Source organism: Candidatus Poribacteria bacterium (assembly GCA_009839745.1).
Taxonomy (GTDB): Bacteria; Poribacteria; WGA-4E; order WGA-4E; family WGA-3G; genus WGA-3G.
In genome coordinates this window covers 57,672-108,779 of sequence record VXPE01000003.1, presented here as the reverse complement: position 1 = coordinate 108,779, position 51,108 = coordinate 57,672, and the positions used below count along the sequence as shown (strand labels likewise).

The following is a 51,108-nucleotide window of genomic DNA, read 5'->3' as shown; positions in this document are numbered from 1 at the left end:
TGACGTTGCCACTTATGGAAGTATTCATGCACCTGCCACATATCGTCAAGCAGATTGCCAAGACGGATACAATTCGATTGATCATAAAACCGATATTTGTAGGTTTTCATGGTCTATCACACATCACACCTTTATCCCCTGCAAAGTAGGACGGCAGACACATTGTCAAGCGACAATGCTTTGCATGTCTGCCAGTGTGATGGTATTAATTATACCACAATTTTAGACCAAAGTCAAATGTTTTTAAGGAACGTTTGGGTCTAATTCACAAGGGCGGATTTTCATCCCAAGCCTAAAGGCATGGGAAACCTTCAATCCGTCAATTCCCGTAAAGATAGGCAGTGTTGAAGGGCATCGCGTTCTGCGTCGGTGTCGTCTACCCCCCCCTCCTATCTATATTTATGTTAAGTGGTTCTGCCTGAAGAGCATCCCGTTCAACATTGGTGTCCGATACCTGTGCCTCGTGCATCATCAAATCGAGTGATAGTGCCTTAAGTCTTTCGTTCACACTGCTTTTCGTGACACTCCCCTTGTCGTTGAGGGCATCAACAAGCAATCCGTCCTTGCCGGTGTGTTCCTCGATGTATTCCTCTAACGTACTCACAGCAGCGGCTTGCTTTGCCTCCAGCATCTCAATAGCGTCTTGTTGATCGGCGAAATAACGCGCAACGATCAATGCGGGTGGAATCAGGTCCATCTTGTATCTGTTCTTTTTGATGACAAGGTCGGGTGTCTCCTTCATCTGTCTATCCTGAATGACCTCGCGCGGTTTTGCGGCTTCGATCCATCCGTCCGCAGCGATGAGATAAACATCGTCCTGCATCACCTCGTCCCAATAGTCCATCAGTTCCTGATACACATCATAAGGGTCGAGCAGCGGCAGCTCTGTGAACCGATCCAATAGGTCTTCCGATAGCGTTTGAACGATTTCTCTCGGAGACGCGTCAATTTCAATATTCATCAGGAGCCGTTCATGTGTCTCACGCCACACCTGAAAGATAGCATTGACCTGCTCTTGGTAAGCGTTGAATTCGGGATGCGTGAGGATAGTCGTTTTTATCTGTTGTGTTTCTACGATCGGATCGCTGTATCCCGGTCTACCGTTGGACCTGAACAGAGCGTTGCGGAGTGTCGGAAAGACTGTCCAGTAGTTATCCAGAGCATCGATATCGGTATCGGGAATACCGCCGTTGAGGTGTGCACCGAGATCGTGGAGGTCTTCGGGTTCACTGGCATCGATGTAGCGCGGGATGTTGAGGTTATAGTCGTTGGCAGGGTCAGCAATTTCAGAGAATGGGACTATGCGCGAGTAACGCGGTAATTCCTCTTGTGCATTGAACACAGAGACGATTTTATGAATGTCCTGGGCACGGAGTCGGTTTTTGTTGCCATCCTTGAGGAAGCCTTTGCTGGCATCAATCATGAAGATCCCGCTCCGGACGTAAGCACTCTCTTTGTCAATCACGAGGATGCAGGCGGGGATTCCAGTGCCGTAGAACAGGTTCGCGGGTAGACCGATGATGCCCTTGATATAACGGCGTCGGATAATCTCTTTGCGAATGTCTGCCTCTCTGTTACCGCGGAATAGCACGCCATGGGGCAATATAATCGCGCCTTTGCCTCTGCTTTTGAGGGACATAATGAAGTGAAGCAGGAAGGCGTAATCGCCATTTTTCGCGGGCGGAACCCCGTATTCAAAACGGTTGTAAACGTCATTTTCAGGGGTGAGTCCGTTGGTCCACGCTTTGTCCGAGAAAGGTGGATTGGCAACAGCGAAATCGAAGGTTCTGAGCCTATCACTATCTGTGAAATCGGGGGCGGCGAGTGTGTTCCCGTGCCGTAAATCAGCCGTGGCGTTGTCATGGAGAATCATGTTCATACACGCCAGTGCGTAGGTCGCGTTGTCCTTTTCCTGTCCATAAATACTCAACCCACGGGGTGCGGCATCGGCAGCCCGCAGCAGTAGCGAACCCGAGCCACAAGCCGGATCATAAATCGTTTCATCCTGCTGGGTGTCGGGACCGATACCGATCACCTGTGCCATGATGCGGGAGACCTCAGCCGGTGGATAGAACTGTCCTTTGCTCTTACCGGATTCGGTAGCAAAGTGCTGCATGAGATATTCATACGCATCGCCTAAGAGGTCGTCGCCTTCTACTCGGTTCGCTCGGAAATCGAGGCTCTCGAAGATGGCGACGAGTTTTGAGAGCCGATCCTGCATCTCTTTGCCTCTACCGAGTTTACTGTCGTCGTTGAAATCCGCCTGATCGATGATGCCTTTGAGGTCGTTCTCCTCGGCGAGTCTTCCGATGATTTTGTTAATTTTATCTCCGATCTCTTTGTCGCCTTTGAGATCAACCATATCGGCGAATCCGCCACCTTCAGGGACGAAGATGAGTGAGTCAGGGTCGCTGTCGGCTTTGTCGGAGACGTATTTCATGAAGAGGAGTGTCAGGATGTAGTCTTTGTATTGGGAGGCATCCATCCCGCCGCGGAGTTCGTCGCAACTTTGCCAGAGCGAGGCGTAGAGTTGTGATTTCTTTATCGCCATATCTGAATCCTTTCTCTCACAGATCAGCAAGCCAGACTTCACCTCGATTTTGCTTCGACATCTACCGCCTCCATTTTGTCATGTTCAACGAAAAGGGCATCCCCAATTTCCGTGAGTGCTTCATCTGTTGAATCCATTTGTGCCAGCGGTACAATTGACAGCTGATACCCGAGTGTGGTGAGGATACTTGTAAACATATCAAACCGAGGCGCAACCTCACCCGAGAGAATCTCCGATAACTCTTCTGGGATAATTCCCATTCGCTTGGCAAGTGTAGGAACCCCGCCCTGGGCTTCCACAACGTTCCGTAATCCGATTAAAAAGAACGGTAAGTCACCGTCAACTTGATACTCCTCCAAAGACACGTTAAGATAGGATCTCGCCTTTTCTGGATTGGTAAGACGTTCTATTAGATACTCGTGCCAATCTCCCATTTCTCTCATAGATGTGTCTCCTTATATTCTTGCCAATATCTTTTCGCACGCTCAATGTCCCGGGCTTGCGATGACTTATCACCGACATAAAGCAAAAGGACAGTTGTGTTATTGACTTCACCAAAATAGATACGATAGCCTGGACCGAAGTCTAAGATCAGTTCAAACACACCGTTCCCAACAGATTTGTGCTCGCCAAAATTACCGCGCGTGAGTCGGTCAAGTCGTCTTTCAATTCTACTTTGTGTGCTGGAATCGTGAATTGATTCAAGCCATTCGGTGAAAGAGGCTCTTCCGTTTTGATCCCGATAATATTGTACTCTTCGCGGATGAGCGTCACGCATTTCTAAGTTCTGACCTATTGCAATCTACCAATCCTCGTCAAAGAACGGGGTGCTTGGGTAGCTATAGACACCGCCTTCATAGTTGCGGAGTTGGATTTCGTCGTCGTCAAAGGCAACAACTGGGTTCGGAATCAACGCAATTTTCCCGCCGCCACCGGGGGCATCCACAACGTAATGCGGCACACCCAACCCAGAGATATGCCCACGCAACGCCGCAACGATGTCTAAGCCTGCCTGCACGGCTGTCCGGAAATGGTCAGTCCCGACGACAAGATCCGCTTGATAGATATAGTAGGGCTTAACTCGGATACGCAACAATCCTTTCATCAGTTCCACCATCACATCCGGATCGTCGTTCACACCTTTCAGGAGCACCGTCTGGTTCCCGAGCGGTATACCCGCATCGGCTAACATGCCGCATGCCTTCTCGGTTTCCGGTGTAATCTCGCGAGGATGGTTGAAATGGGTGTTAATATAGAACGGGTGATGCCGTTTCAAGATCGCACACAACTCCGGTGTGATACGTTGCGGCAGCGTTACGGGGACACGCGAACCGATCCGAATGATTTCCAGATGTTTAATCGCTCGGAGTCCCCCGACGATCATGTCAATCTTTTTGTCCGTCAACATGAGCGGGTCGCCACCAGAGATGATGACATCACGGATCTCTGGATGCGCCTGAATATAAGCAAGACCCTTCTCAACGTTATCTTCGGAAATGGAGTGTGGGTCCCCGACTTTCCGTTTCCGAGTGCAGAAACGGCAATAGATAGGACACATGTAATTGACATAGAAAAGTGCCCGATCGGGGTATCGATGTGTTACGTTTGGCACTTCGCTATCGTCTTCTTCGTGCAGTGGGTCCTCTACCCCGGTACTTATCAATTCTCTTGGGTCAGGAACGACCTGTTTCCAAATCGGATCACCCGGTTCTTCTATGAGACTCAGGTAATAAGGATTGATACGGATCGGGAACTCTTTGTGAATCCGCTGCATCTCCTCTAAGTCAACGTCAAATGCAGCCGCGAGTTTTTCTGGAGTGTTGACAGTGTCTCTGACGAGTCGTTTCCATTCTTCCATATAGTATTCCGTCCTTTCCGAATGCATGCTACGGTGCGACTGTGTAGTTTTCGATCGTCACGCTGTTCATGACATCCCGTTCACGGAGAGCGTCTACCACATCTATGCCTTCAATAACTTTCCCAAACGTGGTGTAGCTGCCGTTTAGATGTGTATAAGGTGTTGGATCTGAGTTGATGCAGATATAAAATTGGCTTCCCGCTGAGTCAGGGTTCTGTGTCCGTGCCATCGCAACAACACCCTTTTCATGAGTCGGCATCTTGTCGCGAAGTTCTGGATCTTGGAACTCACCCCGGATTGTCCATCCAGGTCCACCTCTACCTGTGCCCTCTGGATCCCCGCCTTGGATAACAAAACCCGGGACGTATCGATGGAAGATCACACCATTGTAGTATCCTGCTTCGATCAATCTCGCAAAATTCTCTACTGTGGTCGGAGCCGCTTCTGGGTAAAGTTCAATAATGATGTTTCCTTTTTCGGTTTCAATCGTTACATAAGGCAGTTGATTATTATTGCATGAAATAACTGCCGCGAAAAACGCGCCTAATAGACTAAATCGCATAATTTGAGTGTGAAAATTTCAGTGTTTTCACGAATTCCTTTTAGAGTTTTATCAAAGATTTCCGACGGGCGTCTGCCTGATAGATAGGTTGAGCAGAAACCACGCACTCGTCGAAAGTTGGTATACATTATACACGGATTCGCGCGTGAAGTCAAGCAGAATTTTAAAGCAGAGCCATTCAATTCTCCGCGAAATTCCCCAAATTTCATAAGGATTCTGGAGCGCAACGACTTAAAAATCCGCGTAATCCGTGTAATCCGCGATTCAGACAATTTAACAATTGAATGCCCCTGAATTTTACAGGTGTTCACCTTGACACTGCCCGTCAGAACATGGTATTCTATTATGGTGAATTATACGACTTGTGCTAAATAACTGTTTGTAAAACACAACTTCACAGAAGTGCCATTTTTTTATGTGTTTCTCACGAGTTCTGCCCCTCTTGAGTCCCGTAGGGACGATATGTTTATAGAAAAACGGCATACACCCCCTTTCAGTCCCGTAGGGACGATATGTTTATTTCAGGACTTACGCACTTTTGACTGTCGTCTGTTCTGTGAGATGAGATTTTTCGGAAAACACAGTGTTCAGGTGGAAACCCACACTAAAAGTTTATGCTACAAAAGAGCAGTATGCGTAAGTCCTATATTTCATAAAACTAAACACCTGTGAAAACAGAAGAAACGACATGTTAATTAGCACAAGCCGTAAGTATAAGTTTTCCGACCAATCTAATTGTATCCGTATCGGCAATCTGCTTGACGATATGTGGCAGGTGCATGACTATTTCCATAGATGGCAGGATCAACGCTACAAAGACTTGAACGAACTTCGGTCTCTCAACAAAAGTCTTTCTCGCAAGATTAAAGGTTCTAACGGTTGGCGGCGGTGTGTGAGACAACTCGCACGCCTGTATCGGAAAATCACGAACCAACGCAAAGACTTTCAGTGGAGACCCCTCGCAAGCGACCTTTGTAAGAAGTATGATACAATTGCGATTGAAACCTTGAACCTTGACGGAATGAAACGCCTGTGGGGACGTAAGGTCTCCGATCTTGCATTCTACCAGTTCGTTGAGATATTGAAGTATAAGTGTCAAAAACATAAGCGTCAACTCGTTCAAATCGGTCAGTGGACGGCTACCACAAAACCGTGTAGCGATTGTGGGTTTCACAACGAAACTCTAACGCTCTCTGATAGGCAGTGGACGTGTCCTGAATGTGCCTCACACCACGACTGAGACGTAAACGCTGCGATAAACATTTTGCGGGCAGGGATAGCCGTCACTTGACGATATGCCTGTAGTGTAGGAGACGACAGGGAAACGCCCGCGGGTGGAGACGGAATAAGACGGTGGACTTTTTCAAGGAAACCGCACTGTCTATGAAACCGAGGTTTCCCCACGCTTTAGCGTGTGGGTGCTATCACTGAAAATATCGTTCATGAATTTAAGGCATTGGATCGGGTAAACACAGCCTCCATTGCTGAACTCCAAGCAGTTGATGGCGTTGGGAAAGCACGGGCATCTACAATCAAGAACGCACTCGCCCACATGAAATCTACATCTGTCCAGCCTGAAGTGCTATCTTTGTCTGTGTTTGGGTAGGCGTGTTTCAGGTTTGAGTCTTAAGGGAAGTTCGTCGTCATACGATTTATAGTAAAGTTTAGAATTAAAAAGACATTTTAACGCTCCGACATGCCTGCCTCACCTCGTAGGGGCGAGGTCCCCTCGCCCGCTGTCAAATGTCCCATTAATTATGGGTTTTACTATAAGGAAAAGAAAAACGGTAATTGAACCAGCCACGTAACAAAAATAATTAAAAGGAGTTAGAAAATGAAACGGTTCATCGCTTTAGCACAGAGACGGAATGTAACACCCAGTGGGATTTTGTTCATTGGGATGCTTCTCGTTTCGTTCGGTTTAGTCGGATGTGGCGGAAAACTCGGAAACATAGAACCATCAACAGTGGATACGGCGATCGCCGACGCAGAGACGGCTCTTGCAGCCGCAGTAGACGTTGATGCACCGACCCTCGCGTCGGATTTGTTTGCGGCTGCAGAAACTAACCTCGCGGCTGCAAAAACGGCACGCGACGAGAAAAAGGGCAACGATGCCCTCCGCCTCGCGTATCAAGCGATAGCTGATGCCGCTCTTGCTCGAACGAATTCCATGAATGTCACTAAAAACTCGGAATTGAATGCATCTATACTCCAGAAAGAGACGGAAGCAGAATCACTCCGCGCGACTGTTGACAGTAAAGAAGAAAAACTCGCAGGACTTCACACCGAGATGCAAGACATTCAGAGCGAGCACACGCAATTGAAACAGACCGTTCGTGACCTCCAGAAAGAGAATCGTGAGTTAGGCGATACACGGGCAGCCTATGGTGAACAAGTCGCACAACTCTCTGACACTTTAGAGGAGATTAAGGGGCGTGCTCGAAGGGCGGAAACGAATATCCGTAACTATGGTAGAGAGGTCGCTGAACTCCGTCGGAAACTTGAAGTTGCTGACAGGCGGGTACAAGAGGAAGGATATCAGAAACGGGCAGTTATCGCTGAGATAGATTCCCTTAAGAGACAACTCCGCGAACAGGCGGAAATCTATACCGAGAAACTCGCAGAAGCCAACCAGCAAAATGCGGGTGAAAAGCACGCGGAATATCTCGAACAGAAAGCACAAGAGGCGCGCGCGTATGTTGACAGTCAACCTCCGCTCCATCCTGCCAAGACAGGGCGTGTTTCCCTCTCCGCAGAACAGATTGCAGCCGGTAAGATGGCTCTTGGTAATTGGGAACGCGCATGGCATGCGAACGACCTCAATCGACATCTCGCTTATTATGAACCTAATATTATTGCCGATAAAGTCGTGATTCACGAGAGTAAAGAACATCGAAGTAAAATCGATCTCCAGCAGCTCGAAGCAGATCTTCATCAGATGCGCACCCACACATGGAACAAAGCGAAAGTTGATACCGAAGTCGAGGGAGAAAGCGTTATCGGTATCCAGCGACTGACCCGGTTGGCGATGCCCGCAGCGGACGAGAACGCGACGGAACTCTACAATATCTGGATCCGCGAAATCTGGATGCATCAAGTGGGGAACGACTGGAGAATTCATCACGAAATCTGGCAAGTCTATGAAAACGTACCAAATTTCTAATTTTTCCGGAGGTTAAATTGTGAATAACGCGCAAAATCGGCAAAACACCCAAAAGAAATTCGCTATATCCCGGAACCTAATGTGGGGCGGTGCGATTGCAGCGATCGTCATCGCTTTTGTTCTATTCCTTGTGATCGTCATGAGTTCCAGTGAGACCCCCACAGCCTTTTTAGTGAAATGGAAAAGTGCACTCGAATCTGGCGACCCGCAAAGGTATGAAGCACTCTGGGTGAAAAGTGCACGTCAACGTCCCAATACGGGGTATCAGAGAACCGTGCGGCTCCTGAGGGATAACGTCAATTTTGAAGTTGACCTCGGCAGGGCGAGTCAACCCTATCGGGTCCCTCGCTATACGAACCGCTTCCGGATTGAAGGGATTCCTCTCACGGCTTATTATCCAGGCGAAGCGCAACAACAGTTGCGGAATCTTGTTATTGAAAAAAAAGGTATTGTTCAACAGCGGTGGAAAATCGTCCAAGAGGAGGTCGTCGGTAGTGAATTCGCGCCTACAGTCTCAACCCCTGAGCCTGCGCAAAAACCCGAGATTACCGAACAGTCCAATAGTCCTGTCGTTCCGCTCGTGATAGCTTGGAAAACTGCATTAGAGGTTCAGGATTTAAAGGCGTATACCGACTTATGGGACAAATCCTCTCGGAAGAAACGCTCCTCCAGTTTCGCGCGTGCCAAGGACCTGATGTCCCAAACCCATATCGTCGGTCTCAGTAGAGCCACCTATACTGCTGTTCCGCGCTTCAAAAACCGGCACATCGTTGATAACATCCAGATAACTTTGCAGAATGGTAGCGATATCATTGAGACCCATACCCGCACACTCACAATTGAGAAAAAGGGGTTTTTCAGACGAAAATGGAAAATCCTGAACGATCAAATCAATGTGGTGTCTGATGCCATCGCGCTCGCACCAGAGGTGCCTGCGGTGGATACTGTCTCTGGAAAGGAATCCGGGGGCACTTTTGATGGAAAAGCACCATTGGATACGCACCTCAAAGTGAGGCAAGTGTTAGGAAAATGGCAGGCAGCATGGGAAGAAAAAGACCTGAATACCTACATGGCTATCTATTCGGATCAGGCACAAATTACGCGCGTCAGTGTCAAGGACGGAAGAGAATCTTCGGTGTATCTTACAAAGGGACAACTCCGCTCCAAGATGCAGAGACTCAACACGATATATGCTGATATTCAGGTCTCTATCTCGAATTTACAGGTTAATGGAGATCGGGCAGTGGCAGATGTGAAGTTTCTACAAAAATTCACTGGCACGCCGGCGAGTGGGAGCCGACCCGCGTACTCCGATTACGGCACTAAAAAACTTAATCTCATGGTAGATCCAACCGACGGACACTGGCGCATTTACGCCGAGACGTGGAGTCGATACGAGGACGTACCGGATTTCCCGAAAATGTAACGGAAGGGTTATCGGTCTTCGGTTTTCGGTGAAGAGTCCTTTGTGGCGGTTGTGTTCGTTGGCAACCGCCCAGACGGCCTACTGATAACCGATAACTGATAACTGATAACCATGCCCACCGAGTACCAAACCAAACGCAAAGTTGAATTTGCTGATACCGATATGGCGGGGATCGTCCATTTTACACGATTTTTTGTCTTTATGGAGACGGCGGAACACGAATTTCTCCGGAGTTTAGGGACAAGTGTTGCCACCGAATGGAACGGAGATAAGATCGGATGGCCCCGACTTGCGGCTTCGTGTGAATACTTAAGTCCGCTCCGATTTGAGGATGAGGTGGACATTCGCCTCAGCGTCATCAAAAAGGGGACGAAATCCCTCACCTACCAATTCCATTTTACACATCAAGGAAAAGACATCGCGCGTGGGCAGATAACGGCAGTCTGTTGTATAACGAACCCCGGTGAGAAACTCCGCGCGATTCCTATCCCAGATTTCATCGCTGATCAAATTTTTTATAGTGGATCCGAAAAATAAATGGACACTTTCCGCCCCCGGTAGGTTCGGTTTCCTAACCGAACCGGCACAGGATGTCCTATTAATTCTAAACTTTACTATAATTGTTCCTTGCGGAGAAACAATGTGCGTCTGCTTTATGCAGCGTAACCTAAGGGAGCATAAATAAAATGCTGAAAGTCTCCAATATATCCAAAGCTTATGCGACACTCGAGGTCCTACGCGATATTTCCTTTAGTTTCACGAGTGGCACGTCCGTTGCCATTACGGGACCTTCTGGCTCCGGCAAAAGCACGCTTCTTCACATCATCGGCACCTTAGAAAAACCTTCTATCGGACAGGTCGAGATTAACAACACCGATCCATTTAACCTCTCTGAGCCTGAACTGGCGCGATATCGAAATGTTGTCATCGGATTCGTATTTCAAGAGCATCATCTGCTTCCACAATATTCCGTGCTTGAAAATGTCCTTATACCGACACTCGTCTCCGATCACGGATCTGATGCCACCGAACGGGCATACGAACTCCTCGAACGAGTTGAGCTTTCGCATCGGACAACGCATCGACCCCCTGAGCTTTCGGGCGGAGAACGGCAACGGGTTGCGATCGCTCGCGCACTCATGAATCAACCGGATATTCTTCTCTGTGATGAGCCGACCGGAAATTTGGATACTGCTACTTCAGAGACTATCGCTGATCTGCTTTTTGAACTACACGGCGTGGAGCAGAATATACTCATCGTCGTCACGCACAACCTCGCACTCGTCCCACGTTTTCAACAACACCTGCAGCTTTCAAATGGAAGAATGGTTTAAGAGGTTATCAGTTTTCAGTTAAGCGGGAATGGATGAATGGAAGAAGCGGATGAATGGACTGCAAGGTGGGTGTCCAATTAATTCTAAACTTTACTATAAAGGCTATGCATAGATTCTCTTTAGGGTCTTTCAAATATTTTTGGCGGATACATTTCATCGTCGCACTCTGCACGGCTGTGGCAACCGGTGTCCTTGCAGGGGCATTGATCGTCGGGGATTCCGTCAAAGGAAGTCTGCGTGGCTTAACAAAGGAACGACTCGGCACAATCCAACATGCCCTGCTTGCTGACCGTTTTTTTCCACCAGATGTCCTAAACCGACAGAACACAGTCTCAGCAATCCTGCTGAACGGGACAGTCGTCGCGCCGCAAACGCAGACGCGAGCCTCGAAGGTGAACATCCTCGGTGTTCATGAAAGTTTCTTCACCTTTTGGGAAGGCAGTGCTCCCCCACGCCTGAACAAAACCGCGGCACAAACCTTCAATCCCATTGTCATCAACGAGGCACTCCAGCGCGAGCTGAACGTCAACGTAGGGGATACACTCCTCGTAAATGTCCCGCAAGCCGCTGACATCCATCCAGAATTCCTCCTCGGCGAACGCGATACCTCCGAGGCTATCCAAAGTCTACGCTTGATTGTCAGTGAGATTGTGCCTACTGAGAACGCTGGCAGATTTAGCCTTCGCGCCCATCAAAGTCTGCCGTTGAATGCTTTCATCGCGCTCCCGGTTTTACAAAGGGTGCTTGGACAAGAGGATCGGATAAACGCCCTGTTTACAGCGGAGGCAATTCCGATTTCGTCTGACGATCTCGCAGTGCACATGGACGCACTCGACTTGGAGATTCAAGAACGCGGCACTCACTTTGATCTCCAAAGTCAGCAGTATCTCCTGAAACCGATCTTTTCTGACCTCGCACTCACCATCGCTGCTGAAAACGGCATTCCAACGCTCCCGACACTCACCTATCTCGCGAATACAATCTCTGCTAAGGCGAATACGGTTCCATATTCGACAATTGTCGCACTTCCCGTTGATGATGCGGAGTTTTTTGAACTTCTTAACAAAAATGCTACCGAAGACGAAAACCAAGCCCGTAATGAAATGGAGGGCGACTCGAACACGGGAAACTCTCCACTCCCAAACGCCGTTGTTTCTCCGCAAGGAAAGTTTAAAATAATCCTCAATACATGGGCGGCGACCGACCTTGGCGTAGAAATCGGAGACCAAATCAGCATAACATACTATCGCGTTGGAGCAGGAGAAGAATACATCACAGAAACGGCGTCTTTCCTGTTGCATGGAATTTTGCCAATTGAAGGTATCACCGCCGATAGAGACCTCATCCCAACTTTTCCCGGTATCCATGATACCGCTGATATGTCCGAGTGGGAATCCCCATTCCCGCTCGATTATTCCTTGATTCGCAGTAAAGACGAAGTGTATTGGGATGAATACGGCGCAACACCGAAAGCGTTTATTCCGCTCGAAACCGGTCAGCAACTTTGGAAAAACCGATTCGGCGATCTCACCGCGATTCGGTTCGGTATCGCGCCAAACGCAAGTCTTCAAGCAACACGCACGCTTTTTGAAACCGAATTCCTCAAAAAGATTCAACCCGAAGGGATGGGATTCCGATTCTTGGCGCTTCAAGCTGATGGACTGCAAGCCGCCACCGGCGCAACAGATTTCGGAATGCTCTTTAGCAGTCTGAGTGCCTTTATCATAATTGCTGTCGCCTTGTTGGTGGGGATGCTTTTCCGTATCGGTGTAGAGCAAAGATCGCGTGAAATTGGTATTTTACAAGCCATCGGTTATCCGCTCACTCAGATTCGCCGTCAGTTCCTTTATGAAGGTGTCATTATCGCCGGTATCGGGAGTCTATGCGGGTGTCTGCTCGCGATTGGGTATGCACAATTGATGATATATGGGTTGCAAACGTGGTGGCTACCTGCCATCGGAACCCCGTTTATGGAACTTCACGTCAGTATATGGAGCCTGCTCATTGGCGCGGTTATCTCACTATCTGTTGTGATGCTCTCCATCCGCTTGACTGTTCATAAATTCGGAAGGGCTTCTACCGTTTCGCTCCTCGCAGGTAAAACCGATTTTGTTGATACGACGCTAACACACGAATATAGAGCAAAGAAAATGAGATACCTTCGCTGGTTGGCGGCTGTGATTGGACTCGGCGTAGGTATATGGATAGAGCAGCCTGTGGTGAGCCTACTGTTTGTCGCACTGCTCATTATCGGTATTGGGGCAGAAGCATTCGATAAATGGTTGAAATCTCAGAATATACCGAAACAGTTGAACAGGACCCGATTTGCTATAAGAAACGCAGCTCGACAACCCGGACGGAGCAAGACCTGTGTTACCACCATCAGTATCGCCTGCTGTATCATCGTCGCCGTGGGTGCGAATCGGCACGATGCCCCACCAGAGACAGAATACGCCTTTGTCGCTGAGTCCGCCCTTCCTTTACACCATAACCTAAATACCCCGGACGGTAGGTTTGAACTCGGTTTTTCCGATAAAGCCTCTGGGTTACTAAGTGCATCGGAGGTGATTCCGTTTCGTGTCCTGCCGGGTGAAGATGTCAGTTGCCTGAATCTCTACCAGCCCCAGAAACCGCAAATTCTGGGAGCTTCTGATGCGATGATAGGCAAAGACCCTTGGGTCGGTTTGTATCTGATGTCCACTGAAAGCGGCAAAATTCCTGCGATCGGGGATGAAAAGTCGCTCCGTTGGATCTTGCATCACGACCCGGACGACGATTTCATCGTCCAAGATGAATTTGGCACACCCCTCCATCTCGAACTTGAGACGGTTGTGAACAGTCTCTTCCAAAGCCAGTTGATTATTTCTGAATCCAATTTCACGAAGTATTTCCCCAGCCAAAGCGGATACCAATTTTTTCTCATCAAAACACCGCCTGCTTTGCGGGAGGAGACCGCGCAAGTCTTAGAGAAAACGTTAGGAGACTACGGTTTTGATCTTGCGTCTGCCGCAGCGCGTTTGGCGAGTTATCGAGCGGTTGAAAATACCTATATCTCCACTTTTCAAAGCCTCGGTGGTTTAGGGGTGCTGCTCGGCACCTTCGGGCTGGCACTGGTGCTGTTTAGAAATATCATCGAACGTCGTGGCGAATTGGCGACCCTGCGTGCCTTCGGTTTCGGACGGCGGTTACTCTCGTGGATGCTTTTCCTTGAAAGTAGTTTCCTTCTCGTTAGTGGAATGTTTATCGGGATTGTCGCTGGACTCGCCTCGATTTTCGCTTCGCAGGGACATCTCCCTCCCTTTCCGTGGTTTTCCCTCACAATTACCTTGCTTTTCATCTTCGGTTTTGGTATAATTGCAAATGCCGTTGCGGTTACTGTGGCACTTCGAAGCCCGCTCTTGACAACGCTCAAATCCGATTTTTAATTTTACCTTGCGGAGACGTAAAGGCATAATTATAGTAAAGTCGAAAAATAAGTTGGACTTCTTTAGCACGCAGACGAACAGTCTACGCTACAGTAATGGACTTTACTATAAAAAAGGAAACGTAAGATGCATCCTGTTCCGTTCAAAACGAGGTCTCATATTATATGCGCAATTCTACTCGCCTTTTGCTTCCTGATGCTGATCGGTTGTTCCAGCGATCCCGATCCAAATACGTCAACCGCGTTGAATCACATGGAGCGGGGATGGCGTTCCTATGAATCGCGGAACTATGCACAGGCATTGCTCAGCTTTGAGCGCGCAGTTAACTTTGATGAAAATCTGGCAGATGCGTATAACGGCGTGGGATGGAGTCATCTCAGTCTATCATTAAATTCACCTCTGGCACAAGAAGCCTTCCAAAACGCCGTGCAACTCGATCCGTCAAATGCAGACGCATGGGTCGGACTTGCGAATCTGCTCTTTTTGCGTCACAAAGATACAAGCGATTTCCGATCTGCTATTCGAGCGGTTGATAATGCGCTACAGGGGGATGCCCAATACCTTTTCCGGCACGACTATCGTTCCAAAGCCGAACTCTATGTGCTTAAGGCGGCGTGTTACTATTATCTCGGTGAAGATACGTCTGCAAAACAGGAAGTAAACCAGGCACTTCAAATTGAAACGACGAATCGGACAGCCATCGTGCTACAAGATTTACTCAAAGAATAAAGGGTTATCAGTCTGCCTGCTACATAGGTTTTCGATAAACGGTTATCGGTTACAAAAGAGGCTGTTGAACGAAAACCTCTTAACCGACAACTGATAACCGATGACCGACAACCAATATAAGGAGAAACAAAATATGTCTCAGAACGTTATCACGTCTACAGACTTAACGAATTATACACCTGCCCATCGCGGAAAAGTCCGAGATCTCTATGACCTCGGGGACGAACTTCTCATCATTTCCACGGATCGGATTTCCGCCTTTGATGTTGTTCTGCCGAACGGCATTCCAGATAAAGGGAAGGTCTTAACCGGCTTGTCCAAATTCTGGTTCAAGTACACCGAATCCGTCGCCGACAACCATCTCATTTCAACGGATGTCGAAGAGTATCCCGACGCTTTACAACCCGATGCAGAACTTCTTGAAGGACGCTCTATGCTCGTCCGTAAAGCCGATCGCGTTGATGTTGAGTGTGTCGTGCGTGGATACCTCGCAGGTTCCGGTTGGTCCTCCTATCAGAAGACGGGAGAAATTTGTGGTCAGAAACTACCCGACGGACTCCAAGAATCTGACCGGCTCCCCGAACTGCTGTTCACCCCAACGACCAAAGCCGAACAGGGAGAGCATGACGAACCGATCTCCATTGAGGAGATGCGTAACGAGGTCGGTAGCGAACTGACAGATCAGTTGATTGAAGCGAGTTTTGCCCTTTTCAGAGCCGCCAGTGAACACGCCGAAAATACTGGGATTATTCTCTGTGATACCAAGTTTGAATTCGGGCAACGCGACGGTAAACTCATCGTCATTGATGAGGTCTTCACGCCGGACTCTTCTCGGTTCTGGCCCGCAGACCTCTATGAACCCGGTCAACCGCAGCAGAGTTTTGACAAACAGTTCGTGAGAGATTACCTTTCCGAAATCGGTTGGAACAAACAACCGCCCGCACCTGAACTGCCCGAGACTGTTATCTCCAAAACAAGCGAGAAATACCGCGAGGCGTATCGCCTCATCGCCGGTGAGGAATTGTAAGCACATAGGAGAGATAATCGATGGCAGGTCCCCTTGATGGCATGAAGGTTTTGGATTTAACCCGAGTTCTCGCTGGTCCCTATGCAACGATGCTCCTTGGCGATCTCGGGGCAGAGGTTCTCAAGATTGAGCAGCCCGGCACAGGAGACGAATCCCGAAATTTCGGTCCCTTCAAAAACGGGTTCAGCCTCTATTTCATGAGCGTAAATCGTGGAAAGCAGAGCGTGACACTCAACCTTAAAACCGAGCGTGGACAGGCGATATTCAAGCAGCTATTGAAGCAGACCGATATCCTCGTTGAGAACTTCCGTCCGGGAACGATGCAAAAATTGGGATTGGACTACGACACATTGAAGGGTGAGCATCCATCGCTTATCTATGCCGCGTGCTCCGGTTTCGGACAGACGGGTCCCTACGCACAGCAGGGCGCTTATGACATGATTATCCAAGGCATGGGGGGTATCATCAGCATTACAGGTGAACCCGATGGACCCCCTGTGCGTGTCGGTACTTCTATTAGCGACATCACCGCTGCCCTTTTCACGACGATCGGAGTCCTCTCCGCATTGCACCACCGCAATCGAACTGGGAGTGGACAGTTTGTCGATGTCGCGATGTTAGATAGCCTCGTTGCTGTCTTAGAAAACGCTGTTGTCCGTTATTTTGCTACGGGTGAAGCCCCGAAACCCTTGGGTGCGAGACACCCAGCAATTACACCCTTTGAAGCGTTTGCCTCTGCGGATGGACACGTCATTATTGCACTCGGAAACGATACCCTCTGGGCAAAGTTCTGTGAACACGTCGATCGTCATGAGCTCATTTCAGATGAACGGTTCCGAACGAATGCGGACCGAACCGAGAACCACAACGAATTGTTTCCCATTCTTTCGGAAATTATGTCCCAGCGTCCGACGGATGACTGGATTGACGCGCTTGGTGGCATCGGTGTACCGTGTGGTCCCATCAATGCAATGGACAAAGTCGTCAGTCATCCACAGGTGCAGGCGCGCGAAATGATTACGCGCATTGCACATGACATCACGGGTGAAGTGGAGGTACCGGGCGTGCCGATTAAACTTTCGGAAACACCCGGGAACGTGGATGCACCTGCACCGAGTCTCGGAGAACATACCACCAAGGTCCTGATGGACCTGTTGAAAATGTCTGCAGATGAAGTGGAGCAGCTAAGACGAGACGGCGTTATTTAAGGATAACTGAACCGCAAGGAATAATTAAGATCTGTTCTGCTTTTGATTCCATAACCTGTAGCCTGCAACAACGGCGCAGGCGAATATACGCAAAGGCACGAGAAAGTCCTAACCGACCTGACCGAACCGCAAGGAATAATTAAAAATGCTACATGGAACGGAACCTTTAACGTTAGACGGCGATCTTGCCGCACAGATGGTCGAGGCTCTTGATGGGTATGTCTCCCGCGCGACGGCTGATTCTATCGAGGCGCGGGCGGGTTTGTGGAATCGAGATTATAGTTCACACAGTGCGTATACTGGGTCCGTTGAACCCAACCGGGCACGGCTCCGAAAACGGATCGGCTGCCGCGATTCACGGCTACCCATTGAAGAACTCATTTATAGTGCCACGACCAAAACCGCAGCACAACTTACAGATGATGAGAATTACACTGTTTCGCGCGTTCGATGGCAGGTTTTTGATGAGGTAGAGGGTGAAGGACTTTTGTTGGAACCGAAGCATAACGTCCCAATGACTGCACAGATTGTTGCACTGCCCGATGCCGATTGGACACCTGAAATGATAGCAGGGGTAACGGATGAATTACCAGCAAATGCCCAGTTTGCAAGACGTTTGGCGAAAGCAGGATGTCGTGTCGTCGTCCCACTTCTCATCAATCGCGACGATACCTATTCAGGAAACCCAACCCTCGGTGCGATGACGAATCAACCGCACCGCGAATTCATCTATCGGATGGCATTCGAACTCGGACGCCATATCATCGGGTATGAAGTCCAGAAGGTCTTGTCATTAGTGGACTGGATGTCTCTTTCCGACGCCCCGATCGGTGTGATGGGTTACGGTGAAGGCGGATTGATTGCGCTCCACAGCGCAGCAGTCGATACACGGATTCAAGCGACAGCCGTGAGTGGATATTTCCAATCTCGGCAGGAGGTCTGGCGGGAACCCATCTATCGGAATGTGTGGGGATTGCTACACGAATTTGGCGATGCTGAAATTGCGAGCCTTATTGCGCCGCGTCCATTGGTTATCGAAACAAGCCGAGGACCTGAAATCGCCGGTCCACCACAAGTGCGTGAGGGACGTGGCGGTGCCGCGCCCGGTCAATTGGTGTCACCACCGATCCATGCAGTAGAGTCGGAGTTTGAACGGGCTCACGATTTTTATCAGCAGCTTGACAGCGACGATGCCTTGCACCTCGTTTCTCCTATAGATCAATTGCCGGGTTCTGAAGAGACGCTAACTGCTTTGCTTACGGGACTCGGTGTTGAAAACGTAGATATTGACAACCACTACCTTCTCTCCTCGGATACAGTTGACAATTTTGATGACGAGGCACGACAGCAGCGTCAGTTTATGCAGCTGGTAAATCTATCACAACGCTTTTTGAGAGAAGCGGCAACACGACGGCAGCAGTTCTTCTGGGAGAAAACGGATACTTCGTCGCTCGCAAGGTGGGAGGAGACGTGTACCGATGCCAAAGCCTATTTCTGGGACGAAGTTATCGGTAAGTGTCCACCCCCCGATGTGCCTACCCATCCAAGGACGCGGTGCCTCTATGATGAACCGCTCTGGAAAGGCTACGAAGTCGTCCTTGATGTTTGGCAGGACGTTTTCGCTTACGGTATCTTGCTCCTTCCGAACGATCTCCAGCCGGGCGAACAGCGTCCCGTTGTCGTCTGTCAACACGGCTTAGAGGGACGACCCCAGGATACCGCAGATCCGAGAATAGAATCCGTTTATCATTCCTACGCCGCCCAGTTAGCAGATAGGGGGTTCGTCGTCTACGCCCCACAAAATCCGTATATCGGTCAAGATGCCTTCCGGGTCATCCAACGCAAAGCGAATCCGGTGAAATGGTCGCTTTTTTCGTTGATCGTCCGTCAACATGAGCGAACGCTCGAGTGGCTTGCCGAGCAACCCTTCGTTGATGCGGATCGGATCGGTTTTTACGGATTATCCTACGGCGGCAAAACCGCGATGCGGGTCCCCGCGTTGCTCGAACGCTACGCCTGTTCCATCTGTTCCGCCGATTTCAACGAATGGATCGTCAAAAATGCGACCTATCATTCTCGCTACAGTTATATGTTTGGGGGTGAGTATGAGATGCCGGAATTCGATTTAGGAAATACCTTTAACTACGGTGAGATGGCGGGATTGATTGCGCCGCGCCCATTTATGGTGGAACGTGGACATGATGACGGTGTTGCACCAGATGAATGGGTCGCACACGAATTCGCTGTCGTCCGTCGGCTTTACGTTCAATTGGGAATCGCTGATAGAACGGAGATCGAATTCTTTGATGGTGGGCATCAGATTAATTCCGATAAGACGTTCCGGTTCCTGCATCGTCACCTGAATTGGCCCGAACCCCAGTAGTGGATACAAGGTAAAATTAAAAAATGCTTTATGCAATTACCGTAAGTGCAGGACTCGAAACCATCGCACGCCAAGAGTTATCCGAATGCTTGGGTTCCGACACAGGACATCTGAAAATCCTTGAACGGAAACCGCAACGGATCCTCTTTGAATATACGGGGAACCCGCGTGAACTCCTATCGCTGCGAACAGCCGAACACCTCTTCCTCATCTTAAAGCAGATACCGAAGATGACCCGTTCACGTAGCTCCTTAACGGCATTTAGCGGTGCCCTTTCACGCTTCAATTTCAAGGGAGCGTTTGCGTGTTGTCGGCAGATGGGTATCAACACATGGAAACGGATGCCGTTTCGAGTGACAAGTCGGCTTTCAGGAAAACGCAACTTCCGACGGGTGGATCTCCAGCGCGTGGTTGAGCGGGCATTAATAGAACGCGGGTGGTATGCGGGATCATCAAAATCGGCTTTAGATATTTGGGCAGAGATCCATGGAGACGACGGCTACATCAGCATCAAACTCTCCTCAAACGATATGGCACAACGTCCGTATAAGCAGGCACATATCCCCGCGTCCCTCAAACCGACACTCGCATACAGTATGGTGCGCCTCTCACGCCCGCATCCAGAGGATATTTTTTTGGACGCCATGTGTGGTGCTGGGACGATCCTCTTAGAACGCGCGTTTATCAAGCGGTATCGCTATTTGATTGGCGGAGATGTTTCCACAGAGGCTTTAGACGCGACCGTAACGAATTTCGGGCGGCAACATCAGCCCCGTCAATTCTTTCACTGGGATGCCCAAAATTTGCCGTTAGGATCGAACACTGTTGATAAAATCGTCTGTAATCTTCCCTTCGGGGAGACGATCGGAGATGTATCGGAGCTGACGCGTCTATATCGTCAGTGTCTTACGGAATACGAGCGCGTCCTGAGACCGAGGGGACGAATGGTCCTACTCACTTCGCAAACTACACTCCTTGATGATGCGTTGAAGCAACGGCGTTCCCTCAGAGTTACCCAGAAATTGACAGTCGATGTGAGAGGGATGCGGGCATGGATGTCCGTTGTGTGCCCAAAAACAAGATAGGTGTCGTTCCCAACCGCACCGATCCAGAACAAAACCTAAATCTCCGGCACTCTCACCGCAACCTCTTTACCCGCGGCATGCGATCGGAAAATACCGTCCATAATCACGTTCGTGAGCAGAACACCCTCCGGCGGTATCGGCGAGGGTGCGTCCGCTTTGACGGCTTCACGGAAGGCTATCATCTGTGCTGCCCAGTTATCTTCCTCTGGGAATCCTGAGAACCGGATCGTCGTCATGCCTTCCGGCGGATTCGGTTCTCCTGTTAATCCCTCTGATTCCACAAACTTCTTAAGATCACCCGCATACGCATCGGCGTAGATAACCGGTCCACTCAACGAGAATCCCGCCTTCGTCCCAAGATGGAAGTTGCCACCGAGTGAGTCCTGATGCACTGCCCAAGAGATTTTGAAGACCATCACACCGCCATTTTCAAACCGCACCCACGCCGCACCGAACTCTTCAACGTCCATGATACCCCGGAACCTCGGATCTTGCTGTGAGATATAATCCTCAGTAATAGCAGAAACCCGCACAGGTTTCGGATACCCCATCGCATACAGTGAAGCGTGCATGTTATAGACACCGATATCGACGGTCGCACCCGCCCCCGCCGTCTTTTTGTAGATGAACGTATGTCCAGGATTCCCGCGGCGCCTGCATCCCGCAGATTCGGAATAGTAGATGTCCCCGAATAATCCCGCATCGAACGCCTTTCTGAGGAATTGGAGTCTCGGACTAAACGTCGGATTGAGACCGATCTGTAATATCTTACCTGACGCCTTTGCTGCGCGGGTCATCGCGGTCGCATCCGGAAGCGTCGCTGCCATCGGCTTTTCACAAAGGACGTGTTTACCGGCGTTCAGTGCCGCGACTGTCGGTCGTCGGTGCCCCTGATTGTAAGTGCAGACGCTCACCGCATCGAGGTCGTCCATTTCGAGCATCTTGTTGTAACTTGAAAACGCGTTCTTTTTCGGGACACCCCACTCTTCGGCGGCTTGGTTCGCCTTACTTTTGATAATGTCACACACCGCGACGATTTCAAAACCGCCGACTTTCTCATAAGTGCTCTGATGGGCACGTGAAATGCCACCTGTTCCAATAATACCGACTCGGACCGTCATATTCTGTTCTCCTCGTAAGCAGGATTGAATTGTTGTTGAGTGTAGACGAAATAGGTTTGCAGTGCAAGTGAAAAATGCGGGCATTCCCTTTGAAAATGAACAAGCCCTATTCTCTGAACCTGTTTTCGCGGTGCCACACTAATGCTTCTTGGGCAGGATAGAGTATTCTGTCTTGTGGCAACAGGATTTTTCTGTTCCGCAAATTTCTGAACATCTGTTCCTCTGGTCCCTCTTCGGAAATAATTTTTGATACTCTCACTTTATACCTCTCGTTTACAGAAATTAATCCTTCGTCGAAGGCCCAATGGTGTAATTTGCAAAGTGATATCCCGTTCCGAATATCATCTTTGTACGAAATACGGAACGGAAACCTGCTGTCCGAATTGGATTATCCGTTTCTGTGAGTGCCAACGGTTGTGGAGATGAAAATGTTTGTTTGACTTGCTGCAGCAGTGCTTGTCTGTACTCATCAATCTGCTGTTCTTCAGCTATAAGACTTTCGATATCTGCTTTGAAATCTGTGAAATAGGTATTTATAATGGTTTGGCGGACTACCTCTCGATCATGGGTATTAGTAAGCAGGAGGAAAAGTTCATCATCAAAACTTGCATACGCAACAATTTCACGAAGACGAGAAACCGTTTTTATTTGCGTGGTAACTCTTAATGCTGTTTCGTATCCAGTGTTTGGATGGTGATGCCAGAATCCTTCACTTTTCAAATGGAAAAACGGTAAGGCGAGATTAGGTCTACGGTCGGTCAATATTGACCAATATTTCATAAAAATTTCAAACAAGCTCGGAGAAGGCAGGATTTTATTTTCGCGAATTTGCCCTTGCTCAATCAATTCAATGAGTGCTAATAAAAGGATAGGTTTATTAGGAGCTGCACCGTGTGCTCTGTCTACACGCAAGTTTCTGAACTTATAGGTATATTTTTTTAGGATATTGCTGGACATGTTTTTAGTGATACTATGGAAATATAGGTTACAACACTTTTTTAGGCAATTCAACCTTTTCTGTTTCGATGCTTATTGCCTTGGCATAATCCTCACGTAATTTATCTACATCTTCTTGAAAATGATTTAACATATAGAGTAGCAGATTTTTAACAAGCGTTTTACCTTTTATTATCATCTTTTTTTGTGTAGGATGCCAGATGACTCCATGATAAGGCGTTTGAGTCAGATCTGTAGGTAATTTTGAAATCATCCTGAAACACGTGGATAATGGATACTTCAGCACGAGTTCTGCGATGATTTCTGTTGAGATTTTCAGTCCTATAGGACGGAAAAGGATACTACCACCCTCTGGATGTCTATACTTCTTAACAACTGTTGAATTGTCAGACCTCCTGACGAATTCCTGCAGGGGTGGAAAACTGTCTGCAAGTCGTTTAAAATAATCCCGAGCATTTTGATAATGCTCATCAAGAATGTGATCCGGTTGGCGCACTTTTGTCAGTTCATCTTTTCGGTCTTTGAAAGTCTTCTTCTTTGATATAACATATACTTTGGTAAATAATATCTCAAGCAAATCGTAAAGATTTCCAATCGTAGTGAGGCACGTCTTATTACTTCTTGGGACATTATCAGTTGTATTGTTTAAGATTCGATCCTCCATAAACATTGGATTTTCCGTAACCAGTCTCCGGGCAGTAATCGCCATTGTATCATCTTCATCGAGAGCGATTGTCTCTCCTTTGGAAACCCGGACGGCATTTTTGTTCAATGTTGTGAAAAGTCTTCGAGTTCTTTCCATTCCGTCCAGATCAGTCCTATGAGCAATAAAGATTATTGACAACTCATCTTCACCCAAGTGAGGGGCTTCTGCCACTGCTTCTTTAATTCCTATGAGACGGTGTTGCCCATCCAGTGTGAATAATTCTTCCTCACCATTCAAGCTAAGAATCCCAATTCCTGCGATCACATCTTCTGGAATATCTTCAGAATCGAAGTGGGTGTTGTTCTCAATGTGGGTAATATCATACCAAGTGGGGTCCCCTTCATGGACTGCTACAATCAGTGAATTGAAAAAGCGTTGTTTCTGTTTGAGGAGATAGTTTTTTATTTCCTTACCACGTTTTCTTTTGATCTCTCGCTGTACCATTTCACTTAAGGTTTTGCTTTGGTGAATTTCTTCAGCGATCTTGACCCTTTCAGCGATGTCTTTAAGTTTCATAAGTGTAGGGTAATATACCCAATCACCCATTATGCCTCTTAGCGAAGGAAGATATAATTTTTTCATAATTTTCACACTCTTGATACTCTGACTGCGGCACCTACTTCTGCCGAATATCCTACTTGGGAGTAGGGAGGTGTAAAGGTGTCTAACAATGTTCGCTCCAAGTGTTTTATATTCGTTTGGGATGGATCAACTTCAACATAGTAAAAATACAGATAGTCCTCCCATGTCGTCAACATGGAATGAATTAGATTTCTTTTTGGCTTCTTTTTGTCATTCAGATAATCTCTAAATCTCTTTCGTAAGTTACGGTTACTGTTATGCCCTGTTTCTCCAATGTATGTCACATAACCGTGCAATGGAAATTGGGGAAGTCTTGGCTCAATGACAAAGGCATAAATCCCCTTTTCTGTAGGGATCTGCACTGCACTGTTTTCCTCAAATTTTACACATTTCCAATTTAATGGGATCGGTGGAGCGATGTAAGCGTCCCACTGTTCTCTCCAGAGAAGGAAATTGACCCGATAGATCCGCACATCCTTCCTCGGGTGTATTACATCTTGATATACCATAACATCTCCTGGCAGGGTTTGAGAGGTAAGTTTAACACATTTCAGAAAAAAAATCAAATTTTTGCCTGACTCTTTCAAGATATAGACCAATAAGATCTAATCCAAATCATTTTGAGGTGAACCATGACGAAAACAACCTTTAGCAAGATGGATATGAGACTTCACCAAAACTATTGAATGCACCAAAGATACCAAAATCCGCGAAATCTGTAAAATCCGTGTCAATCCGCGATTCAGACAATTAACATAATACCCTTCCTAAAAAAATGACGTAAACCCGAGATTTTCTTAAAACTGAAGACCTCTGAAAAAAATCCAAGACTCCCTTGACTTTTCTATTTGTATCTGTTATACTTAAAACGTGTTATGTTAGTGATTCAAAAGAAAAAAGAACAGCCTATCGGAACAGACAAAAAATCAACATCGAAAATGTTACACTTTCCGCCAAATTATTTTTTTTAAAATGGAGAAAATGTCCACACACCCTTACACCCACTGGGTTCTCTGCCGATCGCTATCGTAACAAAATGTTATAAAAGTGTAACATTTTTGGCGTAACACCCAAAACGGATATCCAAATTCAGAAGGTTCTATAATCTTGTCCATCTTAACGCTGGGACGGATAACCGATAACTGAAAACTAAATGACGCTAAAGTCAATTAGTTTTTCCTTGACAAATTTCTGAAAAAAATGTAAAATGCCTGCAAGTTATAAACATGACTCGCGCGGTCTATATTTTACACTAACTATGGGAGGATCTTTTAAATGAGATTTTTTATGATTGTTGCTGGCGTACTATGCGCCGCGACCCTCGCCCTCTGGACACCCACAGCCGACGCTGTTCCGAAAGTGGATATTTTTGTCTACACGGAAATAACGCAGTGGATCGGCCAGGGACAAGCACAAGAACAAGCCGATATATTTATCAAAGAAGTTGATGGCCAAAGAGGTATCGGCAAAATTGTCAATGAGGACGCCAAAGCCATTGAAAAGTGGACGAAGGATCACACCGAGGAAAAAGGCTATCACCTTATTAGCCTCTACGGCGATTTTCCACCTGAAATCTATCCGCAAGGCAATAAAGATGAAGATGGTTCCGTTGCTGAAGAATTCCTTGATGCCGGCAATACCTTCTCAAACAGTGCCGACTATTTCTTCTGGGGCTTAGCTGGAAGAAACCGTGAAGGTGGACTCCAAAACATGATGGACATTCCAGGTATTCTCCAATGGGATGATGATACAGCGATGAAAGTCACGGCTGAAGGCAAAAAGCTGACACCGACTTTGAAAGATTATGCCACCGATCGTCCGTTCCATGTGGATCAGCTCGATAACGATTGGGAATTGGAGATCGCATTTGCGACGGAGACAGGGAAAGCAAAAGGCGCGAAACGCTGTGACCCGTGCATCCTCCGGAATACGAAAACAGACGCACGTCTCATTCAGGTCTATCAGACGAATGGCCAAGACGATCCGAAAGGTAAAGTCCTCTCGGAAATTATTCTCAACTACTATCTTGAAACTATTGGGGCACTCGATGTGGATCCCCAAGAAAAACTCTCCACAACGTGGGGCGAGCTTAAATCCAGGAGGTAAAAATTTAATGCGAAATATTTTTCTTTCACTCACCCTGATTGCGTTACTAGCACTCCCTTTAACGTCCGTATTTGCTGCCGGTGAAGTTGCTATCTATACCGGAATCACGCAATGGATTAGTAAGGCAGCGGCTGATGAACAGGCAGAGATTTGTGTCGGTATGCTCGAGGATGCCGATATTGCTGTCACGTGGTATGATAGCGATGGCCAAGCCGGAGACTTAGCCGCTTGGGTGGAAAGTACCACCGGCGACGATGGATTGGATATCTGTGTCCTCTACGGTGATTTCCCACCTGAAATCTATCCCGAAGGCAATGCACAGACCGACGGCTCTATCGCTGAGACCTTCATCGAAACCACCGATGGGGACGTTTTTATCAACCACGCCGATTATATGTTCTGGGGTTTGGCAGGTAGAAACAGAGAAGGCGGTCTTCAGAACATGATGGATATTGACGGCATTGTGATGTGGGACGATGATACGCCTATGAAAGTCACGGCGGAAGGCAGTGCCATTTCCCCAAGTTTAACCGACTATGCATCCGACCGTCCATTCCACACCGATCAACTCGATGGCGATTGGGAAATTGAAGTTTCTCTCGCACAAAACGATGACGGCACCCGTGCCGATCCGATTATCGTCCGCGATGGGAACCTCGGTAGGCTGATTCCAATGATACAGACCAATGGTGGCGATGAACCGAAAGGCGCTATCGCTGCTGAAGTTATCATCTGGCTGATGTCCACAACACCCGTTGAACCTGCTGGTAAACTCTCCACGACGTGGGGGGATCTGAAAGCAGTTCGATAAGATACAAGAAAAGACGGAAGGGTGGAAGGATAGCGGTCCGTTTCAATCTTCCAACCTTCCCGTCTTCCAATTTTTATAAGCGATGAGATTTAGCGAAATCAGAATTCTCCGCTGGCGCACTTTCCTAACCTCGATCCTTGTTCTTTTGATTTTCACGTTTTTAATGTCCGCGTGTCGTGAGAGAGCAGACGCCCCCCTCGTTGGTCCCCTGCCCATTCAGACGATCACAACCCCCAAAGATGAAGCCGTAATGGTCTATGTCCCCGCTGGCGAGTTCCTGATGGGAACCAGCGACGCCGATATTGAACGCTTCACGGAGATTTTTCCGCTCCGCGATATTGCCCGGTTCGACAATGAACGTCCACAACGTACCGTCTTTGTTGATGCCTTCTACATTGACAAGTATGAAGTAACAAACAAACAATACAAGCGATTTCTCGCCGAAACCGGTTATGTCCCCAAGCAGTATTTGGATTATCCGCCGCATAACACACCAGACTTCCCCGCCGCAGTCTTAGCGTGGGAAGATGCAGTCGCCTACGTAAATTGGGCTGGCAAAAGACTCCCAACAGAAGCAGAATGGGAGAAGGCGGCTCGCGGGACAGATGGTCGCTTTTGGCCCTGGGGAAATGAATGGGATGGAACAAAACTCAGTGGAAATGATGGCACGGGGCTCAAAGATGGATATAAGGAGACCGCACCTATTGGGCAGTTTCCACAAGGCGCAAGTCCTTACGGGGCACACGATATGGCGGGTAACCTCTGGGAGTGGGTGTCCGATTGGTATGATCCAAACTATTATCGGACCTCACCTCCCAATATCAACCCGAAAGGACCCGACACCGGCGATGGACATGTGCTAAAAGGCGGCGGGTGGGCAGAGAATTTGGATTTTACGCGATGCGCCAACCGTCAGGGCGGAAACCCTGGATCTCTGTTGCGCGGGTTTCGATGTGTGATAGACGCGCCGCCTGGAGAGTAGGTAATATTAGGTTCATCACCCCTGAAAAAGAGACGTAACTGACACCCAAAAATCTGTAGGAGGGATCTCCGAATCCCGACTTCTAATTTCTTTTTTTTCCTCATAAAATTTCATAGCAACTTCCCAAGAACCTTCAGGCGAAATCGCTCAAAATCCAGTTACAGCGTGCGGTCACGTCCCTTTTCAAACTTTTCCAAATCTATCACATTTTAGGTTTTGCTATGAAAACTGTGAAATTCACACGATTTTGTTTTCTGATTTATACGCCTCTGACCCATCGCGAATTTGACATCTATTCTTGTCCTGTGCTATACTTTATGATGGATAAACAAGCAAGGGCTGTGAAGTGGTTTTCTGCTTGTAAGCCAAAGAACGCAGCTTGGAACATTTTAACCATCAACTTGTGCTTATGATTAAAAAACAAATTATCACACATGCAAATCCGGACCTTGATGCTATCGTCAGCGCATGGATCGCCCAAGATTTTCTCTTCAAGGGACACGCGTCAGAGGTCCTGTTTGTCAGCCGAAAAGTGCCAGAGAAACTCATGTTAAATGCCGACTGTGTGGTGGATGTCGGGAACACATACATCCCTGAAAAATACCGATTCGATCACAAGCCTCCCGCATTTCAGAATAGAAATAGCACGTGTGCAACCCGACTCATCTGGGAATACTTACGCGACACCGGTGCTGATGTCGCGCATCTTGAGCCTTTGGTCCAGATAACATATCAAGGGGATACGCATCGGAATTCCGACGCACTCAAACAGAGTCGAATTGAGGGTCCGCATGCGGAATTAGTCAAACTAAAATCGGAAGTTAAAGAGATAACAGAGGTCTATCGACAGATGGTTCTCTATCTAAGGAGTTACACAAAAAACTTATGAAACAGTTTACGTGCCTACTCATTGTTCTATTTACACTCCTCGCGATGCAGACGCAATTTTCAAGTGCCGATGAATGGCATCAGTGGCGTGGTAAAGACCGCACGGGCGTTTGGAATGAAACGGGTATTCTGGAAGAATTTGAAGGCGATCAGATACCGCTGCGGTGGCGCGTCCCTATCGGAAGCGGGTATAGCGGACCGAGTGTCGCTGATGGACGTGTATACGTTACAGACAGGCTCACAAAACCGAAACAGATCGAGCGTGTTCACTGCTTCGATTGGGAAACAGGTGAACCTATCTGGTCCTACACTTATGACTGCGTATACAAGATTGACTATACAGCAGGACCCCGTGCGACTGTGACCGTCCAGGATGGACTCGCTTACGCGTTAGGGTCAATGGGACATCTACACTGTTTTGATGCAGCTACGGGGGACATCGTATGGAAACGAGATCTCAATGCCGAATATAATATTAATATGCCTATCTGGGGGATCGCGAGCGCGCCTATCGTTGAAGCGGAAAACCTGATCGTTCAAATCGGCGGCAAACCGGACGCGTGTATCGTTGCGTTTGACAGGAAAACGGGTGAAGAAAAATGGAAGGCACTGGACGATAACGCCTCCTATTCCGCACCGATTGTCATTACACAAGCCGGTAAACGCGTCCTTGTCTGCTGGACGGGTGCGAATATAGCTGGTCTCAATCCACAGACTGGCGCGGTATATTGGCTCTACCCGTTTCCACCGGAGAGTTTCGAGATAGCAATTGCCACGCCTATTTTCGACCAGAATGAATTGTTCGTCACTGAGTTCCGTCAGGGATCTCTTCTGTTAAAAGTGGCACAAGATAAGTTGGCGGTAGAACTCGGCTGGCATCGTAAGGGCAAAAATGAGCAGAATACCGACGCACTTCAGACAACGATGGCAACCCCTGTGCGTCTCGGTGATTATATTTACGGTGTTGATAGTTATGGTGAACTCCGCTGTCTGGACGCGCGAAACGGCGATCGGATGTGGGAAGATCTCTCTGCCGTCCGGAAAGCGCGCTGGAGCAATATCCATCTCGTCAGACATCCCGCAGCATCGGATAACAAGGTCTGGATGTTCAATGAACACGGAGAACTCCTCATCACGGAGCTCTCCCCTGAAGGACTGAATATTATCAGCCGAGCCAAATTGATCGAACCCACACGCGATCAGTTGAACCGAAGAGGCGGCGTTACATGGGCACATCCCGCGTTCGCCTATAAGCACGTCTTCATTCGGAACGACAAAGAACTCGTTTGTGCCAGTTTAAAAAAATAGTGGTTTTCTTCTATTATCCAAAGCCTGTAGTCCGTAACATCGTCCAGCAGGTTTCCTATAGAGGCTTGCGCTAAGAGGACGGATATACGGAAAGGCACTTCATTCATCAAACCGACTTGATCGAACCGCAAGGAATAATTAAAATATGGATGCGACCCGAATACCAGAGATAGACTTACGTCCTGGTGAACAACTGCACGGCTTTGAAGTAAAAGCCATCACACCCATCGACGAATTGCGAGCCGTAACGATTGAATTAGCACATCAACAGAGTGGTGCGCGTTTACTACATCTTTACACAAATGACACAGAGAATCTCTTCTCCATTAATTTTCCGACCCCACCCTCAGACGATACAGGTGTCCCACATATTCTTGAACACGCCGTTTTAGCTGGCTCACAGAAGTATCCGGTTAAAGAACCTTTTTTTGAAATGATTAAGATGAGCATGGCAACCTTTATCAACGCCATGACAAGCTCAGATCATACCTACTACCCCGTAGCGAGCAATGTGAAAAAAGATCTCTTCAACTTAGCGGAAGTCTACTTTGATGCGGTATTCCATCCACTCCTCACGGAGGAGACCTTCAAACGGGAAGGACACCATCTCGCACCTGCCGATCCCGAAAATCCCGCGGGCGATTTGAAGATAACGGGTATCGTCTATAATGAAATGAAAGGGGTTTTCTCGGATCCAGAGGCCCTCTTATATCGATCCATGACAAGCCGACTCCTACCGGATACGCTCTATGCCTGTGAATCTGGTGGCGATCCTGATGCTATCCCCGATTTGACCTACGAGCAGCTGAAAAAATTCCATGAAACCTATTATCATCCGAGCAACAGTTACTTCTTTCTCTACGGTGATATACCAACGACCGACTACCTCTCCTTTCTCGCGGATAAGTTGGATAAGATTCCGAAAAACGCGGGGAATGCCGCTTTGCGCCCCCTCAGTCCAGAAGTCACCCATCAGCAGCGTTGGAAATCACCACAGGTTGTGATTGATACCTATCCCGTTGGCGCGGATGAACCCCTTGCAGAGAAAACATACCTGATGCTGAGTTGGTTCATTGGGGATGCGACAGATCCTGAAGAGGTGGTATTGGGACGTATTTTAAGCCTCATCCTTCTCGGCAATGAAGCCGCACCGCTCCGAAAAGCGATTATCGATTCTAAACTCGGCGCCGATCTCGTCTATTCGGGTGCCGGTTCTATCGGGGCAGCAGCCACTTTTTACCTCCTCCTCAAAGGAAGTGAAACCGATCGCGTCGAAGCGTTTACCCAACTCGTCATTGATACCCTCACACAGGTTGCGGATTCAGAGATTGAGAGTGAGAAGGTGGAAGCAGCGTTCCAGCAAGCAACCTATCACTACCAAGAGGTCGCGTCCATGTTCCCACTCCGCATGCTCCAACGAGTCATTGAGGGGTGGATATATGAGAAGGATTCAAACACCTTCCTGAAAATGGGGACAACCCTCGCCGATATCCGGCAGCAGTGGCAGGAAAATCCAGCGATTTTCAATGAACTCATCCGTAAACGGCTTATTGATAATCCGCATCGCTTGACAAGCGTGCTGTCTCCAGATCGAGACAAACAGGCGAAAACCGACGCTGAACTCGTCGAACGGATGAAGGAGATACGGGCACAATTCACTGATGAACAGGTGAAACATATCGCCGCAGATGCCGCTGAACTCGAACGTCTCAACGCACAACCCAATTCACCGGAAGCATTGGCGAAACTACCGCAACTTCAGGTCAGCGATCTACCCGAAAAACCGAGACATATCTCAACAACGGTTGAGGACATTGGGGGACGTCCGCTTCTTCACAACGATGTCTTTGCCAATGGTGTTAACTATCTCGTGCTAAACTTCGATTTGCAAGGATTGCCGGAGCACCTTTGGACCTATCTGCCGAGATACACCGACGCTATTGGCAAACTCGGCGCCGCCGATATGGACTACGCGGAGATAGCGCATCGGACATCCGCAGTTACCGGTGGGATCGGATGTTCACCGGGATTCAGCACACACGCCCTTGACCCAAGCCGTTCCTTGCAAAACATGCGTTTTCATCTCAAGGCACTTGATGGCAAAATAGACGCTGCGCTTGAGGTGCTGCATGACCTCATTTTTGCTGTGAACCCGCGCGACACCGAACGCCTTCGGGATGTCCTGGTCCAGGCTGTTGCCGAATACCGGACCGAGATGATTCAGGATGGATTGAATACAGCGATTCATCACGCCTCGCGCGGTCTATCACCAGAAGCCCATATCTCAGAGATGGTTTTTGGACTTCCGCAACTCCATAACACCGAAACGTTCCTCAACAATTTTGACGAACTTAACACCGATTTAATATGTCATATAGAAGCGATTCGTGACTTCTTACTGACCCGTGGACGCGTGACCGCGAGTTTCACCGGTTCCGACACCGCTTTTGAGACGACACGCACCAAACTCGGTGAATGGCTCAACACGATGCGAGATGAACCGATTCCGTCGGAATCTGTTGCGTTTCAACCCTTTGAGACACCGCCGAGAGAAGGATTAGCCGGTCCTATTCAGATTGCCTACTGTGCACACGTGATCCCGGCACCGCATTATTCACATCCCGACTCAACGTTGCTCAGTATCGGGGCACATATTTTGCGATTGGATTACATCATGAGCGAGATCCGCTTTAAAGGCAACGCTTACGGGGCATATTTCACCTATAGTCCGTTTGATGCGCAACTCTATCAAGCCTCATATCGCGATCCGCATGTCGCACGGACGCTCAACGTCTTTGAACAGGCAGCCGACTACGTTAAACAGGTGGAATGGACACAGACGGACATTGATCGAGCGATTATCGCGACCGCAAAAACTGCTGAGAAACCGATCCGTCCCAGTCAAGCCGCAAGCGATGCCCTGAGTCAATACCTTGTAGGCCAGACACGTGAGATGCGGGAGGATCGCTACGCACAACTCCGACGTGCCACCCCTACTGAGGTAAAACGGGCACTGCTCCAACTCTTGGAGGAAAATCGAGATAAAGCCGCGGTGTGCGTCGTTTCAAGTCGTGAAAAACTGGAAGCAGCGAATCGTGAATTGGCACAACCGCTCGTCATTGAGGACATTGTCGCCTAAGCCTATTTAGGCAGTTATACTTTTCATCGGTAGGTGTGGTTTCTAACCGCATTTTCTCAACCCCGGTAGGTGTGGTTTCCAACCGCACTGTTCTCAACCCCGGTAGGTGCGGTTTCTAACCGCACCGCTCTTAGGAAAAAAAGGAAAGGAATTAGAAATGAAAAAAATCGCAATTCTGATAGTCTTTACCCTTGCTGTGGCAGTAATTGCAGCAACTGCGTCACAGCCGGTCGGTTTCGAGAAAAACTGGCATCACTGGCGCGGGCCCCACGCAACCGGGGTCGCAGCCGATGCGAATCCGCCCACGACATGGAGTGAAACTGAAAACATCCGTTGGAAACTTGCTATCCCCGGTACGGGGCATGCCGCGCCAATTATTTGGCAAGACAAAATCTTCATCCAAACCGCAATTAAGGGCGAAACGTCCAAAGCAGAAGACGAAGAATCAGGCGATAACAATCCGTTCAGCGGTTTCTTTAACCAGAGACGTGGACGCGGGGCAGTTGAAAACGCTTACAAATTTGATCTTATCGCTATCAATCGAGAGGATGGGAGTATTCTCTGGCAAAAAACACTGCGAGAGCTAAATCCCCATGAAGGGACACATCAAGATGCCACTTTCGCTTCAAACTCTCCCGTCACCGACGGTGAGTTCATCTACGCATATTTCGGTTCGCGCGGACTCTATTGTGTGGATATGATGGGCAATGTGAAGTGGGAAAAAGACGTTGGCACGATGTATAAACGCAACACCTTCGGTGAAGGAAGTTCGCCTGTTCTTCACGGCAATACCCTGGTTATCGTTCAAGATCATGAGGGGGATTCCTTTATCACCGCGCTTGATAAGCGGACAGGCGATGTGCTATGGAAGACCGATCGTAATGAAAGAACAACGTGGTTTTCACCGATTGTTGTTGAACAGGATGGGAAAGCGCAAGTGGTTACTGCAGGCACAAATCGTGTCCGTAGCTACGATTTAGAAACGGGTGAACTTTTATGGGAAGGCGATGGGTTGACTGCGAATAGTATTCCTTCACCTGTCGCTGCTGATGGGTTCGTTTATCTGATGAGTGGTTTCCGAGGCAATGAATTGCGAGCCGTTCACCTCGCAAAAGCAATGGGTGATATTAGCGGTTCAGAGGCAGTCGTCTGGGAACACGGTCGGGATACACCCTATGTGCCATCACCGCTCCTCTATGGGGATATACTCTATTTCTTGAAAAGCAACGACGGTATCCTCTCTGCTTTCGATACCAAGACGGGGAAGGCTCACTACGGGCCGAAACGGTTACAGGGTGTTTCTGGGGTCTACGCTTCGATTGTTGGTGCGGCGGATCGTATCTACATCGCCGGACGGAACGGAACCGTGAACGTTCTCCAACACGGTTCTGAGTTTACAATCATGGCGGAAAACACGTTGGACGATAGTTTCAACGCGTCGCCTGCGATTGTGGGTTCGGAGTTATACCTCCGTGGTGGTCAATATCTCTACTGCATCGCAGAATAAATAATTGTCGGTTAACAGTTATCGGCTATCGGTTAAGAAGACTTGAAGCAACAATTCATCACGTTCTGGAGTACGCCAAGCAGACTCCGATTGTTACAGAGGGGACTCTTAACTGACAACCGACAACTGACGACTGACAACTAATTACCTAATACGTTGCTCTTCCGCCGCTGACATCGTAACACTGACCCGTTACGAAACTCGCTTCATCCGAAGCCAAGAAATTCACCACAGCCGCGACTTCCTCCGGTTTCCCGACACGCCCCAATGGAATCTTACTCACCATATAGTCGACAGTCGATTGTGCCATGCCGTCCAATATCGGTGTTTGGATCACCGCGGGCGACACGGCGTTCACGCGAATGTTATAGTCTGTTACCTCTTTTGCGAGTGCCTTTGTCAAGCAGATCACGCCCGCCTTGGACACCGAATACGGGATGAGCGTTGGATTGCCCTCCTTGCCAGCAATCGAAGCGATGTTCACAATCCTGCCGTAATCCTGCACAATCATCGGACGAATCACTGCTTTACAGCAGAGAAAAACGCCTGTCAGGTTTACACCCATCACGGCATCCCAATCCGCTTCTTCTAAATCCGTTAAAGGTAGGGTTCGTCCCGCAATACCAGCGTTGTTGACGAGTATGTCAACGCGACCAAAGGTGGAAATCACTTTTTCAACTGCAGCATTGACATCAGTAGATTGCGAAACATCTGCTTGAACGGGTAATGTTTTGCATCCGGTAGCCTCAATTTCCTGTGCTACCGCTTCAGCTGCTGCCATGTTTAAGTCCATGATACCGACATTTGCGCCAGCGTTTGCGAGTCTAATCGCAATCGCTTTGCCGATACCTTGCCCTGCGCCTGTTACAATCGCAATTTTATCCGTTAGATTCATTAAAATTTCTCCCTTCCAGAAAATCATCTAATTCAATTCCGAACGCGTCTGCTATCTTGTTGACGTAACAGAAGAAACCGACGACCTCCACAATTTTGAATCCATGCCATATTTTATTCTCCAATCACGACACCGTATTCACCAACAACCGCGCCTTTGTGTCCGGTTTGGTAGTGTAGGTGTCTTTCACCGACAATCGGTTGTGTGCTTTGCACTTCGACAGTGCCGCGCACTTTCCCCATTGCCTCTTCATCCATATCTACACAACACAAAGGTTTAATTTGCCGATGCACTTGCCGACGAATATGTCCCTCCCGATTGCGGACGATGACATTCACAAAGGCATCTGCTTCCCCGACGTTGAGGAATCGGAACCAGTCCCAGGCACCCCCCGCAATTTCAGGGAAAAAGAGCCGAATCCCAATCTGGCCGCCCTCCACGGATGCCCCGGGTAGATCGATAATCGCTGTCCCACTTTGCATGTGCCGTTCCGCGACAACCGGTTGGTTGCTGCGCACTTCTACGGAAGATTTCACTTTAATGTCATCCATGGGTGGCGTCCAACACTCAAAAGGTCTCAATCGATCGCGTTTTTTTGTCCATGTCGATTGTGCGTTGTCATCTTTCCGGGCAATCATCGTGACTTCTGCATCTTCTCTGCCGACGTTGACGATGACGACCCAGTCTTCCCATGCGGGGCCGACCTCCGGGAAAAAGAGCGTGCGCGGCGCATCCGAGATTACCTGTCCAAATTGTCCGACACTCGTCTTGCCGCCTTGATAGTGGAGGTGGCGTTCTCCGACAATCGGTTGTGAACTTTGCATCTCAACGGTGCCTGTGACGTTACCCATCACGCCTTCATTGAGATCCCAACAGCAGAGCGGTTTGATAACGTGATGGCGTTGGCGTAGCACATCCCCGTTCCTGTTGCGGACGGTGATGTTGACGTGCGCGTCTGCCTCACCGACGTTCAGAACCCGAAACCAGTCGTGAGCACCGGAGACCAGTTCTGGGAAGAAGAGCCGCTGGCCGACTGTTCCATATTCTGGAGCCGCCCCGACAAAATCCAACACATTCGTGTCCTTGTGCATGTGGCGTTCTGCCACAATCGGTTGGTCCGCAGTGAACTGCATTGAAGAGTTCGTTGTAATCTCATCAACGGCGGGTATCCAAGACTCAAAGGAACTTATGGTTTTCTCCGCAGACCAAGTCGGTTGTCCGTTGTCAGCATGCCTCGCGATTCCGGTCACACGGGTGTCTTCGGTTCCTACATTTGTAACTTGAACCCAGTCTTGCCACTCGGGTCCCACTTCTGGAAAATAAAGGGTTGTCGCGCCTGCCATTCCTGCCTCCTGTTTAGAGTCTTTTGTATTACAACACATGCCCACAAGGTTTAATTAAGGACGCTGCTATCAAGATTACTGTTACTATTTTAACTTGCATATATTTATCTTTTCCACTACAATTTTGATCAATCCCATTTGATTCGCACTTACGACGATACTTCACTAAATAGCTTTCGCAATTGCACTACACATCTTGAGGAGAATATTTAATGGCAGCGAAGAAACTCTCAGACGCTGAGATTCAGGAAAACTTGGGGCAGCTCAACGGTTGGACTGTGGAAGAGGGTAAGTTACACAAAGAATTCCAGTTTGATACCTTTGTTACGGCGTTCGGTTTCATGGCGCAACTCGCCTTAATCGCCGAATCCATGAATCACCACCCGGAATGGTTCAATGTCTATAACCGTGTGACGATTGACCTAATGACCCACGATGCCGGGGGCATCAGTGAACTCGATTTTCAGTGGGCAAAGCACGCAGATTCTATTAGCGGTTAACCGGTTTTCTATAGATGCAAATGACATAACCCACGCTGGAGAGACGCATGGATAATACGAAGGTCTTGACTTTAGGATATTTACCCTATTTAATCAACTTTTTTGGCGAAGGTATTGTTAGTGGCAGAGGATTTAAGCATATCCAACATGGTAAAGAACAAGCACCTCAGCAAGAGTATCAGCGACGCGTCTTGGGGTACCTTCTTTGAGTGGTGTGGGAACATAGCCGAAAGAGACGGTTTCCATTTCCACCAAGTCAACCCCAAGAACACTTCGCAAACTTGCTCGGCTTGCGGTAAAAAATCGCCAAAGAAACTTTCGCTGGCGATACGAACCTATGATTGTAGTTTTTGTGGCACGTCTTTAGACCGAGACCACAACGCTGCGATAAATATACTCTTACGGGCGGCTCGCGCCCATCGTGGAGAGCGTTGGGTTACCGACCTCTGTGAAACGAGAAACTTATCGGTAGACCGATAGGGTTTGTTTCTTAACAAGCCACCTGCCTTTAGGCGGGGGTACTATGACAACATAGAAATGGAGAGAAAATGAGTCAGAAAACGTATCGCGCCGCGGCAATCGGGCATACCGGTGCCGGCAACTTCGGACACGGACTCCACACACCGTATAAAGATATAGAGAACGTCGAATTTATCGCTGTCTCTGATCCAAATGAAGAGGGTAGGGAAAAGGCAGCCGCAGAGGCAGGGGCATCGCGCAGCTACGCCGATTATCGAGATATGCTTGAAAAAGAGGATCTTGATATTGTGAGTGTCTGTCCGCGGTGGACATCCGAGCACGTGGCTATGGTAACCGCGTGTCTTGAGGCAGGATGCAGCGTCTACAGTGAGAAACCGATGACGAGTACGCTCGCAGATGGTGATGTAATCGTTGAGACAGCGAAGGCACACGGATTAAAGGTGGCTGTTGCACATCAGGCGGTATATCTCCCCGCGACACATGCGATTAAGGAGATGCTCGACGATGGGAAAATCGGCGCGATCCAAGCCATTCACGCCAGCGGTAAGCAGGATCATCGCGGGGGTGGTGAGGATATGATTGTGCTCGGCACCCACATTTTTAACATGATGCGTTTCTTCGTCGGTGATGTCGCATGGATGCAGTCTCATGTCACGACGAACGGCAAGGAGATCGCATACGGGGACGACCACGAACCCACAGAACCTGTTGGACCCGTCGCAGGTGATTGCATCAACAGTTACTTCGCTTTCAAAAGCGGCGCCTCTGGCTTTTTTGAATCCCGAAGGGATCAAGCTGGCTCCGGTAGATACGGCATGGAAATCGTCGGCAGCGAAGGTATCTTCTCGCTCCGCGGCGATGTTGCCAATCGACTCATGGTCTATCCATATCCGGTACTGCTCCCTTCAAATCCGGATCAGGAGTGGGAGGCAATCGACTTAGATCAAACGCCTTTCTCCAGTGGTAATGAACTCGCGATTCGCGATCTGATTGATGCGATTGAGAACAACCGGAAACCGATTTCCGCGGCGGAAGACGCTGTTGCCGCCTTAGAAATGATCCTCGGTGCCTATGCGTCTCAATTGTCAGGCGGACGCGTCCCCTTCCCAATCGCAAACCGTGAACATCCCTTGAGCAGATAATTCCAAGCACAATGTCCGTTGGCGGGGGGGACCCTCGCCAATACCTCCCTATACCGGAATCATCTTTCGAACACCATCTTCATACTGCACCTGATAATCGGAAGTTGGCACTTCCATTGCCCGGACAGCAAGCTCACCGAACGTAATCAATGGCTCGGAGAGCAGGAGCAGTTCATCGAGGGATTCGGTCGGAGTCTTATCCGTTGTATCCAACACAATCTTCCGTCCTTTCTGTGTAAACAGAGACCTATCGATCTCCTCCTGAAAGAGGCGCTTGAGCGTTGGAATATCGGCTTCCTTGATAATCTGATATTCGTGTGGATCTGTTGCCATCCGTTCCTTAATCGCGTCATCACTCGCGGTGACGTGAATCATTACGACATCTGGCAATCGTGCTTCAATCACCTGTGTTTCATAGCCGCGTTGCGCATTGATGTGATATTTCGAGTAGTATGGGCTTTCTGGATCATCGCCATAGAAGGACGAGTAAACCAGTTCCTCGATATGCCACCCTGCGATCATCGTATTCGCATAGTTTCTAATCACCTCTACGTGATACTGAAGTTGCATCCGCTGCATCCGTTCCTTCACGTCATCTGGGAAATTGACATACGCCGCTCTCGATTCAGGGCTGAGCGTCGAGTCTGGGATCGTGAAGTGATCATCAACGTGGACACTCAGTTTCCGGTGCCGATAGTACTCGGTCATCAGGTCTACCAGCGTCGATTTTCCAGCATATTCGATCCCCACAAAAATACATCTCATAAGAAAATACCTCGCCATTGGAATTGGTGGTGAATGGTAACGTCCCACAGTTTATCTGCCCTTATGTTTATCACGAAAATAGAAAAATGTCAAATACCTATTCCAATTTTTCGGTCGTCTTGACAATTGGACATTTGCACGGTATAATAACTTTAATCTGAACGGTTTTAACACAAGGAGACGCAGATGAAAAAAATTCGGACCGTAGAATACCCTTGAGGACTTTCGGGCAGGTAAGTGCAAAGATCTATAAAACACGCACGGAATTTTGGGACCACTATCAAAATCCAAATCTTCTATAAAGGTATATCACAGATTACATACCATGCTAACAATCGGCAATCTCGACATTCCAAATTTCCCACTGTTGCTCGCGCCAATGGAGGATGTGAGCGACCCGCCTTTTCGCGCCGTCTGCAAAGAGAACGGTGCCGATCTGATGTACACGGAATTCATCTCCTCCGAGGCACTCATCCGTGATGCCGCACCGAGTGTCGCAAAATTGGACATTTTCGAAGTAGAGAGACCCATCGGTATCCAAATTTTTGGGCACAACATCGACGCCATGCGCGCCTCTGTCGAAATTACCGAGAAGGTCCGACCCGACATTATTGACATCAACTATGGTTGTCCCGTTAAGAAGGTTACGTGTAAAGGTGCCGGTGCTGGTATCCTACAGGACATCCCCAAGATGGTAAAAATGACTGCCGAGATGGTAAAAGCCACGGATCTACCCGTAACCGTCAAAACGCGACTCGGATGGGACGATAAGACCAAATATATCGTTGAAGTCGCGGAGCGGCTACAGGATGTCGGTATCCGAGCGATTGCCATTCACGGTAGAACCCGGCGACAGATGTATAAGGGGGATGCCGATTGGACACTCATCGGTAGAATCAAAGACAACCCGCGCATGACAATCCCTGTCTTCGGCAACGGTGATGTTGATAGTCCGCAAAAAGCAGCACAAATGCGGCAACAATACGGTGTTGACGGTATTATGATTGGGCGTGCCGCGATCGGATACCCATGGATTTTCAAGGAGATAAAACACTATTTCGCTACTGGTGAATTGCTCCCACCCCCTTCAATAGATGAACGCATTTCGGTTTTTAGAAAGCACATTGATTTCTCGATCAAATGGAAAGGCTTGAAACTCGGTATCCTTGAGATGCGCCGACACTATAGCAACTATTTTAGGGGCATCCCGCACGTTAAGCCCTTTCGCTATCGTCTCGTCACATGTGATAGTTACGATGGTGTGTTGGACATCGTGGCGGAACTCCGCATGCATGCGCTTATGTCAGGGGTTTCGTGATTAACAGTCAGGGATCAGTAAGCATCGCCCAGGGCAGCTTGATTCTACAGAGGAACTGGGTATCTCTGAAAAAACGCTTGACTCGTAAACTGGATAATATTATCATATAACACAACTATATCTCCGCAGTAAAGGACTCTGAATGGACAAAATACCCTTTATGAAACTCAGCGGGGCAGGCAACGATTTCGTCATTATCAATAATTTGGCGGGAATCGTTGATAGCACCGATACAGATTTTGTGAAAAAACTTTGCCAACGCCGTATGTCAGTCGGAGCTGACGGTGTTCTCCTCGTCGAAAAAGCAGATGACGTTGATTTTCGCATGCGCTACTTCAATGCCGATGGCGGCGAAGTAGAAACGTGTGGGAACGGCGCCCGCTGTATCTCCAAATTCGCCTATCTCAACGGTATCGCTGCTGAACAGATGCGGTTTCTGACGAACGCCGGGATTTATGAATCCCAAATAGTCGGTCAGAACGTTAAAGTGCGTATGAGCGATCCTACGGACATACGGCTCAATGTGCCACTCCAATTGACGGATGGAATGCACACAGTCGGATTCGCGAATAGCGGCGTGCCTCACGTTGTTTTCTTCGTTGAAGACCTGGAAGGAACGGATGTCTTTGATTTAGGACAGCAGACGCGGTATCACAACGATTTCAAACCCGCTGGCACAAACGCCAATTTTATCCGTATTCAGTCGCCAGGGCTGATTGATATCCGGACGTATGAGCGGGGTGTCGAAGATGAGACGCTCGCGTGTGGCACGGGGTCGATCGCTTCGGCTATTGTTGCTGCAACGTTAGGAAAGGTCGCATCCCCGGTTGCTGTCAAAACGGCGAGTGGGGTGGAATTGAAGATTCATTTCGATGTCGAGAACGGCGAAGCTCAAAATGTTTATCTTGAAGGCGATGCTCGCGTTATCTACATCGGTGAGCTCACAACAGACGCATGGAATTATTAAAAGTAGCAGGCCACGCGGCGCAGCTTGCAAGCGCGTATTGCAAGTCCGTTGTGCCGTAGCCAACGAGGAGGGTTTACATGTTTCAAGGCTCTTATGTTGCACTCGTCACACCATTTAAGGACGATGAATCGCTTGACGAAGCGAAACTCAAGGAACTGATTCAATTTCAGCTTGACGGCGGAACACACGGCATCGTCCCGTGTGGCACAACAGGTGAATCCCCCGCGCTGTCTGAAACTGAACATGATAGGGTCATAGAACTCACTGTCGAAACTGTAAATGGACAGGTGCCGATTATCGCGGGTACCGGGTCCAACTCGACAACACGCACGTTGCGGGCAACAGAGCACGCCAAAGCCGCCGGTGCGGATGCTGCTCTGATTGTTACCCCTTATTACAACAAGCCAACCCAAGAAGGGTTGTATGCCCACTATATGAAGATCGCTGACACAGTGGATATCCCGATCGTCATCTACAACGTTCCGGGACGTTGCGGGACCGACATCCTTTCTCCCACGATTGCCCGACTTGCCGAACATCCGAACATCATCGCACTCAAGGAAGCCACCGGCGAACTCAAACGCGCCAGTGAAGTCGTAGACTTATGTCCCGATGATTTCGTTGTGCTTTCGGGTGACGATGTGAACACATTACCGATTATGGCTGTCGGGGGTAAAGGCGTGATTTCAGTTGTGGCGAACGTCGCGCCCGCGGATGTCGCGGAGATGTGCAACGCTTTCCACGCCGGGAATCTTGAACTCGCTCGTAAACTCCACTACAAAACGTTGGCGTTGGCGGTGGATCTCTTTATTGAGACAAACCCAATTCCTGCGAAAACTGCGCTCCACCTGATGGGGAAACTCAACGGGAAATTGCGGTTGCCGCTCGCACCGATGGAGCCCGCGAACCTTGAGTCCTTACGCAAAACGGTTTCGGAAGCGGGGTTGATTTAATCTGAGTCAGATCCTAATAAGCCCTGGGGTGCTTAAATTTGTCTGGGGTGTTATGTCCCGAACAAATTTGAGCATCTATAAAGATGGACGCGCTGGAGATATAAACCCTTAGAAGAATCGTAGCATGAATCGCAGTAAAGCCTTGCTACACAAGGCGCGACGAAAACCGCAATATACCCACTAAAATCCATCCGGCAATAACCTATGCACGGTATCAATCACCAGCTGCTCAACGCCCGGGGCAAATCGAGTGGGTGGACCGAAATAGAGCATCGCACTTTCACCTTCGTAGCCGCCCTCGGCTAATACCCGCTCCGACGGAATATAGCACGGAAACGCGTTCGAGTATGCACCCACCCACAACCGTTCGGCATCTAACTCACTTTTCAAACGGAGCGAATAATCGACAACCACTTCACTCGCAAGGAAAACAATCGCAAGTTCATTGCCGAATCTCCATGCTTGGACGGGATAGGAAAGTTCCGTCTGTAACGGGAGTCCTTTCTGTAGGCGTTCGAGGTGCTTTTGGGCGTGATAAGCATCGGAGCCACCTGCCGCCACGCGTGCTTCCCATTCCTCGCGGGTCGGTAGCGTATCAAAGGGGAGATTAACCCGCTCAAACATGCCAGTGGGGACAGTGGTGAGGGGTTTCGCCTCTTGTTTCAGGAGATGTTGGATTTCTTCCGAGAGTGCTTCTCCGTGTGCTTTCGCATACGCAAGACGGGTGCTGAAAACCTCTTCTTCTCCATCCGGCATCGGCATCATCCGTGATTCAGGGTTCGCATCCGCGCCACATCCGATGGAGATTAAAGCCGTTACGCCGGGCAAAGCGTCTTGGATCGCTTCTTGTGCGAACCCCGCCCAGTCTCCACAGATGTGATTATCGGTGCCAGCTAACGTCGTGGTATGGCAGGCGTAACTTGCCCAGACGGCGCGGAGTGTACCGTCCTCACGTGTGATTTGCATACACGGTAAAGAATGGTCTACCGGTCCACCTTCCGTGCGTCTATTTTTGGCGAAACCGAGTTCTCCGATGCTCCAACTTAAACGTGATGGTTCGCGATTTGCGAGTGCCTCCAAGGCAACAGCTTCCATCCAGTCCTTAAATTGAGCGGTATATCGGTCTATCGTTTCCTGATGTGCGGGGGGTATATCCGAACTAAACAGGAAAGGTGCGGCGTTTGTCAGGCACGGAGCACTGTGTGTATGCGTAAAGCATACCACGAAATGGGAACGCGGGATTCCCGTTTTCTCCTGAATTCGGTCGGACACTTCCTCGGTTAACGCATCCGGTAAGCCGCAGTTTTCGACCATTACTAAGACCACGGGTTCATCTGCGTCACTGCCGATAGCGAGTGCCTTTGCCCATATTCGCTGGATGATACCGTCGGACTCTGTGCGACGACTTCCGTAGCCGCTCAGTCGGATCGGATAATCTGGCGTAATATCTACTTCAGCAACACCTACCTGAATAACGTTGTCTCTATCTGCCATGTGAGGTTCCCTCCCTGAGTTAGAAGCGTAGCGTGAATGCTAATAAGTGCTTATCTGATTCGTATGTGAAATTTCCGAGCATCAGGGCGTATTCCAAATACGTGGTTCCAAGTCTGAGTCCAACACCGAATGAGAAATGCAGCGTTGCATCTGTCCGTCCCGCACCGAGTCGGAGTGCCACCGTTTTTGGTGCCATTTCAGTCCATGTTTTCTGAAATTCGCTGCCAACCGCGAAACTTATTCCTTTTTGCCCAAAATCCCGCCAAAGATCCGCTGCGACTGTAAGCCATTCCAGCGGCTCATACGCAGCACCCATACCAACTCGGAAAGGGTGCGGTTCTACCAAGTCTGCTCTCAGGAGATTTTCAAAAAGGACACCTACCAACAACGGCGGATTCGTCTGCTTTGGGTCAAACCATATTGGACGTTGAAACCCGATGTCCAGTTCTAATCGGTTGACTGTTCTTTCAAGGGTCGGTTGGTGTTCATGGACGATGTCTCGGACTCTGTCCCCGAATTGTAGTTCTTCGACGATTGCCTCAATCAATTCTTCAGGCACATCTACGTCTACTTCGGGTCCGTGGCGTGCTTCCAAATTTAAAGTTGAGATCGTCATTCCTCGGTTTACGACCTGCTTTAACAATCTAAGGCGCAGACCCGTTGCGGATTTTCCGAGTTCACGGCTGATCCCTATTGTCCAACTCCTTTCTTGGAGCAAGTCATAGCGTGTGAACAGATCGGTTGTAGCGGAAAATTGTCGTAAGTTTCGACGATATTCGGCATGGGTCCTTTCAAGTGTGAAGTCCACAAAATTTGTAAATCGTGCAGCATATCCAGCACTCGTCCCCCATTTACCAAATGCGTGTGAATAGTAGAACGCTGGCGAAATATCGATATTGGCTTCAGTCGCGAATTGCACAGTTCCGTGTTTCGGGAGTTCTGCCCAGTGGATATTTTCAGCCGTAGCACCCAACGCGAGGTTATGGTGTTTTACACCCACAAGCGATGCTGGATTCCCAAATATGCCTGCGTCCTCCGCAGCCGTTGCGATACGGGTGCCTCCCATCCCAGCAATGCGAAGTATCTCATTCGCTGCACTGGGTAAAGATATAACGGCAGTTAAGATGCCGAGTGTTAAGATAGCCGTAAAATGTCGGACGTTAAGACACTTCACTAACACCATGTTGCTGTCCGCTAAAAAATATCTGCAAGGACAACGTCCGCAGCAGCTCAGATTTAATCGTTAGAAAATTGTGAATCCACACTCATCACCTCGGCGAAAATATCCTCTAACGTATGTTTCACCCCACGAAGCTGGCGAAGCTGCACACCTGTATCGTAAGCGAGTTTGAAAAAGAATGTCGTCTCCGTCTGCTCCTGATGTGCGGACGTAACACGCAGCCGTTTATCGGGGTGCAGTTCGACCTGAAAGTTATGACGTTCCAAAGCGGTGATGTAAGCATCACTGTCACCTACGATCTTCAGATCGAAAGATTGTCCTTTGTTCTCTTTGAGTGTTTCTATCTGTCCTTGGATAGCAACACTGCCGTGTGATAAAGCAACTATTTCTTTACATGCGAACTCCACATCGGGGAGCAAATGTGAAGACAAGATAACATTGATGTTCTTATCGGTTGCGATGTCTTTAACGAGTTCGAGCATCTCTTCTCTACCGCTGGTATCCATCCCATTTGTGGGTTCATCAAGAAGCAAGAGTGTTGGGTCATGGACGAGTGCTTGTGCTAACTTCACACGTTGTTTCATACCTGCGGAGTATCCGTCCACGGTGCGATACCGTTCTTCATCTAAACCCACGTAATAGAGCACTTCGTGTGCCCGTTGCAGTGCATCGCGTCTCGGCATTCCACAGAGTTCTCCTGCATAAGAGACGAATTGGACAGCGGTCATACCCGGTATTAAACACTCATCTTCCGGCATGTACCCAACCTGTTTCCGAATTTCCAATGGATGCGTCTGCGCATCCAATCCGAATACAGTAGCTGCCCCTTCATTCGGTTTGAGGAAGCCGAGAAGTGTCTTAATCAGTGTGCTTTTCCCTGCCCCATTCGGTCCGAGTAAACCAACAGCACCGCCTTCTACCTGCAGTGAAAGGTTATCTAATGCGGTTGTCGTGCCAAATAAAAGTGAGACATTCTTTACTTCAATCAACATCTTCATATAGGCCAATCTGGTTTCCGATGAGATTTAGTGTTCGTTGTTATGATTAACCGGACGAAAGGTCCTTTTTACACGGGGACCTATCTGCGTTAAGATTTCATAGGAAATTGTTCCAGCACGCTGGGCAACTTCATCGACCGTGATTTCGGCGTTTCCCTGTTTCCCGATCAGCACCACTTCATCACCAATAGATACCTTGTCCGAAGGCTCTAACTGCACCACACTTACGTCCATGCAAACCCTCCCGATAATCGGGCGACGCATCCCCCCAATTAACACCTCGCCGATACCAGACAGTGAGCGCGAATAGCCGTCCCCGTAACCTATCTGCACCATCGCCACACGCGTCGGATAAGGCGCTTTATACGTCAATCCGTAGCTGACACCCTCCCCTTCGGGAATAAAACCCGTCCAACCGATACAGGACTTCCATGTAAGTGCCGGTTTTAATGGGATAGGTTTTTCAGTTGTCGGGTAGACTCCATATAGACTCAAACCAGGACGGACGGCATCGAAATGGGATTCAGGCACCAACAACGATGCTGCGCTGTTTGCTACATGCACTATTCTCTCGTTGTTGTCCGCAAGCAGAGATGAAAACCGCTTTAACTGAACAGAAACAAAACTTTTATCTGCCTCATCCGCGGTGGCAAGGTGTGTAAAAAGCCCTTCAGTTTCAAGCCGTGGCAGCGTCTGCAATCTATCCAGAAACTGCGAGGCTTCTGTCCAACACACACCACTCCGATTCATTCCAGTGTTTACATTGACGTGAACCTTCGTAGGCGCGGTCTCTGAGGCAATTTCATTCAATGCTGTCGCGAATTCCCAATTCCCTATTGATGGTGTCAGACTGAATTCAACGATGTGTTTAACCTGCGTAGGCAAACAACTAAAGAGGATAAGAATCGGTGTGCGTATATCCGCTTGACGTAGTTCAATGCCTTCTTCGACCGTTGCGACTGCAAATATATCAGCGATTGGACGCAGTATTTCTGCTACACGCACTGCGCCATGACCATAAGCATCTGCTTTCACAACCGCAATCAACTGTTTACCTGTGTGTCTCTTGATTGCTTCAGCGTTGTGTTTGATTGCCAGTAGATCGATTTCTGTGTGTGTTCGGAAATAAGGCATGTTGTTTTTTACCTTGCTGCGTCAACACGAAAATTATATCACAATTTACACAAATTTACGAGTTGTGTTTCGTTCATTTTGAATTTTAGGGTTAGTTTGTAGTAGTGCGATTCATCGCACTGCCTCGCAATGAGAAGAACAGGCAATGAATTGCCTTACTACGAACGGGGTTGACCCCAGGTTGAGACTATATCTAACAGGAATTTCAGATCTGCGCGAATAGCCGTGCTACTGTGTTTCTTGCTTTTGGGAGGAAGTAGCACCCCCTTGGAACCACAAGAACAGCAGGATAAATACAATGGAGTTCGCCAACAGCATCGTTGAGATGGCATTAATCTTCGGTGTAATCCCGAATTTCAGCAGCGAATAGATATGCACAGAGAGCGTCGTATAACCCACACCAGCCGTAAAGAACGTGATAACAAAGTCATCAATAGAGAGCGTGAAGGCGAGCAGCGCACCGCCAATAATTCCAGGGGCGATCAGAGGGAGTGTTATCCGCCAAAAGGTCTGCCATTCGTTCGCGCCGAGGTCGCGCGCTGCTTCTTCTAAGGTGTTATCGTAACCTTGCAGGCGTGCCCGCACGACAATCGTAACGTATGCGATGTTGAAAACACCGTGCGCGATGATGACGGTAATTAAGCCGAGTGGAATCCTGACTTGTACGTAAAAGGTCAACAACGCAATCGCCAACACGATGTCAGGGATAATAATCGGAAGATAGAGCACTCGGACAAGGGCGGTTCGGAAACGGAAGTGGTGTCGTTCTATAGCGAGTGCCGCTGCTGTCCCGATAACGGTAGCGATCACAGTCGCAACGCCTGCTACCATCAAACTATTACAACACGCCCGCCACAATGCTGCATCTTCAAACAGTCTTGCATACCAGTTGAATGTAAAGCCTTCCCAAACGGAGATCTGTTCGCCACTGTTGAATGAGAACACCACAACCGCTAAAATCGGCATATATAAAAAGAGGTAAACCACCCCTATATTGGCTTCGAAAACACGTTTCATTTTTAAATTCTGCCCTAACGCGGACTGTCAGGTTGTTCCTCGTTTTGTTGTAACGCGCGGAAATATAGCACGGTGCCGACCAGAACGATGCCCATCAGCATGAACGAGAGTGCCGATCCGAAGGGCCAATCCCGTGCCGTTTTGAATTGCCGCTCAATGACGTTCCCGATATAACTCACTTTTCCACCACCGAGAAGATCCGGCGTTAGAAACGCACCTACCGTCGGAATAAAGACTAACATCGAACCCGCAAGGATACCGGGCAAACTCAGCGGCACGGTTATGTGCCAGAACGCCCGGCGTGGCGGTGCGCCTAAGTCCTGTGCGGCTTCTAACAGCGACACATCCAATTGCTCCAAAGCAGCATAGAGTGGGAGTATCATGAACGGCAGGTATCCATAAACGAGTCCTATTTGGACAGCGAGGGGTGTGTTCAGCAGTTCTAACGGACTCCAATTCGGGAGGACGGCTCCCAAGAGGTTGTTCAGGAGTCCTTCTGTTCGTAGTATCAGGATCCACGCGTAGGTCCGAATGAGGAAGTTCGTCCAGAATGGAACGACCACGAGCAGTAACAAGACGTTTCGATGTTTCGGTTTATAGCGTGCCAGATAGTAAGCGAACGGATAACCGAGGAGTAGACAGACTGCAGTGCAGACCAACGCTGTCGATACCGAACGCCAGAGAATACCGAGATACAATCCATCAAACAGACGTTGGTAGTTTTCCCATGTGAAGTGCCACCGCACCCCGCCGTATGTGCCGCGCTCTATGAAACTATAAATAAATACCGATACAAGTGGAAGCAGAAAGAAGCAGACAAGCCAGAATACAACAGGGAAAAGGAGGATAAGGAGGTGGTAGTTACGACGCATATTCGCTCATGAACTCACGGATGGTGTTCTGCATATCCCATGGATCGGTAATTTCAAGAAACGCCCATTCTCCAAAGTCACTATGGCTATTCACAGCCGGCAACCACATATTTTCGACAGTATTTACTTTTTGCAGTTTGTCTTCCCGTTCCCTACCTGAAGTTTCAAGAATCAGGTGCACGATATTATCGCCAGAATTATCGCCGGGCTTTCGGATGCGGGTAATGAAATCGGGAACATATTGCCAGCTCATTCCATTGTGGTTGGTATACGGAATGGTGAAATCCAAGTTGTGGTTCTTGACATAAGCAACAACTTCATCCATCTGCTCCAGTGCCTGTGCGGTTTTCTGTTCCCACGAATCTGTATCCGCGACGACATGTGAAATATGGCATTTATCCGGTCGCGTTTCCCATGTGGGTTGCGTCGTCTCAAACGCCACCCCTTCTGTGGATCCGGTACGCTCCTTGTCTCGGAAAATTGGAAGGAAAGTTTTAGGTTCAGCGTCCTTTTCGGAATCACTGTTTTGGGTTTGTGATTCTCCCCTGAGAATTGCTTGATAAATCCGAAACGCGCCTTTTCGTGCAATCTCTCCAATATGAAAATACTGAGGATACATGTTGTCTTTATAGGTAACGCATTCTTTCATCCAACGGCGCGTGATACGAAGCACTTGCGGAAACAGCCACCACTTTGCATCGTTATCATCGTCGCGAAGATGTCTCTCCATGACCATATTCGCGAGAGAATACTCGGTTTCTTGTTCTCGAAATCTCGTTAGATAAGGTAGTTCAACTTCTTTACTTTCCCCAGTTAGGTCCTGGATTTCGACACGTGCCGGGATCTCCGCGGTGGAGAGTTCATAACGAGACTCTGGGGTGAAAATAGCCTCAATTTTTTCAGGGGGGCGGTGGCGACGGTAACCGGCAATTATTGGAAATGTGATTTCACACGCTGCCTGCCGTTCGGGGAGTGCTTCCACTTCTGTTACAGAACCTGGACGTATTGCCCTTCCGCTGCCCGTTGCTGGGATAAATGAGAACGGCACACCGTAGACTTCTGCATATTCCGGTGGAAACGTCTCCAACGCAACCTGTTCTCCGTTGACATGAACAGTTGTCTGTTCTACATCGTGACTGGAGCGGCGCAAGCCTCTGCCGACGACCTGTTCACAGAGCAGCTGCGTGCTAAA

General features: G+C 48.7%; 45 protein-coding genes (1 of these 45 cut by a window edge). 25 read left to right on the top strand and 20 right to left on the bottom strand.

Going from position 1 to position 51,108, the window contains the following annotated elements; translation table 11 throughout:
- Window positions 1-376 precede the first annotated feature (376 nt).
- Genes F4X88_00810 through F4X88_00790 form a run of 5 tightly spaced genes read right to left on the bottom strand, consistent with a single transcriptional unit; the run spans window position 377 to window position 4,971 of the window.
- On the bottom strand, window positions 377-2,551 hold the full coding sequence (locus F4X88_00810) for an SAM-dependent DNA methyltransferase (GenBank protein MYA54810.1): 2,175 nt from the start codon (window positions 2,549-2,551) through the stop codon (window positions 377-379).
- Between the two features lie 38 nt (window positions 2,552-2,589).
- Window positions 2,590-2,994, bottom strand: coding sequence for a transcriptional regulator (locus tag F4X88_00805; protein ID MYA54809.1), 405 nt, complete (start codon window positions 2,992-2,994; stop codon window positions 2,590-2,592).
- Window positions 2,991-3,329 (bottom strand): type II toxin-antitoxin system RelE/ParE family toxin, encoded by a 339-nt coding sequence (locus F4X88_00800; GenBank protein ID MYA54808.1) that lies wholly within the window; start codon window positions 3,327-3,329, stop codon window positions 2,991-2,993. Before F4X88_00800 ends, F4X88_00805 begins: the two co-directional genes overlap by 4 nt.
- A 24-nt stretch (window positions 3,330-3,353) precedes the next feature.
- Entirely contained in the window at window positions 3,354-4,409 is a 1,056-nt protein-coding gene (locus F4X88_00795) for a KamA family radical SAM protein (protein MYA54807.1), read from the bottom strand.
- A gap of 28 nt (window positions 4,410-4,437) precedes the next feature.
- Window positions 4,438-4,971: a peptidylprolyl isomerase gene (locus F4X88_00790; protein ID MYA54806.1), complete on the bottom strand. Its 534-nt coding sequence runs from the start codon at window positions 4,969-4,971 to the stop codon at window positions 4,438-4,440.
- A 688-nt stretch (window positions 4,972-5,659) separates the two neighbouring features.
- Between F4X88_00790 and F4X88_00785 the strand changes: the two genes are divergently transcribed.
- The 12 genes from F4X88_00785 (at window position 5,660) to F4X88_00730 (ending at window position 20,751) form a co-directional block, all read left to right on the top strand.
- Entirely contained in the window at window positions 5,660-6,211 is a 552-nt protein-coding gene (locus F4X88_00785) for a transposase (protein MYA54805.1), read from the top strand.
- A 174-nt stretch (window positions 6,212-6,385) separates the two neighbouring features.
- The gene (locus tag F4X88_00780) at window positions 6,386-6,577 is read left to right on the top strand and encodes a hypothetical protein (protein ID MYA54804.1); all 192 of its coding nucleotides are present in this window, start codon (window positions 6,386-6,388) and stop codon (window positions 6,575-6,577) included.
- A gap of 228 nt (window positions 6,578-6,805) precedes the next feature.
- Window positions 6,806-8,134: a DUF4398 domain-containing protein gene (locus F4X88_00775; GenBank protein MYA54803.1), complete on the top strand. Its 1,329-nt coding sequence runs from the start codon at window positions 6,806-6,808 to the stop codon at window positions 8,132-8,134.
- A 19-nt stretch (window positions 8,135-8,153) separates the two neighbouring features.
- Entirely contained in the window at window positions 8,154-9,560 is a 1,407-nt protein-coding gene (locus F4X88_00770; GenBank protein MYA54802.1) for a nuclear transport factor 2 family protein, read from the top strand.
- Window positions 9,561-9,671: 111 nt separating this feature from the next.
- A complete protein-coding gene (locus tag F4X88_00765; protein ID MYA54801.1) occupies window positions 9,672-10,097 on the top strand; it encodes an acyl-CoA thioesterase in 426 nt (141 codons plus the stop codon).
- 149 nt (window positions 10,098-10,246) lie between these two features.
- Window positions 10,247-10,894 carry an ABC transporter ATP-binding protein gene (locus tag F4X88_00760; protein MYA54800.1) on the top strand — a complete coding sequence of 216 codons (648 nt, stop codon included), beginning with the start codon at window positions 10,247-10,249 and terminating at the stop codon, window positions 10,892-10,894.
- Between the two features lie 53 nt (window positions 10,895-10,947).
- A complete protein-coding gene (locus F4X88_00755; GenBank protein ID MYA54799.1) occupies window positions 10,948-14,319 on the top strand; it encodes an ABC transporter permease in 3,372 nt (1,123 codons plus the stop codon).
- Window positions 14,320-14,445: 126 nt separating this feature from the next.
- Window positions 14,446-15,048, top strand: a complete 603-nt coding sequence (locus F4X88_00750) for a hypothetical protein (GenBank protein ID MYA54798.1) — start codon at window positions 14,446-14,448, stop codon at window positions 15,046-15,048.
- A 133-nt stretch (window positions 15,049-15,181) separates the two neighbouring features.
- Complete coding sequence (locus F4X88_00745) at window positions 15,182-16,075, top strand: phosphoribosylaminoimidazolesuccinocarboxamide synthase (protein MYA54797.1); 894 nt, start codon at window positions 15,182-15,184, stop codon at window positions 16,073-16,075.
- 20 nt (window positions 16,076-16,095) lie between these two features.
- A complete protein-coding gene (locus F4X88_00740; protein ID MYA54796.1) occupies window positions 16,096-17,283 on the top strand; it encodes a CoA transferase in 1,188 nt (395 codons plus the stop codon).
- Window positions 17,284-17,428: 145 nt separating this feature from the next.
- Window positions 17,429-19,666, top strand: coding sequence for a prolyl oligopeptidase family serine peptidase (locus F4X88_00735; protein MYA54795.1), 2,238 nt, complete (start codon window positions 17,429-17,431; stop codon window positions 19,664-19,666).
- 23 nt (window positions 19,667-19,689) lie between these two features.
- Window positions 19,690-20,751: a methyltransferase domain-containing protein gene (locus F4X88_00730; protein ID MYA54794.1), complete on the top strand. Its 1,062-nt coding sequence runs from the start codon at window positions 19,690-19,692 to the stop codon at window positions 20,749-20,751.
- Window positions 20,752-20,786: 35 nt separating this feature from the next.
- Here the strand turns inward: F4X88_00730 and F4X88_00725 are convergent, their stop codons facing one another.
- From F4X88_00725 to F4X88_00705, 5 genes are read right to left on the bottom strand one after another with little or no spacing between them, the layout of a single operon-like run.
- A complete protein-coding gene (locus F4X88_00725; GenBank protein MYA54793.1) occupies window positions 20,787-21,956 on the bottom strand; it encodes a Gfo/Idh/MocA family oxidoreductase in 1,170 nt (389 codons plus the stop codon).
- Window positions 21,957-21,978: 22 nt separating this feature from the next.
- Complete coding sequence (locus tag F4X88_00720) at window positions 21,979-22,230, bottom strand: hypothetical protein (GenBank protein ID MYA54792.1); 252 nt, start codon at window positions 22,228-22,230, stop codon at window positions 21,979-21,981.
- Entirely contained in the window at window positions 22,155-22,829 is a 675-nt protein-coding gene (locus F4X88_00715; GenBank protein ID MYA54791.1) for a hypothetical protein, read from the bottom strand. Before F4X88_00715 ends, F4X88_00720 begins: the two co-directional genes overlap by 76 nt.
- A gap of 28 nt (window positions 22,830-22,857) precedes the next feature.
- On the bottom strand, window positions 22,858-24,117 hold the full coding sequence (locus tag F4X88_00710; GenBank protein MYA54790.1) for a DGQHR domain-containing protein: 1,260 nt from the start codon (window positions 24,115-24,117) through the stop codon (window positions 22,858-22,860).
- Between the two features lie 5 nt (window positions 24,118-24,122).
- Window positions 24,123-24,626 (bottom strand): GIY-YIG nuclease family protein, encoded by a 504-nt coding sequence (locus F4X88_00705; protein ID MYA54789.1) that lies wholly within the window; start codon window positions 24,624-24,626, stop codon window positions 24,123-24,125.
- Window positions 24,627-25,392: 766 nt separating this feature from the next.
- Here F4X88_00705 and F4X88_00700 point away from each other — a divergent pair.
- From F4X88_00700 to F4X88_00670, 7 genes are all read left to right on the top strand, one after another.
- Complete coding sequence (locus F4X88_00700; protein MYA54788.1) at window positions 25,393-26,223, top strand: hypothetical protein; 831 nt, start codon at window positions 25,393-25,395, stop codon at window positions 26,221-26,223.
- A gap of 7 nt (window positions 26,224-26,230) precedes the next feature.
- Complete coding sequence (locus F4X88_00695; protein ID MYA54787.1) at window positions 26,231-27,034, top strand: hypothetical protein; 804 nt, start codon at window positions 26,231-26,233, stop codon at window positions 27,032-27,034.
- A gap of 82 nt (window positions 27,035-27,116) precedes the next feature.
- Entirely contained in the window at window positions 27,117-28,016 is a 900-nt protein-coding gene (locus tag F4X88_00690; protein ID MYA54786.1) for a formylglycine-generating enzyme family protein, read from the top strand.
- A gap of 379 nt (window positions 28,017-28,395) precedes the next feature.
- Window positions 28,396-28,905: an MYG1 family protein gene (locus F4X88_00685; GenBank protein ID MYA54785.1), complete on the top strand. Its 510-nt coding sequence runs from the start codon at window positions 28,396-28,398 to the stop codon at window positions 28,903-28,905.
- Window positions 28,902-30,212: a PQQ-binding-like beta-propeller repeat protein gene (locus F4X88_00680; protein MYA54784.1), complete on the top strand. Its 1,311-nt coding sequence runs from the start codon at window positions 28,902-28,904 to the stop codon at window positions 30,210-30,212. Before F4X88_00685 ends, F4X88_00680 begins: the two co-directional genes overlap by 4 nt.
- 145 nt (window positions 30,213-30,357) lie before the next feature.
- On the top strand, window positions 30,358-33,351 hold the full coding sequence (locus F4X88_00675; GenBank protein ID MYA54783.1) for a hypothetical protein: 2,994 nt from the start codon (window positions 30,358-30,360) through the stop codon (window positions 33,349-33,351).
- A gap of 157 nt (window positions 33,352-33,508) precedes the next feature.
- Entirely contained in the window at window positions 33,509-34,858 is a 1,350-nt protein-coding gene (locus tag F4X88_00670) for a PQQ-binding-like beta-propeller repeat protein (GenBank protein ID MYA54782.1), read from the top strand.
- A 148-nt stretch (window positions 34,859-35,006) separates the two neighbouring features.
- Here the strand turns inward: F4X88_00670 and F4X88_00665 are convergent, their stop codons facing one another.
- Window positions 35,007-35,753 carry an SDR family oxidoreductase gene (locus tag F4X88_00665; GenBank protein MYA54781.1) on the bottom strand — a complete coding sequence of 249 codons (747 nt, stop codon included), beginning with the start codon at window positions 35,751-35,753 and terminating at the stop codon, window positions 35,007-35,009.
- Window positions 35,754-35,866: 113 nt separating this feature from the next.
- Window positions 35,867-37,096, bottom strand: a complete 1,230-nt coding sequence (locus F4X88_00660) for a hypothetical protein (GenBank protein ID MYA54780.1) — start codon at window positions 37,094-37,096, stop codon at window positions 35,867-35,869.
- Between the two features lie 212 nt (window positions 37,097-37,308).
- Between F4X88_00660 and F4X88_00655 the strand changes: the two genes are divergently transcribed.
- From F4X88_00655 to F4X88_00645, 3 genes are all read left to right on the top strand, one after another.
- A complete protein-coding gene (locus F4X88_00655; GenBank protein ID MYA54779.1) occupies window positions 37,309-37,596 on the top strand; it encodes a 4a-hydroxytetrahydrobiopterin dehydratase in 288 nt (95 codons plus the stop codon).
- Window positions 37,597-37,743: 147 nt separating this feature from the next.
- A complete protein-coding gene (locus F4X88_00650) occupies window positions 37,744-38,076 on the top strand; it encodes a transposase (protein MYA54778.1) in 333 nt (110 codons plus the stop codon).
- Window positions 38,077-38,144: 68 nt separating this feature from the next.
- Window positions 38,145-39,218, top strand: coding sequence for a Gfo/Idh/MocA family oxidoreductase (locus tag F4X88_00645; protein MYA54777.1), 1,074 nt, complete (start codon window positions 38,145-38,147; stop codon window positions 39,216-39,218).
- A gap of 48 nt (window positions 39,219-39,266) precedes the next feature.
- Here F4X88_00645 and F4X88_00640 read toward each other — a convergent pair whose 3' ends face one another.
- Window positions 39,267-39,983, bottom strand: a complete 717-nt coding sequence (locus F4X88_00640) for a hypothetical protein (protein MYA54776.1) — start codon at window positions 39,981-39,983, stop codon at window positions 39,267-39,269.
- 325 nt (window positions 39,984-40,308) lie between these two features.
- On the opposite strand from F4X88_00640, the gene dusB reads away from it, so the two are divergent.
- The 3 genes from dusB (at window position 40,309) to F4X88_00625 (ending at window position 43,221) form a co-directional block, all read left to right on the top strand.
- Window positions 40,309-41,301, top strand: a complete 993-nt coding sequence (gene dusB / locus F4X88_00635) for a tRNA dihydrouridine synthase DusB (protein ID MYA54775.1) — start codon at window positions 40,309-40,311, stop codon at window positions 41,299-41,301.
- A 142-nt stretch (window positions 41,302-41,443) separates the two neighbouring features.
- Window positions 41,444-42,268, top strand: a complete 825-nt coding sequence (locus tag F4X88_00630) for a diaminopimelate epimerase (protein MYA54774.1) — start codon at window positions 41,444-41,446, stop codon at window positions 42,266-42,268.
- Between the two features lie 77 nt (window positions 42,269-42,345).
- Window positions 42,346-43,221, top strand: a complete 876-nt coding sequence (locus tag F4X88_00625; GenBank protein MYA54773.1) for a 4-hydroxy-tetrahydrodipicolinate synthase — start codon at window positions 42,346-42,348, stop codon at window positions 43,219-43,221.
- Between the two features lie 180 nt (window positions 43,222-43,401).
- Here F4X88_00625 and F4X88_00620 read toward each other — a convergent pair whose 3' ends face one another.
- The 7 genes from F4X88_00620 to F4X88_00590 all read right to left on the bottom strand — a co-directional run.
- Entirely contained in the window at window positions 43,402-44,715 is a 1,314-nt protein-coding gene (locus F4X88_00620) for a hypothetical protein (protein MYA54772.1), read from the bottom strand.
- Window positions 44,716-44,734: 19 nt separating this feature from the next.
- Window positions 44,735-45,898, bottom strand: coding sequence for a hypothetical protein (locus F4X88_00615; GenBank protein MYA54771.1), 1,164 nt, complete (start codon window positions 45,896-45,898; stop codon window positions 44,735-44,737).
- Window positions 45,899-45,951: 53 nt separating this feature from the next.
- The gene (locus F4X88_00610; protein MYA54770.1) at window positions 45,952-46,893 is read right to left on the bottom strand and encodes an ABC transporter ATP-binding protein; all 942 of its coding nucleotides are present in this window, start codon (window positions 46,891-46,893) and stop codon (window positions 45,952-45,954) included.
- 27 nt (window positions 46,894-46,920) lie between these two features.
- Entirely contained in the window at window positions 46,921-48,027 is a 1,107-nt protein-coding gene (alr, locus tag F4X88_00605) for an alanine racemase (GenBank protein MYA54769.1), read from the bottom strand.
- 228 nt (window positions 48,028-48,255) lie between these two features.
- A complete protein-coding gene (locus tag F4X88_00600) occupies window positions 48,256-49,044 on the bottom strand; it encodes an ABC transporter permease (GenBank protein MYA54768.1) in 789 nt (262 codons plus the stop codon).
- Window positions 49,045-49,058: 14 nt separating this feature from the next.
- Window positions 49,059-49,916, bottom strand: a complete 858-nt coding sequence (locus F4X88_00595) for an ABC transporter permease (protein MYA54767.1) — start codon at window positions 49,914-49,916, stop codon at window positions 49,059-49,061.
- Window positions 49,906-51,108: the 3' portion of a restriction endonuclease subunit R gene (locus F4X88_00590; protein MYA54766.1), read on the bottom strand. 1,794 nt of this gene lie beyond the right edge of the window; 1,203 of the gene's 2,997 nt are visible here — the last part of the coding sequence; its start codon lies beyond the right edge, outside the window; the stop codon is at window positions 49,906-49,908. The genes F4X88_00595 and F4X88_00590 overlap by 11 nt, the downstream gene beginning before the upstream one ends.

Excerpts from the sequence above, each read along its gene's own strand:
- F4X88_00810 (MYA54810.1), bottom strand. The coding sequence starts at position 2,551 with ATGGCGATAAAGAAATCACAACTCTACGCCTCGCTCTGGCAAAGTTGC.
- F4X88_00805 (MYA54809.1), bottom strand. The coding sequence starts at position 2,994 with ATGAGAGAAATGGGAGATTGGCACGAGTATCTAATAGAACGTCTTACC.
- F4X88_00800 (MYA54808.1), bottom strand. The coding sequence starts at position 3,329 with ATGCGTGACGCTCATCCGCGAAGAGTACAATATTATCGGGATCAAAAC.
- F4X88_00795 (MYA54807.1), bottom strand. The coding sequence starts at position 4,409 with ATGGAAGAATGGAAACGACTCGTCAGAGACACTGTCAACACTCCAGAA.
- F4X88_00790 (MYA54806.1), bottom strand. The coding sequence starts at position 4,971 with ATGCGATTTAGTCTATTAGGCGCGTTTTTCGCGGCAGTTATTTCATGC.
- F4X88_00785 (MYA54805.1), top strand. The coding sequence starts at position 5,660 with ATGTTAATTAGCACAAGCCGTAAGTATAAGTTTTCCGACCAATCTAAT.
- F4X88_00775 (MYA54803.1), top strand. The coding sequence starts at position 6,806 with ATGAAACGGTTCATCGCTTTAGCACAGAGACGGAATGTAACACCCAGT.
- F4X88_00765 (MYA54801.1), top strand. The coding sequence starts at position 9,672 with ATGCCCACCGAGTACCAAACCAAACGCAAAGTTGAATTTGCTGATACC.
- F4X88_00760 (MYA54800.1), top strand. The coding sequence starts at position 10,247 with ATGCTGAAAGTCTCCAATATATCCAAAGCTTATGCGACACTCGAGGTC.
- F4X88_00755 (MYA54799.1), top strand. The coding sequence starts at position 10,948 with ATGGACTGCAAGGTGGGTGTCCAATTAATTCTAAACTTTACTATAAAG.
- F4X88_00750 (MYA54798.1), top strand. The coding sequence starts at position 14,446 with ATGCATCCTGTTCCGTTCAAAACGAGGTCTCATATTATATGCGCAATT.
- F4X88_00745 (MYA54797.1), top strand. The coding sequence starts at position 15,182 with ATGTCTCAGAACGTTATCACGTCTACAGACTTAACGAATTATACACCT.
- F4X88_00740 (MYA54796.1), top strand. The coding sequence starts at position 16,096 with ATGGCAGGTCCCCTTGATGGCATGAAGGTTTTGGATTTAACCCGAGTT.
- F4X88_00735 (MYA54795.1), top strand. The coding sequence starts at position 17,429 with ATGCTACATGGAACGGAACCTTTAACGTTAGACGGCGATCTTGCCGCA.
- F4X88_00730 (MYA54794.1), top strand. The coding sequence starts at position 19,690 with ATGCTTTATGCAATTACCGTAAGTGCAGGACTCGAAACCATCGCACGC.
- F4X88_00725 (MYA54793.1), bottom strand. The coding sequence starts at position 21,956 with ATGCCCGCATTTTTCACTTGCACTGCAAACCTATTTCGTCTACACTCA.
- F4X88_00715 (MYA54791.1), bottom strand. The coding sequence starts at position 22,829 with ATGTCCAGCAATATCCTAAAAAAATATACCTATAAGTTCAGAAACTTG.
- F4X88_00710 (MYA54790.1), bottom strand. The coding sequence starts at position 24,117 with ATGAAAAAATTATATCTTCCTTCGCTAAGAGGCATAATGGGTGATTGG.
- F4X88_00705 (MYA54789.1), bottom strand. The coding sequence starts at position 24,626 with ATGGTATATCAAGATGTAATACACCCGAGGAAGGATGTGCGGATCTAT.
- F4X88_00700 (MYA54788.1), top strand. The coding sequence starts at position 25,393 with ATGAGATTTTTTATGATTGTTGCTGGCGTACTATGCGCCGCGACCCTC.
- F4X88_00695 (MYA54787.1), top strand. The coding sequence starts at position 26,231 with ATGCGAAATATTTTTCTTTCACTCACCCTGATTGCGTTACTAGCACTC.
- F4X88_00690 (MYA54786.1), top strand. The coding sequence starts at position 27,117 with ATGAGATTTAGCGAAATCAGAATTCTCCGCTGGCGCACTTTCCTAACC.
- F4X88_00680 (MYA54784.1), top strand. The coding sequence starts at position 28,902 with ATGAAACAGTTTACGTGCCTACTCATTGTTCTATTTACACTCCTCGCG.
- F4X88_00675 (MYA54783.1), top strand. The coding sequence starts at position 30,358 with ATGGATGCGACCCGAATACCAGAGATAGACTTACGTCCTGGTGAACAA.
- F4X88_00670 (MYA54782.1), top strand. The coding sequence starts at position 33,509 with ATGAAAAAAATCGCAATTCTGATAGTCTTTACCCTTGCTGTGGCAGTA.
- F4X88_00665 (MYA54781.1), bottom strand. The coding sequence starts at position 35,753 with ATGAATCTAACGGATAAAATTGCGATTGTAACAGGCGCAGGGCAAGGT.
- F4X88_00660 (MYA54780.1), bottom strand. The coding sequence starts at position 37,096 with ATGGCAGGCGCGACAACCCTTTATTTTCCAGAAGTGGGACCCGAGTGG.
- F4X88_00655 (MYA54779.1), top strand. The coding sequence starts at position 37,309 with ATGGCAGCGAAGAAACTCTCAGACGCTGAGATTCAGGAAAACTTGGGG.
- F4X88_00650 (MYA54778.1), top strand. The coding sequence starts at position 37,744 with ATGGTAAAGAACAAGCACCTCAGCAAGAGTATCAGCGACGCGTCTTGG.
- F4X88_00645 (MYA54777.1), top strand. The coding sequence starts at position 38,145 with ATGAGTCAGAAAACGTATCGCGCCGCGGCAATCGGGCATACCGGTGCC.
- F4X88_00640 (MYA54776.1), bottom strand. The coding sequence starts at position 39,983 with ATGAGATGTATTTTTGTGGGGATCGAATATGCTGGAAAATCGACGCTG.
- dusB (MYA54775.1), top strand. The coding sequence starts at position 40,309 with ATGCTAACAATCGGCAATCTCGACATTCCAAATTTCCCACTGTTGCTC.
- F4X88_00630 (MYA54774.1), top strand. The coding sequence starts at position 41,444 with ATGGACAAAATACCCTTTATGAAACTCAGCGGGGCAGGCAACGATTTC.
- F4X88_00625 (MYA54773.1), top strand. The coding sequence starts at position 42,346 with ATGTTTCAAGGCTCTTATGTTGCACTCGTCACACCATTTAAGGACGAT.
- F4X88_00620 (MYA54772.1), bottom strand. The coding sequence starts at position 44,715 with ATGGCAGATAGAGACAACGTTATTCAGGTAGGTGTTGCTGAAGTAGAT.
- F4X88_00615 (MYA54771.1), bottom strand. The coding sequence starts at position 45,898 with ATGGTGTTAGTGAAGTGTCTTAACGTCCGACATTTTACGGCTATCTTA.
- F4X88_00610 (MYA54770.1), bottom strand. The coding sequence starts at position 46,893 with ATGAAGATGTTGATTGAAGTAAAGAATGTCTCACTTTTATTTGGCACG.
- alr (MYA54769.1), bottom strand. The coding sequence starts at position 48,027 with ATGCCTTATTTCCGAACACACACAGAAATCGATCTACTGGCAATCAAA.
- F4X88_00600 (MYA54768.1), bottom strand. The coding sequence starts at position 49,044 with ATGAAACGTGTTTTCGAAGCCAATATAGGGGTGGTTTACCTCTTTTTA.
- F4X88_00595 (MYA54767.1), bottom strand. The coding sequence starts at position 49,916 with ATGCGTCGTAACTACCACCTCCTTATCCTCCTTTTCCCTGTTGTATTC.